46 protein-coding genes and 1 pseudogene are annotated in these 51,341 nt (G+C 52.7%); 25 read left to right on the top strand and 22 right to left on the bottom strand.

Annotation, left to right across the window (positions count from 1 at the left end; all coding sequences use genetic code 11):
* Window positions 1–129 precede the first annotated feature (129 nt).
* Window positions 130–1,158, top strand: a complete 1,029-nt coding sequence (locus tag BLW97_RS09790; RefSeq protein WP_075323028.1) for an Hpt domain-containing response regulator — start codon at window positions 130–132, stop codon at window positions 1,156–1,158.
* Window positions 1,159–1,175: 17 nt separating this feature from the next.
* On the opposite strand, the gene BLW97_RS09785 is transcribed toward BLW97_RS09790, so the two are convergent.
* The 3 genes from BLW97_RS09785 to BLW97_RS09775 all read right to left on the bottom strand — a co-directional run bounded on the left by BLW97_RS09785 (window position 1,176) and on the right by BLW97_RS09775 (window position 5,144).
* A complete protein-coding gene (locus tag BLW97_RS09785; protein WP_075323027.1) occupies window positions 1,176–2,051 on the bottom strand; it encodes a crotonase/enoyl-CoA hydratase family protein in 876 nt (291 codons plus the stop codon).
* A 166-nt stretch (window positions 2,052–2,217) separates the two neighbouring features.
* A complete protein-coding gene (locus BLW97_RS09780) occupies window positions 2,218–3,714 on the bottom strand; it encodes a tetratricopeptide repeat protein (protein WP_024895414.1) in 1,497 nt (498 codons plus the stop codon).
* Window positions 3,711–5,144 carry a glycosyltransferase family 2 protein gene (locus BLW97_RS09775; RefSeq protein WP_226826033.1) on the bottom strand — a complete coding sequence of 478 codons (1,434 nt, stop codon included), beginning with the start codon at window positions 5,142–5,144 and terminating at the stop codon, window positions 3,711–3,713. The genes BLW97_RS09780 and BLW97_RS09775 overlap by 4 nt, the downstream gene beginning before the upstream one ends.
* A gap of 407 nt (window positions 5,145–5,551) precedes the next feature.
* On the opposite strand from BLW97_RS09775, the gene BLW97_RS09770 reads away from it, so the two are divergent.
* A complete protein-coding gene (locus BLW97_RS09770; protein WP_075323026.1) occupies window positions 5,552–6,610 on the top strand; it encodes a transporter in 1,059 nt (352 codons plus the stop codon).
* 73 nt (window positions 6,611–6,683) lie between these two features.
* On the opposite strand, the gene BLW97_RS09765 is transcribed toward BLW97_RS09770, so the two are convergent.
* The 8 genes from BLW97_RS09765 to BLW97_RS09730 form a co-directional block, all read right to left on the bottom strand.
* Window positions 6,684–7,454, bottom strand: a complete 771-nt coding sequence (locus BLW97_RS09765; RefSeq protein WP_075323025.1) for a hypothetical protein — start codon at window positions 7,452–7,454, stop codon at window positions 6,684–6,686.
* Between the two features lie 28 nt (window positions 7,455–7,482).
* Window positions 7,483–8,199, bottom strand: a complete 717-nt coding sequence (locus BLW97_RS09760; protein ID WP_077218347.1) for a C39 family peptidase — start codon at window positions 8,197–8,199, stop codon at window positions 7,483–7,485.
* A gap of 69 nt (window positions 8,200–8,268) precedes the next feature.
* Window positions 8,269–10,005, bottom strand: coding sequence for a hypothetical protein (locus BLW97_RS09755; RefSeq protein WP_075323024.1), 1,737 nt, complete (start codon window positions 10,003–10,005; stop codon window positions 8,269–8,271).
* Window positions 10,006–10,054: 49 nt separating this feature from the next.
* On the bottom strand, window positions 10,055–10,486 hold the full coding sequence (locus BLW97_RS09750) for a hypothetical protein (RefSeq protein ID WP_010637822.1): 432 nt from the start codon (window positions 10,484–10,486) through the stop codon (window positions 10,055–10,057).
* Between the two features lie 31 nt (window positions 10,487–10,517).
* On the bottom strand, window positions 10,518–10,925 hold the full coding sequence (locus BLW97_RS09745) for a hypothetical protein (protein ID WP_139110659.1): 408 nt from the start codon (window positions 10,923–10,925) through the stop codon (window positions 10,518–10,520).
* 407 nt (window positions 10,926–11,332) lie between these two features.
* Window positions 11,333–12,988 (bottom strand): chaperonin GroEL, encoded by a 1,656-nt coding sequence (groL, locus tag BLW97_RS09740; protein WP_024893653.1) that lies wholly within the window; start codon window positions 12,986–12,988, stop codon window positions 11,333–11,335.
* A 48-nt stretch (window positions 12,989–13,036) separates the two neighbouring features.
* Window positions 13,037–13,327 (bottom strand): co-chaperone GroES, encoded by a 291-nt coding sequence (gene groES / locus BLW97_RS09735; protein ID WP_010637826.1) that lies wholly within the window; start codon window positions 13,325–13,327, stop codon window positions 13,037–13,039.
* Between the two features lie 153 nt (window positions 13,328–13,480).
* Window positions 13,481–14,242, bottom strand: a complete 762-nt coding sequence (locus BLW97_RS09730) for an alpha/beta hydrolase (RefSeq protein WP_075323023.1) — start codon at window positions 14,240–14,242, stop codon at window positions 13,481–13,483.
* A 434-nt stretch (window positions 14,243–14,676) separates the two neighbouring features.
* Between BLW97_RS09730 and dsbD the strand changes: the two genes are divergently transcribed.
* Entirely contained in the window at window positions 14,677–16,497 is a 1,821-nt protein-coding gene (dsbD, locus tag BLW97_RS09725) for a protein-disulfide reductase DsbD (RefSeq protein ID WP_075323022.1), read from the top strand.
* A gap of 26 nt (window positions 16,498–16,523) precedes the next feature.
* Here the strand turns inward: dsbD and BLW97_RS09720 are convergent, their stop codons facing one another.
* Genes BLW97_RS09720 through glnE form a run of 3 tightly spaced genes read right to left on the bottom strand, consistent with a single transcriptional unit; the run spans window position 16,524 to window position 20,597 of the window.
* Window positions 16,524–16,736, bottom strand: coding sequence for a zinc-finger domain-containing protein (locus BLW97_RS09720; RefSeq protein WP_075323021.1), 213 nt, complete (start codon window positions 16,734–16,736; stop codon window positions 16,524–16,526).
* A 3-nt stretch (window positions 16,737–16,739) separates the two neighbouring features.
* Window positions 16,740–17,663 (bottom strand): branched-chain amino acid transaminase, encoded by a 924-nt coding sequence (locus tag BLW97_RS09715; protein ID WP_031570205.1) that lies wholly within the window; start codon window positions 17,661–17,663, stop codon window positions 16,740–16,742.
* Window positions 17,664–17,675: 12 nt separating this feature from the next.
* Window positions 17,676–20,597, bottom strand: a complete 2,922-nt coding sequence (gene glnE / locus BLW97_RS09710; protein ID WP_207650585.1) for a bifunctional [glutamate--ammonia ligase]-adenylyl-L-tyrosine phosphorylase/[glutamate--ammonia-ligase] adenylyltransferase — start codon at window positions 20,595–20,597, stop codon at window positions 17,676–17,678.
* Between the two features lie 146 nt (window positions 20,598–20,743).
* On the opposite strand from glnE, the gene BLW97_RS09705 reads away from it, so the two are divergent.
* Both BLW97_RS09705 and BLW97_RS09700 read left to right on the top strand, forming a co-directional pair.
* Window positions 20,744–24,415, top strand: a complete 3,672-nt coding sequence (locus BLW97_RS09705; RefSeq protein ID WP_077218345.1) for a YhdP family phospholipid transporter — start codon at window positions 20,744–20,746, stop codon at window positions 24,413–24,415.
* 3 nt (window positions 24,416–24,418) lie between these two features.
* Window positions 24,419–25,222 (top strand): carbon-nitrogen hydrolase family protein, encoded by an 804-nt coding sequence (locus tag BLW97_RS09700; RefSeq protein ID WP_075323020.1) that lies wholly within the window; start codon window positions 24,419–24,421, stop codon window positions 25,220–25,222.
* Between the two features lie 7 nt (window positions 25,223–25,229).
* On the opposite strand, the gene BLW97_RS09695 is transcribed toward BLW97_RS09700, so the two are convergent.
* Entirely contained in the window at window positions 25,230–25,712 is a 483-nt protein-coding gene (locus BLW97_RS09695; RefSeq protein WP_010637846.1) for a DsrE family protein, read from the bottom strand.
* Between the two features lie 122 nt (window positions 25,713–25,834).
* On the opposite strand from BLW97_RS09695, the gene BLW97_RS09690 reads away from it, so the two are divergent.
* From BLW97_RS09690 to BLW97_RS09675, 4 genes are all read left to right on the top strand, one after another.
* A complete protein-coding gene (locus BLW97_RS09690; RefSeq protein WP_075323019.1) occupies window positions 25,835–27,598 on the top strand; it encodes an ABC transporter ATP-binding protein/permease in 1,764 nt (587 codons plus the stop codon).
* A gap of 64 nt (window positions 27,599–27,662) precedes the next feature.
* On the top strand, window positions 27,663–28,238 hold the full coding sequence (locus BLW97_RS09685) for a thioredoxin family protein (protein WP_024893644.1): 576 nt from the start codon (window positions 27,663–27,665) through the stop codon (window positions 28,236–28,238).
* Window positions 28,235–28,981 carry an SDR family NAD(P)-dependent oxidoreductase gene (locus BLW97_RS09680; RefSeq protein WP_075323018.1) on the top strand — a complete coding sequence of 249 codons (747 nt, stop codon included), beginning with the start codon at window positions 28,235–28,237 and terminating at the stop codon, window positions 28,979–28,981. Before BLW97_RS09685 ends, BLW97_RS09680 begins: the two co-directional genes overlap by 4 nt.
* 23 nt (window positions 28,982–29,004) lie before the next feature.
* On the top strand, window positions 29,005–29,613 hold the full coding sequence (locus tag BLW97_RS09675; RefSeq protein WP_075323017.1) for a cyclic di-GMP-binding domain-containing protein, MshE-related: 609 nt from the start codon (window positions 29,005–29,007) through the stop codon (window positions 29,611–29,613).
* Window positions 29,614–29,616: 3 nt separating this feature from the next.
* Here BLW97_RS09675 and BLW97_RS09670 read toward each other — a convergent pair whose 3' ends face one another.
* The 7 genes from BLW97_RS09670 to BLW97_RS09640 form a co-directional block, all read right to left on the bottom strand.
* Window positions 29,617–29,835 (bottom strand): hypothetical protein, encoded by a 219-nt coding sequence (locus BLW97_RS09670; RefSeq protein ID WP_024893642.1) that lies wholly within the window; start codon window positions 29,833–29,835, stop codon window positions 29,617–29,619.
* A 253-nt stretch (window positions 29,836–30,088) separates the two neighbouring features.
* The gene (lspA, locus tag BLW97_RS09665; RefSeq protein WP_010637856.1) at window positions 30,089–30,547 is read right to left on the bottom strand and encodes a signal peptidase II; all 459 of its coding nucleotides are present in this window, start codon (window positions 30,545–30,547) and stop codon (window positions 30,089–30,091) included.
* Window positions 30,547–33,369: an isoleucine--tRNA ligase gene (ileS, locus tag BLW97_RS09660; RefSeq protein WP_075323016.1), complete on the bottom strand. Its 2,823-nt coding sequence runs from the start codon at window positions 33,367–33,369 to the stop codon at window positions 30,547–30,549. Before ileS ends, lspA begins: the two co-directional genes overlap by 1 nt.
* Before the next feature lie 14 nt (window positions 33,370–33,383).
* Window positions 33,384–34,310: a bifunctional riboflavin kinase/FAD synthetase gene (locus BLW97_RS09655; protein WP_075323015.1), complete on the bottom strand. Its 927-nt coding sequence runs from the start codon at window positions 34,308–34,310 to the stop codon at window positions 33,384–33,386.
* 66 nt (window positions 34,311–34,376) lie between these two features.
* Window positions 34,377–34,826, bottom strand: a complete 450-nt coding sequence (locus tag BLW97_RS09650; RefSeq protein WP_010637861.1) for a DUF2203 family protein — start codon at window positions 34,824–34,826, stop codon at window positions 34,377–34,379.
* Entirely contained in the window at window positions 34,819–36,369 is a 1,551-nt protein-coding gene (gene murJ / locus BLW97_RS09645; protein WP_075323014.1) for a murein biosynthesis integral membrane protein MurJ, read from the bottom strand. The genes BLW97_RS09650 and murJ overlap by 8 nt, the downstream gene beginning before the upstream one ends.
* Before the next feature lie 63 nt (window positions 36,370–36,432).
* Complete coding sequence (locus tag BLW97_RS09640; RefSeq protein WP_024893638.1) at window positions 36,433–37,329, bottom strand: LysR family transcriptional regulator; 897 nt, start codon at window positions 37,327–37,329, stop codon at window positions 36,433–36,435.
* A gap of 125 nt (window positions 37,330–37,454) precedes the next feature.
* Between BLW97_RS09640 and BLW97_RS09635 the strand changes: the two genes are divergently transcribed.
* From BLW97_RS09635 to BLW97_RS09560, 16 genes and pseudogenes are all read left to right on the top strand, one after another.
* Window positions 37,455–38,873, top strand: a complete 1,419-nt coding sequence (locus BLW97_RS09635; protein WP_010637867.1) for a form I ribulose bisphosphate carboxylase large subunit — start codon at window positions 37,455–37,457, stop codon at window positions 38,871–38,873.
* Between the two features lie 40 nt (window positions 38,874–38,913).
* Window positions 38,914–39,246 carry a ribulose bisphosphate carboxylase small subunit gene (locus BLW97_RS09630; protein ID WP_010637868.1) on the top strand — a complete coding sequence of 111 codons (333 nt, stop codon included), beginning with the start codon at window positions 38,914–38,916 and terminating at the stop codon, window positions 39,244–39,246.
* A gap of 61 nt (window positions 39,247–39,307) precedes the next feature.
* Window positions 39,308–41,836, top strand: a complete 2,529-nt coding sequence (locus tag BLW97_RS09625; protein WP_075323013.1) for an alpha-carboxysome scaffolding protein CsoS2 — start codon at window positions 39,308–39,310, stop codon at window positions 41,834–41,836.
* Window positions 41,837–41,892: 56 nt separating this feature from the next.
* On the top strand, window positions 41,893–43,452 hold the full coding sequence (locus BLW97_RS09620; protein ID WP_075323012.1) for a carboxysome shell carbonic anhydrase: 1,560 nt from the start codon (window positions 41,893–41,895) through the stop codon (window positions 43,450–43,452).
* Complete coding sequence (gene csoS4 / locus BLW97_RS09615) at window positions 43,449–43,700, top strand: alpha-carboxysome shell vertex protein CsoS4 (protein ID WP_010637873.1); 252 nt, start codon at window positions 43,449–43,451, stop codon at window positions 43,698–43,700. Before BLW97_RS09620 ends, csoS4 begins: the two co-directional genes overlap by 4 nt.
* Before the next feature lie 11 nt (window positions 43,701–43,711).
* A complete protein-coding gene (locus BLW97_RS09610; RefSeq protein WP_010637875.1) occupies window positions 43,712–43,948 on the top strand; it encodes a carboxysome peptide B in 237 nt (78 codons plus the stop codon).
* A 44-nt stretch (window positions 43,949–43,992) separates the two neighbouring features.
* Entirely contained in the window at window positions 43,993–44,289 is a 297-nt protein-coding gene (gene csoS1 / locus BLW97_RS09605; RefSeq protein WP_010637879.1) for an alpha-carboxysome major shell protein CsoS1, read from the top strand.
* Between the two features lie 54 nt (window positions 44,290–44,343).
* Entirely contained in the window at window positions 44,344–44,640 is a 297-nt protein-coding gene (gene csoS1, locus BLW97_RS09600) for an alpha-carboxysome major shell protein CsoS1 (RefSeq protein WP_010637881.1), read from the top strand.
* A 92-nt stretch (window positions 44,641–44,732) separates the two neighbouring features.
* On the top strand, window positions 44,733–45,071 hold the full coding sequence (gene csoS1 / locus BLW97_RS09595) for an alpha-carboxysome major shell protein CsoS1 (RefSeq protein ID WP_075323011.1): 339 nt from the start codon (window positions 44,733–44,735) through the stop codon (window positions 45,069–45,071).
* 5 nt (window positions 45,072–45,076) lie between these two features.
* Window positions 45,077–45,517: a ferritin-like domain-containing protein gene (locus BLW97_RS09590; protein WP_075323010.1), complete on the top strand. Its 441-nt coding sequence runs from the start codon at window positions 45,077–45,079 to the stop codon at window positions 45,515–45,517.
* A 15-nt stretch (window positions 45,518–45,532) separates the two neighbouring features.
* Complete coding sequence (locus BLW97_RS09585) at window positions 45,533–45,814, top strand: hypothetical protein (protein ID WP_139110794.1); 282 nt, start codon at window positions 45,533–45,535, stop codon at window positions 45,812–45,814.
* A gap of 8 nt (window positions 45,815–45,822) precedes the next feature.
* On the top strand, window positions 45,823–46,449 hold the full coding sequence (locus BLW97_RS09580; RefSeq protein WP_010637886.1) for a ParA family protein: 627 nt from the start codon (window positions 45,823–45,825) through the stop codon (window positions 46,447–46,449).
* The gene (locus BLW97_RS09575; RefSeq protein ID WP_075323009.1) at window positions 46,446–46,682 is read left to right on the top strand and encodes a hypothetical protein; all 237 of its coding nucleotides are present in this window, start codon (window positions 46,446–46,448) and stop codon (window positions 46,680–46,682) included. The genes BLW97_RS09580 and BLW97_RS09575 overlap by 4 nt, the downstream gene beginning before the upstream one ends.
* 88 nt (window positions 46,683–46,770) lie before the next feature.
* Complete coding sequence (locus BLW97_RS09570; protein ID WP_075323008.1) at window positions 46,771–49,125, top strand: nitric oxide reductase activation protein NorD; 2,355 nt, start codon at window positions 46,771–46,773, stop codon at window positions 49,123–49,125.
* 33 nt (window positions 49,126–49,158) lie between these two features.
* Window positions 49,159–50,847: an NADH-quinone oxidoreductase subunit 5 family protein gene (locus BLW97_RS09565; protein ID WP_010637891.1), complete on the top strand. Its 1,689-nt coding sequence runs from the start codon at window positions 49,159–49,161 to the stop codon at window positions 50,845–50,847.
* Between the two features lies 1 nt (window position 50,848).
* Window positions 50,849–51,341: pseudogene (locus BLW97_RS09560) on the top strand (hypothetical protein); the annotation flags it as partial.

Raw genomic sequence — 51,341 nt, 5'->3', positions numbered from 1 at the left:
GCAACGATAGTGGAAAAATTCACCGCGAAAAAAGAAAATCGTCAGGAAACAGAATCAGAAGCAAAACCGGGGCAGCGCCGTGCCGCTGCGTGTGAAAGGTTACCCTCTTAAACTCGGCTGATTATTGTCTTGACAGAGGGGTCCACCATAGAGCAACTGATAGGTCATACGCCTTGGGTGCTGGTCAGCGATGCCTCCTTGCGTTTTGACCGCTATTTCCAGGATATGGGCTTCAGTGCGGTCTTAACGACGCCCATCGACAAAAAAATGCTGTTCAACCTGGTGCATACCGTGCAGAACCCCCGGGAAAACATGGGCAACAATATTGTTTCTCTGCATGATCATTATCAGCAAAGCCAGGGTAAAAAAGGCCTGTCCATACTGGTTGCCGAAGACAATATCATTAACCAGAAAGTGGTACAGGGGATTTTACGGCAGGCGGGACACCATGTGCGCGTTTCCAGCGATAGCGAAGAAACCCTGGATATTCTGGCGGAAAGCAGCTTTCCTCTGGACTTGTTGATTCTCGACCGCAACATGCCCGGCAAGGGCGGACTGGATGTCCTGAAAGCCTATCAGATGATGGAAACTGTGCATCCGGTTCCGGTCATCATGCTCACCGCCGATGCCACGCCCGAATCCATGCAGGCTTGTCTGGAAGCCGGGGCCAGTGCGTACCTCACCAAGCCGGTGGATGCCCGTATGCTTTTGGACCAGATTGCCCGATTGTGCCAACCCCGGGCGGCTTCCGCAAAAGCGCCGGTGGGGTCCACGGCTTCAGCAGCCGCTACGCGTTCCGGGGCCTTGATTGATGAGTCCGCATTGCAGGGGATTGTGGATTTGGGTGGGCCGGAATTTCTGGCGGAGATCCTGCGCGATTTTGCCCAGGATGGTGAACAGTTGCTGCGGGTCATACAGACAGCCCTGCAGCAGGAAGACTACCCCGGCTATCAGGATGCCATTCATGCCCTGAAAGGCAGCAGCGTGCAAATGGGCGCCCACGCCCTGCTGGAAAACTGCTTACAGGCGGAGGCATTGAAACCCCATGCAATGAGCGGTGCTGAAATCCTGAATATTTCCGCAGCACTCCAGCAAAATTTCCATAAAACCTGCCGGGCACTCACCGCCTATCTCGACGGCCAGCGCCAGACACGATGACCCTGCACTCGCCTGATTCAGACTGTTTCGGCATGCCGGGCCGACTGTCTGGCGATCAGCCTGTCCATCATCCGCAAGTCCTTACTGGTCAGTCGCAAGGCCGCCTCCACCCAGATTTCGACCGTCGCATACAATTCTTCGTAGGTAATGGGCGCGCAGAGGTCACGCACCCGTCGCAATGCCGCATAGCCATTGGCTGCATGCAGATGTTTTTTGATATAGGCGTAAACGGTACGCTCTCCTTCCCCGTCTTCCGCCAGAATATCGACTACGCCCATGTCATGCAGTTCTTCTGCCTGGTAAATGCGTCCGCTCAAAATCATTTTTTCTGTGGCAACCATGCCAATTTTACGCTGCAACAAACTATAAGCCCCCATGCCGGGAAACAGGTTGAACAATATTTCCGGCATGCCCATTTTGGCACTGCGTTCGGCAATGAGTACGTTACTGGACAAAGCCTTTTCAAAGCCACCGCCCAAGGCGTCCCCCTGTACCAGGGAAATAGTCGTCAAATCTGCATCGAGATGGGTGATGTTGACGTACAGCGCCTCAATGCAGGAAACCCCATAGTGCAGCAAACCGGCGCGATCTTGTTGCGCGATCAGGTGTCGAAACAAATGCAGGTCGCCGCCCAGATTGAACACACCCGGGACATCGGAACAACCTACCAGAAAACGGATCTCGCGGCCTTCAGGCGTCGTCAGTTCGGCGCGAAGCTGCGTGTAAAGGTGCTGAAGTTCTGTCAACAGGGTTGGGGTAAAACAGGGACGGGGCTGGCCATTCAGGTAATACCACAGGGTCTGATAAACGCTGTCGTAGTGCGTGCGCAGTTGCCGGTATTGCGGATCGGCTTGAGCAATCGGGTTTGGCACAAGCTGGGGCATGCTGTTCATTCTCGGCTCCAATTAAGTAATTTTATGGGGATGGACTGCGCCCCCCAATTTGACGAATTTTGGGAGGCTTAGCAATAGTGCCGTTGTCCTTGCCATAGTCCTGCCAGCATGACGGGTTTAGCGGATGTGGTCCTGCGGATATCTGGTTCACTACTCAGGATTGCGCTTAAAACGGTATGGTCAGGTTGGCCCCCACGTAACTCCGATGATAGCCTGGGCCTCCTCCGTAAGCGCTGGCTACCTGAGAATAACCACCGGTGAGGCTGAACTGTAAATATTTTGAAACTATGCCGGTAATGGTGCCGTAAAAGTCAGTGATGGGCGTGGTGACGCCATTTATGGTCTGGTCTCCATACCCGGCGTACAGGCGCATCACCGAGTATGGAGAGAATTTCTGCACATAAATAATATAACCTAATGCTTCCCTGTAGTGATGGGGGCTGAAATATGCGTTTCTTTGTCTTGGTTTCCCCAAGGAGTCAATATATGGAATTTGCAAAGGCGTTCCGCTGGTATATGCCCTGAAATATCCCTGAACTCCAAGACTGATAGGCAAACTGCTAAAACTATAAAACTCAGGAGTAACACGAACGACTACTCCGTCACGCTGGTTGCCATCGCTAAAAGCCTGATGAAAATAAGCGGCACCCACAGTACCAATATTCCTGAGACGCCCGAAGCCCCCCAAACTGACTGTATTGATGAGAATTTTGTTGTCCACGGCAGTAACCGTACGAATCGGTTGTTGATCAAAGCTGAGATTGAGGCCCCAGGAATCGCTGGGTTGATAATTCAGCTGCCCGTCCAGTCTTCCAAATGTCCAGTTTCTGGCGGTGCTGACTCCGCCAAGTATGCTGTAATTCCAGTTGGTATTGATTGGCGCAGACCAGCCACCTTCCACGGTCGAAATGCCAATCTGACCATTGCTGTCATTGATTTGCGTTTGGCGAAAGCCAGCGTACCACATGGTGGGGCTGAGGCTGTTGTCACCGGGGCCGTCGCCGGGAATGGTAACCCCGGCTTGGTATATTTGATTGATGTTGTGGTCGCTATCGCTGCTGTACTGATAGCCCACGTTAATACGATCATGCAAAGGATAGTATACAAAATCCGAAGTTTGCCTAAAAAGTTGCGCCTGCCATTGGGGTCCAGGGTAAACCCCATGGGGTGCGGCCAGGTTCAGATGTTTCTGGGCAACCGTATCCCAACTCAGTAAAGCGCTGGCAATGGCAGATTGTAATTGCGGGTCGGCACCCATGCTGCGAACCGGTTTTAAAATATCATAAGCTTCTCTGGGGCGCCCCAAATTGATCAGTGCTCTGGCGAGACCTACGCGCATGGTTTTTTGGTCTTCAGGGCTATGGGCGATGGAGATGCCCTTGGAATAAGCGCTTTCTGCTTCGTGAGAATTACCAACCCAGAGTGCGGCATAACCAAGACCAGACAGGGCGGCAAGCTGATCATCATGGTATTTGTCGGGATGGCGATTGATTTCATTTCTGGCTTTACGAAAATAAGACAAAGCCAAATCAGGATGTTCCTGGGTCAAAGCCTGACGCCCGAGTCGGATATCTTGTCCCGGGTCGGCGACCGCAACGGTGGTACCACAAAAAAACATCAGCCCACTAATGACCACCACGATTTGAATAGGGTTTTTTTTCACTTGGTACCCCATTTTTTTCTCAGGCTTAACAATTCTGAACCATATCCGGCAAGAGAGGCTGGAGACATAAGTAATTGCGAAAGAAATACATAAAGAAACATACCACGAAGATTTTTGCGAATGTGTATTCCGCGTTCTTTAAACATGGTGCTTTGTACTGAGAAAATCACGACGTTATTCAGTGCTGCCAAAGGTAAAAGCAAGAGGGTTATTGGCCCTGCAAGCAGGAAAAATCCAAAGCACGCAGCAATAATCCCCGGGATAAAAAACAAAAGGTAACTAATGTCCAGCCATGGAAATAACATATTCATAAAAACGAACTGCAGAGTTATTCTTCTTTTTAAAAAAATGCCAGGATGTGCCCGTATTGCTTCAAACATGCCGCGTGCCCAACGACGACGCTGATTAAAAAGCTGCTTGTAGGTTTCTGGTACATTGGTAAAAACAACGGCATTCTCTGCATAACCAATCCGGTAACCCTGCTTGAGCAATCCCCAGGAAAGGACAATATCTTCCCCGACGCAAGGAGCCCATCCACCCATTTCCTTGACCAAGTCGCGCTGATATAAGGAAAAAGCCCCCTGAGCGACCAGAGTGCCCTGATACAGACTTTGAACTCTTTTGACTACCGCAATGCCGTGAAAGTAATCCCATTCCTGCACCCTGGTAACCCATGATTTTCTTGAGTTACGTACCGCAATGGCGCCAGCAACTGCAGCGGTACCCTCAGGATCTCCAAGATAGCGGCCGACGATGTATTTCAAGGCATTTTTGTACAGGAAAGTATCAGCATCCACGGTAATGATGAGGTCATACGAAGCCACAGCCAAACCTGCATTCAGTGCGCTTGCTTTACCCTGATTCTTTTTCTGCTTAATAAGCTGTATTCTCGGGTCGGTAATTGTTTCGATAATATTGGTTGTTTGATCAGTGGATCCATCGTCAATAACAATGATTTCTATGCTTCCAGAATAATCTTGAGTGAGGATGGATTTGAGAGTGTCCTCAATAGCATTCTCCTCGTTGTAGGCGGCAATTAATATGCTCAATGCGGGTAGCTCTCCCGGTATTTTTACAGGAGGCCTTCGATCCAGTAGAATGCTAAATATAATTATGCCAGAAATATAGCCAGGCACGATAGCCATGCCACCAATCGCGAATATGGTCAGCACCCATCCAAATATATCAGCGAGACTATCTATCCAGGGTAGGGCGATCCAGATGCTGAATAGAACCCACAGAAGGGCACCAAGCTGTGCAATGAGAAATTTGCTGTAAACAGGAATATAAATTTTCTTATCTGTTTGGTTTCTTACGTTTATTTTTTCTTTGGTTGCTGCTTCTGGCTTCACAAAGGTTATACCCTTTTGTGGATGCAATGTGGCAGCCATATTTTGATTTGATTCTTTCTCAGTTCTTGTTTCTAGCATGTTCATTCCAGCCATTTTGTCTTGTTCACAAGGTTAAAGCAAATAGTGTGCCATTATAAATACAATATTTTTCAGTGAGATATGATTTTTTCGTATCATCGACTCATAAAAAAATACCTAAAATAATACAAAAATGATTGAATTGTGGCTATTAGTTCTTGTTTTTCAATTTGTTACAAATTTATTTTGACTGTTCCATCCGCGTTACAACATTTTTTCGTGCTTATTGGTGGCCAATGATGCGTTAGAGATTAGGTAGAGGAAACAGTTGGTCTGAATACCTTTCTCTGGGTATCCAAACAATGCTACTTGGGTTATGCTTTTCCCGATAAAGGCAAAATTTTCACTAAGGTGTGCTACAGCCGATGTGTGGCCCGAGAAATAGAAACATTAGGAGTATCTTAAATATGCGAAATCGATTTGTTCTTGGCCTTGCCCTCACAGCCTTGACTGGATTGACCTCTATAGAAGCTAATGCGGCAGATCAAACTCTCAAAGCCCCGCCAGAGTCCGCCAGCAAAAAAGCGATTCTGCAACAAAATTCAGATTTCTTTTATCCGCAACTAACGCTGCAATCCAGTGTTTCCTATGCCTACTCAGATCAAAACACGCTGAATCTCAACGGGTTTCTTGCCCTGGGTGCTATATTTCTGGGAAATATAAATATTTCGAAAGTCAATTCAAGTATTTATACATTTACTGAATCAGCCTACTATCCTATATCCAATCGTTTGCAGTTGGTGCTCAACGTGCCAATTGTCTATCGCCAGAGTGTTTACCAGATTGGCGGTGCACAATATGCCTCTAAGAGCTACAGTCAAGCGACAGTTTCCTCGGGCGGTCCGCGTCTTGGAGATATTAGTTTTGGCGGTTACTACCAGATTTTCAAGGAAAGTAAAAATCTACCCAGTTTGACAGCGAGTCTTCTACTGACTGCACCCACTGGCATAAACCCATATGGAATAAAGGTCTATCAGCCTGATGCTGGCAACTCAAATCTCATTGTTCCCACTAAGCTGCCTACAGGTAATGGCGTTTGGACCTTGAACCCGGGGCTCTCATTTGTGGCCACCTCGGATCCTGCGATTTTTTTTGGAAGTGTCAGTTATTATTATAATTTCAATAAAAATTTTCCAGATATCAGCACCACAATGGATCAGATTCAGCCTGGAGAAGTGGCATTAGGAAATGCATTTCAATACAGCTTAGGAGTGGCTTTTGCGTTGAACGATCGACTCAGTCTGAGCACTTCATTTGCGGATCGTATCCAGTCCGACACACAAATCAGGACTCCAGGTGGCCCATGGACAACTCTGGTCGGAAGTGGTGCCAATGTTGCCATCGCCAATGTTGGAATGACTTATGCCTTTAATTCGAAAACCTCATTGATTATGAATCTTGGCGCTGGCATCACAAGTAGCGCGCCGAGTTTTCAGCTTACGGCCACTATTCCGTATAATTTCTGATGTAATCTAATAAAAAACACCTTGGGAGATAACTTAAGATTAAGCTATCTCCAATTTTTGATACACAAAAATTTTATGGTGTAGCCGATAATCCACGCATCCCACCTAAAACGCTCTGTAATTGCGCGAGATTCTGAGGATTCACTTTGTTTTGATTAACGCCTAAGGTAAGTTTCATTTGATTTTGTATGATGTTTAGATTTGTACCCACCTGAGCAATTTGGAACAGGCCATTGGTTCCTATACCTTGACGAATAGAGGCCCCTCCATTATTGATTGCCATGGATAACTGTCCATTTTGTACAGTCATGGTAGTCGTATTATTTATATTGTTTACGCCTTCGGTTAGGGCCGTGCCAGAAGTAGGGGTGATCGGTGCTCCTTTAACCACATTCAATGACATTCTGTTCTGAATGGAGTTGCTATCCCCCGCAATTTGAATGGCTTGTGTTACTCCTTTGTTGTTATTTAGTCCGCTACCATCAACTTGATTGTTGGCGCTTTGGGTAGCTTGAGGTAGATTGCCATTTATAGAATAGGTAACAGTAGGTAAGAAAATATTCCCGGAACTGTTCAGTGCGACATTCATGGTGCTGTGCATGGGTGTTTTATTGTTTGCGGATGTCCAGTTGGTTTGCATTTCGACGCCAAAATAAACAATGGAACCTCCAATGACCCCACGCCCCACCATCTTGGCTAGTACCTGATTGGGTACCGGTTTGAAACTGATTGGTAGTTGCTGTTGTAGTGTTATTGCCAAAGCAGCTGGACTGAGAAGCAGCGCCGATGCAGCCATACAACAACCCGCCATGGCAGCGGTTTTATGTAGTAGGTATCCATTCATGATGAGCCTCTCTCAAGTATATTTATAACTAAAAGTAATTTGCCTGATCAAAACCGAAATGCACCGGCGATACTTTTGTATTGGGTAAAATGCCATGCAGCAGTTTAAGGGCACTGGGGGGTTCTGGTGGCGTCAGAAGCACCGAATGAGGTTCAAACCCTTTTCCAAATACAGCAAAAACAATATTGTTCCAGTCCTTGAGAAACTGTTCCTTAGGCATGATGCGATTCCCCAGTGCAGGATCTGCCAGATAAACGTGTTTTGTGCCTGTTTTTTCAAGAACGACAAAATGTTTGTATCCACCTAGATCCAATAACACAATGACTGGAATGTGAATTTTCTCAAGCTCTTCTGGGGTAACCACATACCCTTCGCCCTTTAATCCGATTTTATCTACATACTTTTTAAGATCGAGCATGGAAAACCCGACTTCTTTGACTTCTGCTGGATTGCTCACGGTGAACAGGCCTTTTATGACCTCTTCTTCGTCAACATTCTGACCGAATGCGTATTTGAGGATAGTTGCCAATGATGCCGCACCACAGGAAAAATCCGTGCGTTGCCGCACTACATGGATGAAGTGCATGCCTATCATGTTTACGACGGGCACATGAATCACGCCTGCTCCGGGAATTATGCCGCCAAAGGCTGCTGCCCTGACTTCGCTGCTTTGGGTAAAAGCAAACACCCCTGCCATGATCAGGCTGGACAAGACAAAAGGACGTATTACTTTGGATTTAAACATGACGACAGCCTCCTGATGAATTTTTGTAAAACCGCCACCCCATAGGGGTGGCGTAGTTTCATCTGGTGCTTACTGTACGCTGGCAATCGCCATGGTATTGGACTGCTGGTTGCCGTTTCCGGCGGCGACGTTTAGACCAATATTACCTGAGGCATTTTGCAGGGCATGGCCGCTAACACTGCTAGTGTAGGTCGAGCCCACGGTGCCGCCCAAATTGGCGTCAGCCATCTGGCTGACAGGTGCGCTAGCCGTTGCCATGGCCCGGTTAGAGGCGACGGAAACCAGTGCCAGACCATTCTGCTGTTGGTTCTGGACCCCAGTAGCCAAGTTGATGCCGATATTGCCGACGGCGCCCTTTGCTGCATTGCCATTGATGAAGCTGGAATCGGTGGTGTTGGTGTCTGAGGCAATGTTGCTGACCGAATATTGAGTGGTACCAGCTGTAGCCATAGCGCTGGCCGAACCTTTCTTCCCTTTGCTGACATAGCTCAGAGCTGTAGAGTTGGCCTGTTGATTGTTGGCGCCAGAAGCGAGGTTAACCCCGATGTTGCCGGCAGCATGCTTCAGAGCGTTGCTACCAATTCCGGCGGCATTGTTCTGGTTAGACAAAGACCAAGCCAAGGATCCAAAAATTACCGGAACGCCCTGAGAACTCAAGATACCACCCATAGACTGGCTGGTATCAGCAGTGGCCGTAGCAGTTTTACTCTTGTTGCCGGTGGCAATAGCCAGGGAGTTGCTTTGCTGATTGCTGATACCGGCAGCCTGATTAAGACCGATGTTGCCAGAAGCGTTGCTCAATACATGCCCATACAATCCCGTCTCGTTGCTTCCGCCGACCACAGATCCATAGTTCAGGGTGCTGAGGTTGGCCTCATTGTCCATGCTTTGGCTAGTGTTGGTGGCTGAGTCCACTTTGCCGGCTTTCTTGGCAGCACTAGCGATGGAAGTGCTGTTCTGCTGTTGGTTAAAGCTGCCCGAAGCCATGTTCACTCCGATGTTTCCAGTGGCTCCTTTCAGGGCGTTGGCGGTCAGGTCGACAGCGTTGGCGCCTCCTGCCACCTGTATTGCGAGATTTTGCTCTTGGCTCTGTGCGGTATTTGTGGAAGCACTGGACATTGAGGTTTTCTTGCTCACGGAAGCCAGCGCCAGAGAATTGCTCTGTTGGTTGCTGATACCTGCAGCCTGATTGACGCCAATGTTGCCAGAAGCCTTGCTCAAGGCATTGCCTCCGATTTGGGTGTTGTTGGCATTTCCCTGGCCGCCGTAATTGTCGGCACTAGCACTCATATTCTGACCAACATTTTGGGAGGTGCCGGTGGCTGCGGTTGAACTCTTAGCCTTCTTGGCAGAAGACACTGCTAAGTTGTTCTGCTGCTGATTGAATATGCCAGAGGCCATATTTGCACCAATATTACCTGATGCGTCTGATAGAGCATGATCGCTCATGTTGACATTGTTACTGCCGTTAACCACCTGGATGGCAAGATTGCCGCCCTGATCCTGGCTGGCAGAGGCAGAAGCAGTTGATGTGACTTTGGTTTTGCCGTTGGCGGCCAGGGAGCCGGCATTGGACTGCTGGTTCTGGTTACCGGTAGCGATATTGACGCCAACGTTACCCTTGCTGCCCGCACCAGCCTTTCCCAGCATGTTGGCATAGTTGGTCGAATTCATAACAGAAATCTGGGTGTTGCTCTGGCTCTGCTGACCGTTGTCGACATTGGCACCAGCAGCGAACGCCATGGGAGCGGCCATAAGAGCGGCGATGGCAATGGCAACTGGGCTTAACTTGATAGAGGTTTTCATGCTATTCTCCTTGAGTGGGTTTAAACACAAACAACAAAGTAGATACTGCCTAGTGAATCACCCCGGGGGCTATCCCGAGTGCGAAACTGTTGGCTGAGGTGTTGCCAGATCCTGAAACTTGGTTGATCTGTGCAATGCCTTCAGCGCCTTTGAAAGCGGTGGAACTAATTTTAACGCTATTCAAAATCTTGGGTGTTGATGATGGATCTTTTTTGGATGAATCAATATTTGTGACGCTTTGCGATAAAATGTTATTTGATACGGGTCTGATAGTACCAATAACCATCTGGACGCTGTTGGCTTGAGCATTGCCTACGCCTGCAACTTCGTTAATAGCCATAACGCCCGTACCGTTTACAAACGCATTGCCTTCAATAATGCTGCTTGAATGATTTACGGATACCTTCTGAGAAGCGGCAGCAGCGTTTAAGGAAAATCCTCCAAATATCAAGGCTAATCCTAAAAGAAATTCTGATTTCATTGCGTTCTGCCCCTTTAATCTGAAAAATCAGTTAGCGATTTGTCGACATGCTCATGGTTTGGAGATTGTTTCCTGCGCCCCATTCGATGGAGGTTTTACCGCCGCCCGAGCGGTTCTGCAGTTCATCCCAAAGAACCACGTCATTACTGTTGCGACCAATCGTAGGCAGATTAACTGGAATACCTTTGCCCGAAACTTTCGCCAACTGTTGATCAGATACCTTGCTGTCTATTCCAAATTGATGAGTTGCGTTGCGTGTTCCAGCGAGCATTTTTTGTAAATTTTTTTGTTGATGAAACAGGATTGCTTCCTTCTGAATTTGCTTGCCAGATACCAAGGTATCTGCTTGCGACAATCCAACAAAGGGTACGAAGGATACCAAGCTAAAAGCTAATATTGACCATTTATAATTTACGGCGATCCTATGAAGTGTGTTCATTTTCGTAGCACCATGAAGTTGACTGTACGTTCACCAATAGCAGTTATCGTGCCACTTATTAAATTATATATAGAACAGCATGTTAATTATTTTTGAGCGGAAGGTTCTTGAGCCTGGATCGCTTGTGTGTAACAGGATGATGACCACGCTTACACAAAGAATTCAGCTATAGTAGTAAATTGATAATAAAAACAATCATGAAGAGATCTTTGTATGATTGTAATTTTTTTGATACGGCCGATTCTGTTGTTAGTTTATATGTTGATTTAAAACGGTTTTAAGAATAAATATCTCACTGATATCTTGAAAATAACGTACTGAATGTGGAACGGTTTTTTACGCAAAAAAAAACCGGCCCCCATCAGGAGGACCGGTTTTACGATACTACAGACTGCGGGTGACGAGGCTTAGAAGCCGCCCATACCACCCATGCCGCCCATACCACCCATGTCACCACCCATATCGCCGCCTGCCTTGTCATCCTTCTTGGGCAGTTCGGTAACCATGGCTTCCGTGGTGATCATCAGGCCGGCAATGCTGGAGGCCTTCTGCAACGCGGTGCGGGTAACCTTGGTCGGGTCAATGACGCCCATTTCGAACATGTCACCATATTCGTCGGTGGCGGCGTTGTAACCATAACCATCCTTACCGTCGACCACCTTGTTCAGAATAACGCTGCCTTCACCACCGGCGTTAGCCACAATCTGCCGCAAAGGTTCTTCAATGGCGCGACGAATGATGGCCACACCCATATCCTGATCATGGTTGGCAGCCTTGAATTTCTCCAGAGCGTGACGGGCGCGGACCAGAGCCACACCACCACCGGGGACAATGCCTTCCTCGACAGCTGCACGGGTAGCGTGCAGGGCGTCTTCGACACGGGCCTTCTTTTCCTTCATTTCCATTTCGGAACCGGCACCGACCTTGATGACCGCAACGCCGCCGGCCAGTTTGGCGACCCGTTCCTGGAGTTTTTCACGGTCGTAGTCGGAGCTGGCATCTTCCATCTGACGACGGATCTGCTCGACGCGGGCCTTGATTTCGCTCTGCTGGCCAGCACCATCAATAATGGTGGTATTTTCCTTGTCAATGACGATTTTCTTGGCCTGACCGAGATCGGCAAGGGTGGTGCTTTCCAGTTTCATGCCGATTTCTTCGGAGACCACGCGGCCGCCGGTGAGAATGGCCATGTCTTCGAGCATCGCCTTGCGACGGTCACCAAAGCCGGGCGCCTTGACGGCAGCAACCTTGATGATGCCCCGCATGGTGTTGACGACCAGGGTCGCCAGGGCTTCGCCTTCCACGTCTTCAGCAATGATCAGCAACGGACGGCTGGACTTGGCGACCTGTTCGAGGACCGGCAGCATGTCGCGAATGGAAGAGATTTTCTTGTCGTGCAGGAGGATGTAGGGATTCTCCAGATCGGCAACCATCTTGTCCTGGTTGTTGACGAAGTAGGGGGACAGGTAGCCGCGATCAAACTGCATACCTTCCACGACGTCCAGTTCGTTGTCGAGGCCAGAGCCTTCTTCGACCGTGATGACGCCTTCGTTACCCACTTTTTCCATGGCTTCGGCGATGATTTTGCCGATGGAGTCATCAGAGTTGGCAGAAATGGTGCCAACCTGGGCCACTTCCTTCTGGGTTTTGCAGGGCTTGGACTGCTTCTTCAGCTCTTCGACAATAACGGCGACAGACTTATCGATGCCGCGCTTCAGGTCCATGGGGTTCATGCCGGCGATGACGGCCTTGAGGCCTTCGCGGATGATGGCCTGGGCCAGAACCGTGGCGGTGGTGGTTCCATCACCGGCTTCATCGGAAGCCTGGGAGGCGACTTCTTTCACCATCTGTGCGCCCATGTTTTCGAACTTGTCGGCCAGTTCAATTTCCTTGGCGACGGAGACACCGTCCTTGGTGATGGTGGGGGCACCGAATGACTTGTCGAGCACCACATTACGACCCTTCGGGCCCAGGGTGACCTTGACGGCATCGGCAAGTACGTTGACGCCGCGCAACATTTTTTCGCGGGCGTGTTCAGCAAAGGCAACTTGTTTGGCTGGCATAAATACTCCTCAAAATAAATGAATAAGGGTTGATATATTCAGCAACGCTTACTTTTCGATGACCGCCATGATGTCGTCTTCACGCATCACCAGCAGCTCTTCGCCTTCCACCTTAATTTCGGTGCCGGCATATTTGGCAAACAGGACGTGATCCCCTTTTTTGACATCAAGGGCACGGACTTTGCCGTCTTCCAGAATTTTGCCGTGACCAGCAGCGACGATTTCGCCACGCACGGGTTTTTCCTTGGCCGTATCGGGAATGATGATCCCACCGGCGGTCTTCTGCTCTTCTTCCAGACGACGAATAACGACGCGATCATGTAAAGGACGCAGTTTCATTGAGCATTTCCTCGTTTTTACAAGTGAATGGATGTCTTCATCCTGGGTGTTGTTAGCAGTCACACCCATCGAGTGCTAATCATAGGCGCTGAGATTTCTCTGTCAAGGGGGCACTACATGATTTTAGTGCGCTGTCCGATCATCCGGCGCTTTTTAGGTAAGCGGCGCCCAGAGTCCGGAAAGGCTCTGCAGCAATATCCGATCCGCACCTTGTAAGCGGTGATTGATACCGGGGAGGGCGCGCACGGCGAGCTGTTCACAATGAGCGTGGGCTGCGAATTGATAGGTTTGCTGCAGGGGGACAGCCTCATCGTCAGTACCATGCAGGATTTCCACCGGACAATGCAGATGCACCGGGAAGCGCAGTAAATCATAGCGCCAGCTGTCAGCCACCAGATCGAAGCGCATGCGCAATTCACCCAGGCCGTAATGATCCTGCCAACAGCGCAGGTTACTGGTTTGCCAGCGGTGTTGATCTTCTGGCGAAAGGGTTTGAAAGAGTGTCTGAATGAAGTTGTAGGCTGGCGCAATCAGCAGAAGAGCGCGCAAGCGTTCCGGCCAGCGTGTCGCGGCAAGGGTGGCCAGCCATCCGCCCATGCTGGAGCCGACCAGAATGACAGGCCGCTTTTCCAGCATTTGCAGAATCAGGCGGAGGTCTTCCAGATAACGAGAGAGGGTCAGCTGTTCAAAAAGTCCATCAGAGCGGCCGACCCCCCGGGGATCAAAGCGCACCCACGACCACCCCTGATTTTGTGCATATTCGGCCAGAAGTCGGGATTTGGAGCCATTCATGTTGGAAGCAAAGCCCGGCAGAAAAATGCCTACCGGGTCTTGATGGGTTTCGTGAATGAGTCCGGCAAGGCGCTCACCGTTGGCATGAACAAGCGTAAAGGGGCGTTCGGCAGAAGGCATCATGGCTGTGGCTCCACATAAAAAAGGGCGACACTATAGTCGCCCTAAAACCACAAAGGAGGAAAGAAACATGCGCTCGCAATCCAAACTTACTGATGCAGATCGCCTAATTATATTAGCAAATGGTGACGCTCCTTGCAAATAACATCCCGACCGGTCGGAAAAAAGAAGGGCGAAATCCGAAGACTCGCCCTAAAACCACCAAAGGAGGAAGAAACATGCGCTCGCAACCTATCACAGCCGCTTGCATAAGATTGGAGCATGGACCATTCAAAAAGTTCCTGAGCAGCAAAATTTTCTTCAAGGCCGCTTGTAATGCCTGCTCAGCAGGGCTATGGCCTGCTTGTTGCTAGTAACTGAGAAGGGTAGGCTGCAATACTTTCCTCTTTTAAGCCCCTGCAGGGGCTTTCATCTACAGGTTCGGGAGCAAAATCGGCATGGTTGTTCTGCAGGCACATAGGACCCTTTGGGCCAGGTTCATTATTTTATGTAGTGCAGTTCTGTTATTTGGGCTGAGTGCCAGTTATGCCCATGCTGATCATTTTCTCAGTCCGGATCAGGCGTTCAGCTTTTCCGCGAAGTTGTCCAGTCCCGACCATCTGCAGTTGCGCTGGGATGTGGCGCCCGGTTATCACCTATATAGAGATCGCATTCAGGTCTCGGTGCTGCCCACCAGCATTTTGTTGGGAAAGTACACGCTTCCCAAGGGGGTGATGCTGAATGATCCGGCGTTTGGAAAAATGCGGGTTCTGGAGGGCGAGAACAGCGTCATCATTCCTTTCTCGGTCAAAGGCACCCCGCCGGGCACGCTGACCGTCAAAGCCACTTATCAGGGCTGTGCCAACGCGGGGGTTTGTTATCCCGAACAAAGCAAGACGGTACAGCTGTCCTTGCTGGCCCCGGCTTCCGCACCGATACCGACCGCTTCGCTACCCAGTCCCCATTCCCGGTCTTCACCGGTAAAAAGTAGCAGTAATGCCGGAGTATTGGCGGGCGCTCTGCAGGACAGTTTCTGGCTGACTTTAGGACTGTTTTTTGTTGCCGGTCTGGGGCTGGCTTTTACACCCTGTATATTTCCGATGATTCCTATTTTGTCTGCGCTGATTGTCGGGCAGGAAGCCAAACGGGGCGCACAGAAATCCCGGGCTTTTACTTTGTCGCTGGCTTATGTTTTGGGCATGGCGTTGACTTACACCATTGCGGGCGTGTTGGCAGCAATCACGGGCGCCTACCTGCAGGCTGTTTTTCAGAATCCCTGGATTCTGGGTGCATTCGCATCGATATTTGTGTTATTGGCGCTTTCCATGTTCGGGTTTTATGAGTTGCAAATGCCCAGTAGTTTGCAAACCCGGCTTTCCGGCTTGGGAAAGGGCGGACATCTGTTCAGTAGTTTTGTCATGGGAGCCTTGTCGGCGCTCATTGTCGGTCCTTGTGTGGCGGCACCATTGGCAGGGGCCTTATTGTTCATTTCCCAGACAGGTAATGTATTTTTGGGCGGACTGTCGCTGTTTGTCCTGAGTCTGGGGATGGGCTTGCCCCTCTTGATTATCGGGACTTCGGCGGGGCGGTTGTTGCCGCGTGCCGGTGCCTGGATGGACGCAGTCAAGGCCATATTTGGCGTGCTGATGTTGGGGGTGGCCATCTGGCTGATGGCCCGGGTGCTGCCAGGAGCAGTCAGTCTGGCGCTTTGGGCAGCGCTGGCCGTGATTTCCTCTATCTACCTGGGGGCGCTGGACGCTTTGGGGGCTGAAGCCACAGGCTGGAGACGCTTCCGGAAAGGCGTGGGAATCCTCGTGCTTGCCTATGGTCTGGTGATGGGGATGGGCGCGTTGAGCGGTGCCAGTGATCCGCTACAGCCGTTCTCAAGAGTCCTGGAGGCGGGAAAAGGTGCAGACCGCTCACAGCAGGCTGCTTTGCACTTTAGCATAGTAAAAAGCCCCCAAGCCCTCGATGCTGCATTGAAGCAGGCTCATGGTAGACCCGTCCTGGTGGATTATTGGGCCAGCTGGTGCGTGGAATGCGCGCGCATGGACAAGGTGACCTTCGCGACGCCTGAGGTGGAAAATGCCCTGCGCAATCGGGTGTTGATCCGTGTTGATGTGACCCGGGATGACGCCAATAGTCGGGCTTTGTTGAAGCGCTACAATCTGGTTGGCCCGCCGGCATTTATGGCCATAGGCGCAAATGGTCAGGTGCAGGCCCAGCAGGAGGGCTATTTAGGGCCCCGGGCCTTCATGCGCTGGCTGCCCAAATCCTGACGGGCAGGCGGCCGATTCCTCCAGACCTAGTGTCCTGCCGCCTTTTTCAGCGGCCCACCCTTCAATATATAGAGCGTGCCGCAGTAGGGACACCGGGCTTCGCCCGTTTCTTCAATTTTGAGGAATACCCGGGGGTGACCGTTCCAGCGGCTCATCTCCGGCTGTGGGCAATAGAGCGGTAACTGTTGGGGCTCTACCTCGGTGAACCCCTTGTTGCAGCAGTGAATGGTGTTTTTCATGATTCAGGCGACGTGATGCAACCATTCGGGATGATCATCCCGACGCCCAGCGACCGTATCAAAATAACGGCTTTGCAGCTGGCTGGTGATGGGCCCCCGACTGCCACTACCAATGACTCTTCCGTCAATTTCGCGAATCGGCGTGACTTCGGCGGCGGTGCCCGTAAAGAAAGCTTCATCGGCAATATAAAATTCATCGCGGGTGAGTTGTTTTTCAACAATGGGAATGCCGGCATCCCGGGCAAAACGGAGAATCGTGTCGCGGGTTATGCCTTCCAGGGCACTGGTCAGGGTTGGTGTATAGAGAATTCCGTCGCGCACCATAAAGACGTTTTCTCCGGAACCTTCGGCTACATAGCCTTCACGGTCCAGCAGCAAGGCTTCATCATATCCGCAGGACGAGGCTTCGCGCTGGGCCAGCATGGAGTTCATATAATTGCCGGTAGCCTTGGCTTTGCACAGGTGGATGTTCACCTGATGACGATTGAAGGAACTGACCTTGACGCGGATGCCTTTTTCAAGCGCCTCCTGCCCCAGATAACTGCCCCAGCTCCAGGCAGCAATGAGGGCATGGACTTTCAGGCCCTTGGCAGACAGGCCCATGCCTTCGGCGCCATAGAACAGCAGTGGGCGAATGTAGGCAGACTCCAGCTGGTTTACGCGAATCACTTCCCTGGTGGCCGCATTGATTTCTGCTTCCGTGAATGGTACGTCCATCTGCAGGATTTTGGCGCTGTTGAACAGCCGTTTGGTATGCTCCGGCAAACGAAAAATGGCGGCTCCCTGGGGAGTGGCATAAGCACGCTCGCCCTCGAAACAACCCATGCCATAATGGAGGCTGTGGGTCAGTCCATGCACCGTAGCTTCTCTCCAGGGCACCATTTTGCCATCAAACCAGATAAAACCGTCACGATCCGCCATGGACATTTTTACTTCTCCTTAATCCGTATAACTGCCAATCCATTCCTGCCAGATGACTCGCACCTTTTCTGAGGCGTCCTGCAAAGCCTCCCAATGCGGGGTATCATCGGCATGAACATTGTTTTCCTGCAAGTTCAGCCAGCGTTCGTTTTCTACTTGCCGGTACAGTTTCCAGGCATGCAGCAAATCAGAGCCTTGTTGGGCATTCCAAACACCGGATTGCACCAAGGCCCTGATGGCTGCTGCGGTGCCGGTATTCTGACACAAATCCGGCTGCTCTGGGCAAGCGCCTAGCATAGCAAATTGTACAAGAAACTCGATATCTGTCAGTCCACCCGGGCTTAATTTCAGATGAAAAGCTTGTGGGGCTATGTTTTTATTGTCGAAAATACGTTTTCTCATGCTCCGCACGGCACTTTTCAAGGTCTCGGCGTCTCTTTCGGAACCCAAAATGGCATGACGCAATTGTTCGAATCGTGCTCCTAACTGTGAATCGCCGGCTACCCAGCGGGCGCGGGTCAGGGCCTGATGCTCCCAGGTCCAGGCGGATTGGTGCTGGTAGCGGCTGAACGTCTCCATACTGCTGACCAGAGGACCGGATTGGCCACTGGGGCGCAGGCGCATGTCAATTTCATACAGTATGCCTGCGCGGGTCAGCGTGCTGAGCAGGTGGATGAGCCTTTGTCCCAGGCGGGCATACCAGGTGGAGGCGGGAAGGGGGGCTGGACCGTCACTTTCCGCCTCAGGCGGGGCGTCATATAAATAAATCAGATCCAGGTCCGAGGCGAAGCCCATTTCCTGACCGCCCAGCTTGCCCAAAGCGATGACCGCAAATGACGCTGTCTGTCCATCCTGAGTGCAGATCCGGCCATGGCGGCGTTCCATTTCCAGCCGGGCCCAATCCAGCGCGGTTTGCAGGGTAAGTTGTGCCAGATCGCTGAGTTGCCGCAGTAACGACTCAATGGATAACTGCTGCGTCCAGAAGCTGGCCGCAAGGCGTACCAGTTCGGCATTTTTAAAGCGCCGCAGGGCATCCATGCGTTCTTCCTGGTCTTCCGCATACTGTAGTTGGGCGTGGAGAATTTCCGGCCATTGCCCGGGCTGATGGTTGTTGCTGAGTACATCATCGAGCAGCACGGGAAAGCGGGCGAGTTGCTGCGCTAACCAAGGACTGTGTAGCAGCGTGCTGCAATGCTGCAGATAGCGGGGGTTTTCGGCGAGGAGCGCGAGGTAATTGGCTTTGCTGAGTATGGCTTCCAGCAGGTTCAGAAAATGTTGCAGAAGCGCTTCGCTATCGGCTTCCTGTGCACAAATTTCCAGTATCTGCGGCAGCAAATTATCCAGACGCTGGCGTCCTTCCGTGGATAGCCGCAAAGAGACATCCCGACTATGGGCAAAGCGCCAGAGTCGTGACCAGCTTTCTGTCGGATTTGGAAAATGCAGTTTCTGGAAAATATTCTCAGGGAGCATGTCCAGAGTATGGTTTTGGGCATGTAGCCAGAGTTGCCGTCCCTGTTCCGGCGTATTGCTGGAATGCACAGTTTGCGGAGCCAGGGTTTGTAAAAAAATCTGATGCACTTGCCGACGCAAACCGTCCAGATCCATTCGAAAACTATCCACATCCTCATGGTGCATGGCGCAGGCCAGTCGCTGCCATTCGTTCTCATTGCGGGGAAGTTGCTGGGTTTGCTGGTCCTGGACCATTTGCAGGCAGTGCTCGGTATTACGAAAAAAACCGTAGGCCTTGCCCAATAACAGAAAATCGGATTTTGGCAGTAGATCCAGTTCGTAGAGAATATCCAACGTGCTGAGCGTGTTGGTATTGCGTAGTTGGGGGGTACGCCCCCCATGGATGATCTGGAGTGATTGACAGATAAATTCGATTTCGCGAATCCCGCCTTGTCCTTTTTTAATGTCCTGACTGCTTTCGCCCTGCTCGGCATCCATCAGGGCCTTGACCTCACGGAGTCCCTGCAGGGCGGTAAAGTCCAGATAGCGGCGGTAAACAAAAGGCCTCAGCATTTCCAGCACTTTTGCACCAAAATCCAGGTTACCCGCTACGGGTCGGGCTTTGATGAAAGCGTAACGCTCCCAGCCCCGCCCATGGACCTGATAATAGTGCTCCATGGCGGCAGCACTGATGCAGAGGGGGCCGGCATCCCCGAAAGGACGCAGACGCATGTCTACGCGAAAGCAGAAACCTTCGGCGCCGGGTTGATCCAGCGCCTGAATCAGCCAGCGCCCCAAACGGCTGAAGTATTCACTGTTTTCTAGGGAACGGGGACCATTACTGCTGCCATTTTCGCTAAAGCAGAAAATGAGGTCGATATCCGAGGACAAATTCAGCTCTTTTCCACCGAGTTTGCCCATGCCGATGACCGCGAAAGCAACTGCCTCTCCGGCATCGTTCTCGGGATATCCATAGGCTTGTTGCAATAAGGCCTGGCCGTATATGCAGGCCTGCTGTAGACAGGTTTCGGCCAACGCGCTGACAGCCGCTACGGTTTCCGGCATGTGCTCACCCGCCATGCGATCGCGCCAGATGATTTCAACCATCCGTGCATTGCGATAGCGCCGTAATGCCGTGTTGAAGGCCTCAGGGCTGTGGTCCTTCAAGTCGGGAGGCGGGGTGACTTCGCCCTTGGCCAGGCGGAGCAGGTGCTGGGGGTGATACTGCAGATGTTGGCGCAGAAAGGGGCTGGCACAGGCAACCTGCAAGCAATGCCGGAAAAAACCTGCACCCTTATCCAGCAGATTGTTGCGTTGGGTTTCCGAAAATGTTGCCCAGATGAGCTTGATCATTTCTTCTATGGCTTCCCTGTCTACAGGAATTTGCTGGAGAATTTCGGTGATCAGGGTGGGTAAGCGCGTCCCGGTTTTCGGGGGCATGGATTTTGGGCTTTCACCCATCGGATTTTCAGGCACAGGTCTCCGGGACATGGGGCTATTCCTTGGCAGGTCATGCATGTTCACAGTGTACCTGAAGATGGTTATGATACGATCCCTGTAATCCCCGTATATTTTCTTTTGCTACTCAGGAACTTCGCGTATTTCCTCGGCATTTTTACCGACATCGACCGGGCATCATGGCTGATGCCCATGCTGATGCCCCGCATCAGGCAGGACTGCGACAGTCCCTGCGCAGCCTGGCTGTTGGGTTCGCCCGGGTTTCAGCAGTGCTGGTCGCGGGTGCGATGCTGCTGATACTCGCCGCCTATCTGCTTTTCATATATAGGCCGGAATTGCTCCGGGATTATCTGCGCAACGCCCTGGTAGAGCATTTCTCGGAACCCGTGCAACTGAGTGCCATCCGGACCGAATGGAAGGGCGGACCTACTGTGCAATTTCAGCACTTGCTGATTGGGCCTGTCGCCCATCCGGATTTGTCTCTGAATGATGTGAACTTGCAGTTTTTTGTTTTGCCGCTATTCGCGGGCGACCTGATGGCCAGAAAACTGGATGTGGCCAGTGGTTCTGTAAAACTCCTCAAAAATGCCCAAGGTCAATGGCATCTGGCTGGACTGAAACCGGGTCAATCCAACGGTCATTTCAATCTCAAACTGGATCCAGCACGCTTGCAAATCCAACATTTTTTGATTGAATTGCCGGACAATACGTATTCAACAGCCTTGCATTTGCAGTGGCTCAGTACGGGCGGCTTACGACCGGACATGCAGATTCATCTTGACTGGGCAAAAGGCGGCAGTCTGCAGTACGCGGGTGCAGCAGGAAATGGGCAATGGGCGCTACATGGCCTGCCCGTGGCCTGGTTGCATGAGCTGGATGGCCGTTTCCCTGCGCTGCAGGGAGTGCTGAGTGCAAAGGGTAGTCTGGTCTGGCAGGATGGCCTGTCCAGCGCTTTGGACGGCCATTTTCAATGGCAACATCCGGGTTTTTCAGGGCCGAAAGCGACCGGGGTGCAAGGGCAGCTCCGTTGGCAAGGGTTTACTCATTCGGGGCAGCTTGAGATTTCTCAAATCAGCGGGATCAGTGCGCAGCCCTTGTCCGCCCGCTTGCGTCTCCACTGGAAGAGGCGATTGCAGGGTGATTTCAGTGCCAAGCGCTTGCCTGTTCAGCTGGTTATGGACATCGCCGGTCCTTTGTTGCCAGCGCACTGGCAAAACTGGCGCCAATCATCCTGGCACGGAAACTTGCGGGACATGCAGGTACATTTTGCAAGAATCCGGAACTCCCAAAAGCTGGGCTGGCAACTACAAACCCGGCTGGACGATCTGGATATTCCCGCTCTGGGCCAGGCCCCAGGTCTGGACGGTTTGAGCGGCCATCTTGATTTTCAACCGCAACAATTCAGTCTGCATTTGCAAAGCCGACAACTGAAGGTATTTTGGCCGCGTTATTTTGCGCATTCCTGGTTTTTACAAAAAGTATCGGGGCATATTTCCGGTCGCTGGAATGCTCAGCACTGGTCTTTGCAGGCTGCCCCTTTGCTTGTCCATGGTCCTGGAGATTTGCAGCTAGCTGCCAGCATCGGTCCACAACAATTGCATTTGCAAGCCCGAATGCAGCACCTGCCGGTACGCGACATCAACACTTTTCTGCCGAATCAGGGAATTTCACCGGCATTGCAGCGCTGGCTTTCCAGGGCCTTTCTCAGTGGCACTCTGGACAAGGCAGATTTGCGTTGGCGAGGCCCCTGGCAGCATTTGCCCCAAAACCGCAATCATGACCATCTCAATCTGCAGGCGCATTTTCACAATGTGCATTTGCTTTACGCAGCACGCTGGCCCGATGCGGAGCATCTGGATGCCCGTTTGCAGTGGACTGGAAATGCATTGACCGTTCGCAGTCACGGGGATATTTCCGGTATTCCGGTGCGGGAGGCGCAAGTTTCTATTGGCAATCTGGATACGGCACTTGCATCGCCTCTGTATGCAGAAATCCATACGCCTCTGCCCATGGCAAAACTGCTGCCCTGTTTGCGTCAGACCCCGCTTTTACGCCATGCGCAAACGCCGCCCCTGCAACTTTCCGGGGAAGGACAGTTGCATCTGGCCCTGAAGGTGCCATTTCATCATGAAAAAACCCAGGTACAGGGTGTGCTTGCTTTGCAAAAAGCCGGTGTGAAAATGGGAAACTGGCGAGCTGAATCCATTTCGGGACCCATTCATTTTCAGCGAGATGCCATCAATGCCAAAAACCTGCAGGGTCAGTTTGTGGGCGGCCCCGCAGAAGTGAGCTTACAAGCCAAAGCGCTTGACCAGCAGACTCATCTGCAGATGCAATTGCAGGGGTCGCTGCAGGCCGGGCAGTTACCGCTGCCGCAATCCTGGCAATCCAGACTGCATGGAGTGATTCCTTATCAGGTATCCGGAACTCTGGAAAATGGCAGACTGCGCTTATTGGGATCTGCCCGGTTACAGCGTAGTCGCAGTTCCTTCCCGGCACCCTTTAACTGGAGTTATGCGGATGAGACCCCCGTCAGCATCTCCGGACAGGGGCTTTGGGATCGTGCTTTTGATCTGACTGTTCACGCCGCTCAAGGCCAAGCCCGGCTGAGCTGGAAAAGCGAAGGCAGGCATTGGCAGTGGCGGGCTGCAACGCTGCGTCTGGGTGCGGGCCCTCTTCCCAAAATGCCCGGCTACGGCGTGAGGATAGATGGACAGGGTCAGGTTCTGCCTGTGGATGAATGGTTCGCTCTCTTACCGGCAGGTGGCCCGGGAGGCCGCTTGCCAACCACTCGTTTTGACCTGCATTGGCAGCAAGTGCAACTGCTGGGACAGGTTTGGCAGCATACCCGGATACTGGGAGAAGCCCGAGGCCGTAACTGGCATTTGCGCTGGCGCAGTCCTCAGTCTGCAGGCAAGCTCACTTATCAGGCGGCAAGGATTCCGGCACAAGCGGCCGCCATTCACCTGAATGTGCAGAAACTGCTACTCAGCCCTGCGCAGACCGAACCTCTGCAGTCTGCCTGGCTGACTTCAGGAATGACTTCTGCTCCGGCCTGGGCCTCAGGTGGTCCACTGGACCTGGATGCCCATATGGACCATCTGGATTGGCGGGGGCATCTTGCCCATGATGTGACCTTACAGGCGGAACGCTCGCCAAGCGGCTGGCAACTATCAGCTTTGAAAGGGGAGTGGCTCGGTAGTCACTGGGATCTCAGCGGGGCATGGCAGCCCCATGATGGCGGCATGACTACCGTGCAGGGAACGGTGCAAAGCCATAATATCGGCCCGGCGCTGGAAGCGCTGGGGATGAACAGTCTGGAATACGGGCAAGCCCGCTATACGGGGAAAATTTCCTGGCCGGGCGCACCCTGGAATTGGAATGTGCAGCATCTTCAGGGGACAATCCAGTCCCATATAAAAAACGGCCGCCTCAAAAAAATGGGGACGGATGTGTCCTGGCTGGTTTATGTGAATCCAACAACCCTGCTGAAAGACCTGCTCACTCTGGATTACCGTCCACTATTTGGAGAGGGTTTGTTTTTTCATGCGCTTTCGGCAAAGTTTGTGCTCGGGAAGGGTTTGGCACGCAGTCAGTATATTCGCCTGAACTCCAGTGCGCTGGCCATGCATGGAGCAGGAACTCTGGACATGGTTGATCAGCAAATGAACCTGAATTTGCAGGTTTACCCTTTACAGAGTTTTGATTGGCTTCTAGGAGATTTCCCGCTGCTGGGCCCGGCACTGTTTGGGCATTCGGGTAAGGTGCTAGAATTAAACTATCTCGCCCAAGGCTCTTGGGAGCACCCCATGGTTACCCGCATATCGTCGTCGTCAGCAAAGGATAAATAAGGCATGGACGCTCAGCTTGCCGTAATTCAGATGGTTTCTTCGAATATCCCTTCAGAAAATTTTGAGCAAGCCGCAGGGCTGATTCGGGAGGCCGCTCGTGAGGGAGCGAAGCTGATCCTGCTGCCCGAGAATTTTGCCTTTATGGGACGTCATGAAACAGACAAACTCGCGCTGATGGAACCTGATGGTGAAGGTGTTATTCAGTCCTGGCTGGCGGATCAGGCGCGGCAACAGGACTGCTGGCTGGTGGGCGGCAGCATCCCCATTGCGGCGCCTGACGGACGCTGCTTTGCAGCTTGTCTGGTTTACGATAATGAAGGCCATCGCCGTGCGCGTTACGACAAAATCCATCTTTTTGATGTCAACCTGGCTGGTGGGGAAAGCTATCGGGAATCCCGCAGTATCGCGCCGGGCAAGCTGCCTGTTCAGGTAGAAACCCCTTGGGGTCAACTGGGGCTCTCCATTTGTTATGATTTGCGTTTCCCGGAGTTGTATCGTCATTACGCTGGTGCCGAACTGCTGGTGGTGCCAAGCGCTTTCACCCGACAAACGGGTGCCGCCCACTGGGAAAGTTTGCTGCGCGCCAGAGCCATCGAAAATCAGGCGTACTTGCTGGCTGCCGATCAGGGTGGTCTGCATCAGAATGGTCGTCAGACTTTTGGCGGCAGCATGATTATTGACCCCTGGGGGCAGGTCCTGGCCCGCATGGAACAGGGGCCGGGATGGGTGATGGCTGGAATGGACAGGGATTACCTGCAAAGTTGCCGAAAGCAGTTACCCGCTCTGCAACATCGGCAACTGGACTGAGGGTTTCCTACCAGGCGATATAGGCATAACCTTTTTGCTGCAGGGTAATGAGATCCACCGCGCCGCTAAACACGGGCACCGCCTGTGGAATCAGATCTGCCTTGTCGATGTGGATGGTTTTCATGGTCTGTTCACAGGCGTTGAAAACCACGCCATACATGTGCAGGCTTTCTACCTGTTCCATAATGAATTTTTCGTAATGTTGATGATTTTTCGGGGCCTTGACCAGCAACCAGAGGCCGGGTCCGAAGCAGTCGATGACAATGTCGGCATCGCTGTTGAAATGGCCGAGGACGACGGCAGCACTATGCAGGATGTCCAGAATATAAGCCGGATCGGACTTGTTGAGTTGAAACACTACCTTGTTTTTGGTTGGCCCCATCATGCCCTGGGCGTTGCCCTGATTGCTGATGGCCAGGGCACCGACTCCAGCAACAGCAGCAATACCTCCGATGAACTGACGACGGGAATGGTTTTTGGATTGGGTCATGCTATTCTCCTGAGCTTTATAGATAAGACTTCCCTTGAAGCATAGCAATAATTAAGCCGGGGCCGGCGTGAAGATCGGAGGAGCGTTGAGATGTTGAAGGTTTTTATGGGTGGAGAGAGCGCATGAAGCAGTTTAACGGAGCGTTTTTTCGCGACTTGTGGCGCATCAGTAAGCCCTATTGGTGGCATTCAGAAGAGCGCTGGAGTGCACGGGGTATTTTCGCGCTGATCATTATTCTCAACCTGTTTATGGTATTTATCTCCTACCGCATTACTCAATGGTATGCCTTTTTCTGGAATGCCTTGCAGCGTTTTGCTGTCAATGCCGCCTGGCATCAGATGCTGATTTTTCTATTGCTGGCGACAGCCTACATCATAGCCGCCGTATCCCAGACTTTTTTTACCCAGATGCTGGAAATCCGCTGGCGACGTTGGCTGACCCGCCATTATCTCGACAACTGGTTGTCTAAAAGCACGTTTTACCATATGCAGGTACTGGGCGATGGTACAGATAACCCGGACCAGCGTATCAGCGAAGATCTGGCCAGTTTTACCAGCCAGACCCTGAACATCATCATTGGCCTGCTCAGTTCAGTAACGACTCTGGCGGCCTTTGTGTTCATGCTTTGGGAGTTGTCGGCCATGATTACCATCCCCTGGAAGGGGGCCCTTTACACCATTCCCGGTTATCTGGTTTGGGCTGCCCTGATATATGCCGTATTTGGAACCATTCTGACGGCGCTTATTGGCCGCCCGCTGATCAAACTCAATTTTAATCAGGAACGTTATCAGGCAGATTTCCGTTTCAGCATGATGCGTCTGCGAGAAAACAGTGAGAGCGTGGCTTTATATGGAGGTGAACATGAAGAACGCCATCATTTTCTCCGGCGTTTTGCCGAAGTGTATGCGAATTACTGGCGGATCATCTGGCGATCCATGCGTCTGAACTGGTGGGTATCGGGGTATGGTCAGGCGGCCATTATTTTCCCGCTTATTGTCAGCATGCCTGCCTATTTTGTGAATAAAGCCATTGGTATCGGTGGACTGCAGCAAATAGCTATGGCCTTTTCCCAGGTGCAAGGTGCTCTTTCTTTTATTGTCAGCAGTTACAGCAGTCTGGCCAACTGGCATGCGGTCGTCGATCGTCTGCGCTTTTTTGAACAATCCATGGATGAGGTGCGGGTTATCCGTGAAACCCACTATCAGATTGAGCGAAAAAACGCGCCCAACCTGCAGGTCAAGGATCTCAATGTGCGCTTGCCAGATGGCCGGGAACTGGTGCATGACCTGAATCTCGACGTCCGTCGTCGTGAGCGACTGTTGATCATGGGGCCTTCCGGTGGCGGGAAAAGTACGTTGATCCGCAGTCTGGCGGGTATCTGGCCTTTTGGTGACGGAGAAATCGGCCTGCCCGAAGGAGAGCGCCCCTTGTTTCTTCCCCAAAAACCTTACTTGCCTCTGGGTACCCTTCGGGATGTTCTGGTGTATCCCTTTGGCGCCAATGTGGATGATCAGCGACTGCAGCAGATTTTGCACATGGTTGATATGAGTAGTCTTGCCGACAAGCTGGATGACTCCCGGCTCTGGTCGCATGTGTTATCCTTGGGGGAACAGCAGCGTCTGGCTTTCGCGCGGGTGCTGGTGCAAAAACCGCAGTGGATATTTCTGGATGAGGCGAGTTCGGCTCTGGATGAGCCCGCCGAAAACCGCCTATATCAATTGCTGGTCGAAGCCCTTCCGGAAAGCGCAATCATCAGTGTCGGTCATCGCTCCAGTTTGCTGCAGCACCACCAGCATTGCCTGCACCTGCAGGGTAATGGTGCCTGGGTGCTGGAAGTCGTCCAACAGCAAGGCCCAGCAGATGGTTTGCACCCGGCACCTGCATGACCGGCAAACGATCAACACAAAGTCGAGCTTCGGCTCATCATCAGGAAATTTAGGAGATGCAATTATGGCAATGACCGCAAAAGATTTACCCGTTGGTGGCGCCATGCCCGCTTTTTCTTTGCCCGTCGGAGGAGAAAGTGGTCAATGGTCGAGTACTTCTGCCCGGGGCAAGCCCTTACTGGTGCTGTTCATCTGCAACCATTGTCCTTATGTACTGCATATCAGCAGGCAGCTGGGCGAGTTGGCCCGTCAGTGGCAAAATCAGGGAGTTCAGGTGGTGGCGATCAACAGTAATGATCCGGACACCTATCCTGAGGATGCCCCCGAGAAAATGCCTGCCGAAGCGCAGCGTGCCGGTTATGACTTTCCCTATCTTTTTGATGCAGATCAAGCCGTAGCGAAGGCCTTCAACGCCGTTTGTACCCCGGATATTTTCCTTTTTGATCAGGCAGGCAAGCTTTTTTACCATGGTCAGTTTGATGACAGTCGTCCCAAAAATACGCTGCCGGTTACCGGAAAAGATTTATCGGAAGCGGTAGCTGCCGTGCTGGAAAAGCGTGAGCCTCCGGCAAAAGTCCTGCCCAGTGTGGGTTGCAGCATCAAGTGGCGAGCCGGTAATGAACCGGAGGGTTGGGTATGATCTCCGTTCAGCGCTGTGCCGTGGTTACGGGGGCATCATCGGGTATTGGCGCAGAAACAGCCCGTCAGCTTGCACATCAGGGATGTAAGGTCTACGTCGGTGCCCGCCGTCTGGAAAGACTGCAGGCATTGGCAGAAGAAATTCAGGGGGTAGCCCTGACTCTGGATGTCACTGACACGGAAAGTGTCTGTCAGTTTGTCGATCAGTTGCCCGAGGCTGTTGATATTCTGGTCAATAATGCTGGTGGTGCGCTGGGCCTTGAGCCGATTGCCGAGATGGAGGAATCCCACTGGCAACGCATGTGGGACAGCAATGTGCTGGGCCTGGCGCGGATGAGTAAGGCACTTTATCCACGACTGTTGAAAGCTTCTTCGGGCGTTGGGCATCTGGTCAATATCGGCAGTATTGCCGCCCATGAAACCTATGCCGGTGGCGGCGGTTATACGGCCTGCAAACATGCGGTCAAGGCGATTACCGAGACGCTGCGTGTGGAATGGCTGGGCAAGCCCATCCGCATTACCGAAATAGATCCGGGACTGGTGGAAACCGAATTCAGTCTGGTGCGCTTTGCCGGAGATGCAGAACGTGCAGCGAGTGTATATGCAGGTATGGAGCCTTTGGTGGCAGCAGATATTGCCGACGCCATTAGCTGGGTGGTCAGCCGTCCTGCCCATGTCAATATTGATGAAATCATTATAAAACCACGTGCTCAGGCGCGGGCCGGGCTGGTCTACAGGGATTAAAGCGTCTACCGGCGCAGAAAATAATGATAAACGAACAAGAAAAGCGCCGTATTGGGCAAGTGCTGTTGCAGCGTGGATTTATTTCTCCGGAACAGCTTGAACGCGCTCTCCGCCATCAAAGGCAAGGGAGTGAACGTCTGGGGAAGTTGCTGATTGCTGAAGGACTGGTCAGTGAGCAGGATCTTGCCCTGGGTCTTACCAGGCAGGCTCGTCTTCGTCACGATGATCGTAAACTCAAAAGTGCCCGTATGTTGGCAGGCTCTACAGAAAAGCTGCGTATGGATCTCGAAAAGCAGTCCCTTGATTTATTGAAAGAATGGCAACAACGGGTGCCCCGCATACCGGATCGCGAAGCTGGGGGAGAAAGAAAAAAACGGGATGCGGCATTGCGTCAAGCGATGGACTTTCCTCGTGCCCTGGCTGTCGCCAGAGAGGCCATAGAAACGGCCAAACGCAAGGGAGATCCTGGGCGCTTGCGACGTTTACTCAGTGTTTTGAAACAGGTCGAAAAAGATCTCGAAGCTTTTCGTCAGGCGATTGCTGGAGCCTCTTTCCATCCAGTGCATGAGTGGGTGGCACGCTGGCAGTTTTTGCAGGATTGCGGAAAGGATATTCAGCGCGCCTGCGTCTAAGTTTCAGTGAAAAATATGCTGAAAAATACCGCTGGCAATTTGTTGTTGTTTGGTCACAAAGTTGGGGTGTTGCTGAACCTGTCGTTGCCGGCGCAGGCGGAGCAGGCGTTTCTGTAATTCCCGTTTGATGCGTTGTCTTTCATGTCCTGCCATGAAAGAAGAGTAACTGGGGAAGCTGCGAACCCGACGCAAAGCCGCCAATAAATTTGTGCTGTTATCCATCTGCTGTCTCCTTAGCTTTCTATTGAAAACAATAAAGCAAGGAGTGTGCCAAAATAATAAACACATATAAATCAATGCATAAAAATTATCCGAACGGTCAGTCAGCTAATTTCTGTCACGTTTTGACGACAAGGTGCCCGTTTTTACAGGGTGCCCCCTAAAACCGGCGGTGGGTCGGGAAGCTTTGCCGCGACTTTGGCCGGTGTCGCAAAAACTCCCCACTGCTCAAGGGGACGTTATTGTAACCGGAAGGCTAATGCCGGCGGAAAGCGTCCAGAACCAGAATTACCGCCCCGATGGAAATGGCGCTATCGGCAATATTGAAATAAGGCCAATATAAAGAACCCCAGTGCGCCCCAATGAAGTCCACTACATAGCCGAGGCGAATGCGATCAATCAGATTGCCTACAGCACCGCCAAGAATGAGTGCGAGAGCGATGGCGGTCCAGGTGCTGCCGGGTTTGAGGCGACGCAGGATGGCGACAATGACGACAACGACCAGCAGGGCAATACCAATGAGCAGCCAGCGCTGCCAACCGCCTGCACCTGCCAGAAAACTGAAAGCAGCCCCCGTATTATGAACGAGGCGAAAATTCAGGAGGCCGGGGATGACGACAATACCCTGTCCCACCCGCCAGATGTGACTCAGCCAGAGTTTGACGCCCTGATCTGCAAGGATGACGGCAAAAGACAGCCAAAGGTAACGTAACATCAGCAGAACTCCCGTTGTTCGCCTGGTAATTCAAGATTGCTTACACAACGACCACAAATTTCCGGATGTCCGGCATGCTGGCCGACATCATGACGGCGATGCCAGCACCGTGCACATTTGCTGGCTGTGCTCGTTTGTACCTGCAGGGCAACTCCGGGAACCAGTTCGGCGCTGTTTTCCGGTCGCTCGGAGTAGGCATGGATGCTGCAGGCGGAAGTCATCAAAAAATAGCGCAGTTCTTCTCCCAGAGGGTGCAGAAACGCCTGCCAGTCATCGTTGGCATAAATCTGCAGTTCGGCATCCAGACCCGAGCCGATTTGCTTGTCCTGACGTAGCAGTTCCAGCGCCGCATTGACCGCATCCCGTAATTGACTGAGACGCTCCCAGCGGGCGTTCAGCGCAACGGTATCTGCGGGCAAAGGGAGGTCTGGGTATTCACCAAAAAACACGCTGGGTGCTGGCCGATCGCGCATTTCCTGCCAGATTTCTTCTGCGGTAAAGCTCAGGACGGGTGCCATCCAGCGGACCATGGCTTCCAGCATCAGCCAGAGGACAGTTTGTGCGGAACGGCGGGCGCGAGAAGCAGCCGGTGAGGTATAGAGGCGATCCTTGAGTACGTCCAGATAGAGGCCGCCCAGATCAATGGAACAAAAATGATGGAGCTTTTGCTGGACCTTGAGAAATTGGTATTCAGCATAGGCCGCACGAATTTCTTCCTGCAACAGTGCGGTGCGCGCCAGCATCCAGCGATCCATTTCCAGCAACTCTGCTGCGGGCAGTGCGTCTTTTGCGAAGTCAAAATCGTGGGTGTTGCCCAGAATGTAGCGGGCCGTATTACGAATGCGCCGATAGCTATCCCCCAATTGCTTGACGATGGCATCGGAAATGGGAATTTCGCCCCGGTAATCTGCCGAAGCCACCCAGAGGCGCAGAATATCCGCACCATAACGGTCGATAATGCTCTGCGGGGCGATGACGTTACCCACTGACTTGCTCATCTTGCGGCCTTCACCATCCACCGTGAAGCCATGGGTCAAAACCGCCTTGAACGGTGCACGCCCCCGGCTCGCCACAGACTCCAGCAGCGAAGACTGAAACCAGCCACGATGTTGATCTGAACCTTCCAGATACAGGTCGGCAGGACTCTGCAGTTCCGGACGCTGCTCCAGGACAAAGGCGTGGGTCGAGCCGGAATCAAACCAGACGTCAAGAATATCCGTGCTCTTGTGAAAATGATCATATCCACAGGCTGCACAATGCGCTTCTGCAGGCAGAAAATCTTCGGCAGGCTGGTTGAACCAGGCATCAACACCGTTAGCTTCCACCGCCTGAGCAATCCGTTCGAAAGTTGCCGCGTCGCGCAGCGGTTCACCACACTGGCCGCAGAAAAACAGGGCAATGGGTACGCCCCAGGCTCTTTGCCGGGAAATACACCAGTCCGGACGCTGACGGATCATGCCGGCAATGCGCTCCTGACCCCAGTCGGGAATCCAGCGCGTTGCTTCTATGGCAGAGAGAGCCTTGTCGCGGAGCTGGTTGGCAGACATGCTGATAAACCATTGCGGTGTCGCCCGAAACAGCAGGGGCGTCTTGTGTCGCCAGCAATGGGGATAGCTATGGCGGATTTTTTCCAGATGCAGTAGGGCATCTTCCTCCTGCAGCAGTTCGATGATTTTTTCGTTGGCTTGACGAATATTCAGCCCGCCAAGACCACGGGGCAGGTCATCACGCAAGCGGCCGTTATCCTGCAAGGGGCTTTCCACCGGCAGATGATAATGACGACTGGCCTCATAGTCCTCCACGCCATGCGCAGGCGCGGTGTGCACACATCCGGTACCGGCTTCCAGGGTAACGTGTTGGCCGAGAATGACCGGAACCTGACGATCCAGAAAAGGATGCTGCAGAATCAGTCCTTCGAGCTGCGATCCGGTGCATTCTGCCAGAATGGCAGGACCATTTTCCGGGGTTTCCCCATAACGGGCGAGGGTGCTTTCGGCCAGATCGGCAGCTACCAGAATATGGCGATGCCCGCTGCGCAGGAGCACATAAGCATAATCAGGATGTACGGCGACCGCCTGATTGGCGGGTAAAGTCCATGGAGTGGTAGTCCAGATGACCACGCTGGCGGCGACAGCCTCTTTCAGCCCCAGCCGCTGCTGCAGGTCAGCCGGATTGGCAACGGCAAAAGCCACATCAATGGAGGGATCCGTGCGATCCTGATATTCGACTTCCGCTTCGGCCAGTGCACTACCACAATCCACACACCAGTGGACGGGTTTGGCACCGCGTACTACCTGACTATTGACGGTCAAGCGACCAAGTTCCCGGAGAATATTGGCTTCTGCCGCAAAATGCATGGTCAGATAGGGATGCTGCCAGTCGCCGAGGATGCCGAGTCGTTCAAAATCCTGCCGTTGTCCTACAATCTGGCCTTCTGCGTAGGTCCGGCAGGCGTTGCGAAATTCCTGGGCACTGACTTTTTCTCCGGGGCGTCCCAGTTCCTTTTCCACCTGGATTTCAATGGGTAAGCCATGACAATCCCAGCCCGGCACATAGGGGACCCGGTAACCTTCACTCAATTTGCTTTTATTGATAATGTCCTTGAGGATTTTATTGACCGCATGGCCTATGTGAATTTTGCCATTGGCGTAAGGCGGGCCGTCATGCAGGATAAATACCGGAGCGTTGCTGCGCGCCGTCTGGATGGCGGCATACAAATCATGCTCCTGCCAGCGCGCCAGTGTCGCCGGTTCGCGTTCCGGGAGTTTGCCCTGCATGGGAAAGTCCGTTTGGGGAAGGTTCAGTGTCAGCTTGTAGTCCATGAGTTTTGAAAATCCTAAGGGTGTTCGGCAAAAAAACGGCGGGTATTGATAATATCCCGGGCAATGGCTGCCTTGAGGGCATCGAGATCCGGGTACTTTTCTTCATGACGTAATTGCTGATGCAGTTCTACCTGAACGCGCTGTCCATAAAGATCAGGACTGTCGGCATCCAGGCAGTGTGCCTCCAGCACCATTTGCTTACCGCCGACGGTAGGTCGCAAGCCGATACTGATGGCGGCTATCCAGCTTCCTTGAGGGCTGTGCAGACGCCCGGCAAAAATGCCTTTGACCGGAACGGGGCGGCGATTCAGGGGAATGTTGGCGGTGGGGAAGCCCAGTTCCCGACCCAGATGATCACCGTGAACGATTTTACCACAGAGGGTATAGGGTCTGCCCAACCACTGTTGCGCCTGGTCCAGGTTGCCTGCCAGCAATGCCGCACGAATGCCGGTGCTGCTGACGCGTTGGCCGTCGAGGCTGAAGGCTGGCTGTTCCATGACGGCAAAACCATATTGGCGACCGAAGTGCTGCAGCATCTCCAGATCGCCCCGCCGCGCCGCCCCGAAACGAAAATCATGACCAACCACCAGAAAGCGGCACTGTAATTGCTGCACCAAAATGCGCGTAATGAAATCTTCAGCGGAAAGGCGGGCCAGAGCCTGATCAAAAGGCAGGCAGTAAATTTGATCCACATGGTAGTGACGCAGCGCGTCGATTTTTTCACGGAGACTGCTCAGCCGGGGTGCGGCCTGGGATGCCAGAAAAAATTCCCGGGGCAGGGGTTCAAAGGTCAAAACCGCCGTCGCTAAATCACTTTGGCGTAGGGACTGCAGCAAGGCCTGATGTCCTCTATGAACACCGTCAAAATTGCCGATACTGACCGCCAGTGCTGAGCTGGCAGGACAATGGCTGCGTCTATGGAAAAAGCCTGGGAAATTCATGCGGGATTATTTGCGATCCGTTTCACGGTAAAATGGCGACATACTAGCCTAAATTCATGGAGAACCCTAGATCATGGGTGTGCAGTCTGCCCACTCGGGTTGCTGTTCCCGGATGACCTCCTGCAAAGGGCGGCGCTGACCAAAGCCCTGCTCATGACCATGGTAGTAATCCAGCACGGGTTCCGGATGGCGCCAGCACAAATAACCATCGCCCGTATCAAAATCCACCAGCCATAATCCCGAAACAACCACGCCCAGACGCTCCATTTTATTGATCCAGCGCTGCACAATTTCTTCGTAGTGGATTTCCTGTTGCTGCAAAAGAAGATGGTTTTCCATATTGGCCCTCATCGACTCCAAAACCGGAGAGAGTTCATCAACAGCCTGGGCGGTAATGTTGCGGACCAAAGGAAAAATTTGCCGGGCTTCCAGCAGTGTGAACACGCGAATCTGACCCGGTCGCTGAATGGCAAATACCGAATCTCCATGTCCATGTAATCCGTCCGTTTCAGGCACGGTCAGTTCTCCTTCGGATAATATCGCGCAACTCGTGGATGCCCAAAGCCCAGGTGCCACCCAGATACAGAACGGCCGCTAAAAGCACCAGACCGAGGATCCGCAGGAGTCTTTCCCACAAGGGTAGGGCCAGCCACAGTGCAGTATCGCCGCGCAAGCTCAATAACACCAAGCCCATGATAATCGCCATGGCAGCGGATTTCAGCAAGAAGGGCGGCCAGCCCGCCTGCATTTGATAAACACCATCTCGATGCAGGCGGCGCCAGAGCAGAATGGCATTCACCAGTGCTGCTGTGCTGGTGGCAATGGCCAAACCCAATTGTTGCAGGGGCCAGGCGAGAATCAGGCTGATGACCATGTTGACTGCCACGCTGATCATGCCGAAACGGACGGGCGTTCGAGTATTTTGATGCGCATAAAAAGCCGGGGCAAGGACGCGTGCAGCAATGATGGGTAATATGCCAATACCATAACCCATCAGACTCAGACTGCTCTGCCAGGCATCTTCAGCGCTATAGGCACCGTAGCGAAACAGGCTGATCAGAAGTGGCTGCGCCAGAACCAGCAGACCGACCGTCGCCGGAAGGCCGATCAGCCAGGTCAGACGCAGCGCCCAGTCCAGGGTTTCTGGAAATTGCGCAGAACCCTCAGCCGCCTGCCGGGATAGCAGAGGTAATACCACGGTTCCCAAGGCGACCCCGAAAACGCCCAGAGGAAATTCCACCAACCGGTCAGAGTAATAAAGATAGGAAACCACATTCGCCCCGACCAGAGAGGCCAGGATGGTATTCAGGAATAAATTGATCTGAGCGACCGATGCGCCGAAAGCTGCTGGTCCCATCAGGCGCAAGACCTTGGCGACGCCCGGATCACGGCGGCGCAGGCGCGGCCAGCGCAAATATCCCAGTTTTTTCAGGGCTGGAAACTGAAACAGAAGCTGTACCACGCCACCAATCAACACACCCCAGGCTACGGCGACAACCGGTTGGGCAAGATGCGGTGCCCAGAATAATGCGGTGGCAATAATGCTGAGATTCAGGAAAACCGGCGTAAAAGCAGGCACCGTAAAATGGCCATGGGTATTGAGCACACCACCAGCCAGCGCCACCATTGAGATCAGAAAGAGATAGGGAAAAGTAATCCGCAGTAATTCCACGGTCAGCTGGAATTTGCCGGGGTTAGCAGCAAACCCCGGAGCTATGGCGTAAACTACGGCGCTGGCAGCGAGAATGCCGATCAGTGTGACCACGGCCAGGGTCAGGGCCAGCCAGCCACTGATATCGGCGACAAACGCCTGAGCTTCCTCCGTCGTGCGCTGGGCCCGGTATTCTCCCAGAACTGGAACGAATGATTGCGAGAAGGCGCCTTCTCCAAACAGCCGACGAAACAGGTTGGGAATCCGGAAGGCCACAAAAAAAGCATCAGCCATTTCCCCGGCCCCGAACAAATGCGCAAGAATAATGTCACGGGCGAAACCAAGCAGTCGGGAAAGCATGGTATTGCTTCCGACTTTCAATACACTGCGCAGTGGGTGTTTACTCATAAACGCACAAAAGAGGATGGAAGCATCCCGGAATAATGGCACGGCCGTTTGAAACAGCCAAGATCAATAATTACCTTCCAGCAAAAAGTCCATGAACTTTTGCGCTACGGCGGTTAAGCGTTTGTTCTTGCGATACACGGCGTGCCATTGTCTGAGAATGGGGAAACCCACGACATCCAGAATGGCAATATTTCCGGCATTGGCTTCGGCAGCAATGGTGTTGCGGGACAGGACACTCAGCCCCAGTCCCCCGGCGACCAGCTGTTTGACCGCTTCATTACTGCTCATGGTCATTCTGACTTTGAGCTGGACTCCCTGTTCCTGGAAAAAATTCTGGGCTGTCAGCCGGGTTCCGGAACCTTCTTCCCGAAGAATAAAGGCTTCATCTTTTAATCGCTCTGGAGCAATGCGGGATTGTTCAGCTAACGGGTGATCGCCGGGGGCGAGTACAACCAGCGGATTATCCATAAAGGGGCGGGCAACACCGTCAATATCATCAGGAACCTGGCCCATGATGTAAATGTCGTCGAGATTTTGCTTGAGTCGTTCAAGGATGCTATCGCGATTGGCAATTTCAAGATGGACTTCAATACCTGCGTGTTCCTTGCAGAAGGTACCAATGAGGCGCGGCGCGAAGTACTCTGCCGTCGAAATGATGGACAGGTTAAGCGTCCCTGATTCGAGGTTGCGCTGGGCGTTGAGCTCCTGATTCAGTGCATCCAGACGACGCAGAATGTCGTTTCCGGCCCTGGCAACTGCTTCTCCGGCAGCCGTGAGGTAAAGTTTTTTGCCCATTTGTTCATACAGGGGCTCGCCAGCGGTCTCGGAAAGTTGCTTGATCTGTATGGACAGTGCTGAAGGCGTCTGGTGTAATTCCGTTGCAGCGCGGGTCATGTTAAGGTGTCGCGCAAGCACCGTAAAAATACGTAATTGGTGCAGGGTCGGATGGCGGATTATCAAGGTTTTATTTTTCCAAAAGGTAATATTAATTTCTTTTTACTTTACCTTATGGAAGGCACTTTGTACATTCGTCAAGGGTTACAGCTTTGCAGGTCGAGTTAGACTGATACTTTAGGAGGAATCTTATGGCTGGTAAATATGAAGCCGGCGTCAAGGAGTACCGCCACACATATTGGGCTCCGGACTACGTGCCGCTCGAGTCGGATCTTTTGGCGTGTTTCAAGATTATCCCGCAGCCTGGTGTGGATCGGGAAGAAGCAGCGGCGGCGGTAGCCGCAGAATCATCTACCGGCACCTGGACTACGGTCTGGACTGACCTGCTTACCGACATGGACTACTACAAGGGTCGTGCGTACCGCATTGAAGACGTCCCCGGTGACGACGCAGCTTTCTATGCGTTCATCGCGTATCCGATCGACCTGTTCGAAGAAGGTTCGGTGGTTAACGTATTCACCTCGCTGGTGGGTAACGTATTCGGATTTAAAGCGGTTCGTGCCCTGCGTCTGGAAGACGTGCGCTTCCCGCTGCATTACGTCATGACCTGTAACGGTCCGTCTCATGGTATTCAGGTAGAGCGTGACTTGCTTGACAAGTATGGCCGGCCGATGCTGGGTTGTACCATCAAGCCCAAGCTGGGTCTTTCTGCCAAGAACTACGGTCGTGCCGTATATGAAGCCCTGCGTGGTGGTCTGGATTTCACCAAGGATGACGAAAACGTCAATTCCCAGCCTTTCATGCGCTGGCGTGACCGCTTCCTCTTCGTGGCTGATGCCATCCACAATGCCGAAGCCCAGACGGGTGAGCGCAAGGGTCACTATCTGAACGTGACCGCGCCTTCTCCGGAAGAAATGTACGAGCGCGCCGAGTTTGCCAAAGAACTGGGTATGCCCATCATTATGCATGACTTCCTCACGGGCGGTTTCTGTGCCAATACTGGTCTGGCCCGCTGGTGCCGCAAAAATGGCGTTCTGCTCCATATTCACCGTGCCATGCATGCGGTGATCGACCGAAATCCCAACCATGGTATTCACTTCCGGGTGTTGACCAAGGCCCTGCGTCTGTCCGGTGGTGATCATCTCCATACCGGTACCGTGGTCGGCAAGCTGGAAGGCGATCGCGCTTCTACCCTGGGTTGGATTGACCTGCTTCGCGAATCCTACATTCCTGAAGATCGCAGTCGCGGTATTTTCTTTGATCAGGATTGGGGTTCCATGCCCGGCGCCTTTGCCGTGGCTTCCGGTGGTATTCACGTGTGGCACATGCCGGCACTGGTGAGCATTTTCGGTGATGACTCCGTGCTGCAGTTTGGTGGCGGTACTCTGGGTCACCCCTGGGGTAATGCGGCAGGTGCGGCGGCTAACCGCGTGGCTCTGGAAGCATGCGTCGAAGCCCGTAACCGTGGCGTCGAGATCGAGAAGGAAGGCAAGGAAGTGTTGATGAATGCAGCTCGCCATTCGCCAGAACTCAAGATCGCTCTGGAAACCTGGAAAGAAATCAAGTTTGAGTTCGATACGGTCGACAAGCTCGACGTACAGAACCGCTAATTTCTGGTAATTCATCAGCTTATTCAGGAAGGAGGTCATCATGGCCGATGTGCAAGATTATAAGCAAGTCCGCCGGTATGAGACGTTTTCATACCTGCCACCCATGTCTGCTGAACAGATTCGGGCTCAGATTCAGTACATTGTCGCTCAGGGTTGGAACCCTGCAGTAGAGCATGTCGAGCCCAGTCGCTCGTTCACGCATTACTGGTACATGTGGAAGCTTCCGATGTTTGGCGAAAGAAGTGTTGACGCCATTCTGGCCGAGTTGGAAGCCTGCCACCGCGAATACCCGGGTCATCTGGTGAAGTTGATCGGTTACGACAACTACACCCAGAGTCAAGGTCTGGCGTTTGTGGTTTACCGGGGCTCCTGAACAGGGGCAGCAGTGACGAAGCCGCCGTGTTTTTTACGGCGGCTACATCAAGGGAGGCAATATGTCTGAATTATCCGCTTCCGGTCACTTGCGTGGTCGGGCTTTGGCGCAGAAGATGCGGCGCCAGCAGGCCGTGCGCAAGCAAACCGAAAGAACACGGTCAGTGCCAGCAGCTGCTGAGCCAAAGTCTGTACCGAATTCGATGAAGACAGAACCCACAGCAGCAGTGGTTATGTCGCCATCCGTACACATTGATAACATGTCCCAAAAAAACTCCGGAAGAGAAGCCGCATTAGCGCATCGCGCCCAAAGATGTACGGGTGCGCAGTGCTGGTCTGATCCGGAGCAGCGGCGTTTGCGCAGCCGTCGTCGGGTTGTCCCGGCAGAAAGCAGCCAGGCAGTAATGGTTGCTGAAAAGGTTGAGCAGCCGCTGATTCCCGGTGTGGAAGAATCATTTCTGGATTCCGTATGTGAAATGGTTGAATCAAGCCCTTCCGATTTTGCCTGGCGCGAAAATTCAGTGCGCCAGCTCTGCAAGGCACGGCGGCAGACGCTCTCCCAAAAGGGCAAGGTGGCGCTTACGGTGATGCGTGGTCTGAGTTCTGCCGCCGCGCGCTTGCGTTATCTGCAAAATGGTAATGGCCGCGAATTCGCCCGTTTGCATCGTCAGGAACAGGCCGAACATGGTCGGGGTCGCACGCAACCTGCCCGGGCTGCCGGTCAGTTACGTTCCAGAAAGTATCGGGCCCCACAGAAAGTTGAAGTGGATACCACTTTGGCAGGTTCGGAAGTGACCGGAACGCAAGTGACTCGTCAGGCTGCGGTTACCGGTAATGAGGCCGGATCCTGTCGGGGAATTACCGGTACAGAATATGTTGGCACTGATCAGTTCACCAGTTTTTGCAACAGTCGTCCGGCGCCAAATCCTGCCAAGGTAGGGCAGTCCAGTACCACTGCGCGGCAGTCTGTATCAGGTACGCAACTGGGCCGGTCTGCTGATGTGACAGGCGATGAAGCCGGTACGTGTACGGCAGTCACCGGTACCGAATACCTGAGCATGGAAAACTTTGGTGCATTTTGCCAGTCAGATCTGCCAGCCCGACCTCAGAAAGTGGCGATGGGTATTTCGGCGAAACAACGCCTGCCGATCAGTGGCTCAGATGAGGCAAGAGCCGTCGCTGTGACGGGTTCCGAGACGGGCGTTCAGCAGCGGATTACGGGTTCCCAGTATTCTGATGCTGGAGTGGCCCGGATGACCATTAACGGCGCACCACCCAAGGTTTCGCAAACGCACACCCTGGCAGGTGAACAGATTTCCGGAACAGCGGTAGACAGTTCCAGCAAAATTACGGGACTGGACTCCGGCGAATGTCGGCCAGTTACCGGAACGGAGTATCTGAGTCAGGAAACCTTTCAGTCTTTATGCCGTACGGCGGCACCGGAGCCGGTACCTGCCAAGGTCGGAATCAGTAATACCGATAAAGGGCTGCGGATTACCGGCAATCTGGTAGATCGTTCTGAAAAGGTCACCGGTAATGAGCCTGGTAGTTGTCAACGGGTAACCGGTACAGGCTACGCTGTGGCGAACTTGTGTGGCGGTGGTGTCGATAAGGTGGGGATGATGTCCAGTCTGTCGGGTACCGCCCTGACAGGGACAGGAGTGAGTTCACACCCAAAAATGTCTGGTGACGAGCGTGGAGAGTGCTTGCCCGTCACCGGTACGGAATATTATGGGGCAGAGCATTATGCTGCATGCGCGAGCACTCCGCATGCTGAAGCTCCCAAAGTGGGTGTAACTCGGACCGCTACTGGACAGTTGGTCAGTGGACCGTTGCTAACACCTTCAGAAAATGTAACAGGTAATGAGGCTGGGGCGTTTTCAGCCGTTTCTGGAACGCCTTACGCGGGCGATGCCCTCAGCAACCTGCCTGAATCAGCTCCTCAGGAGGCCGTGATGCAGTCAGCCATAGCTTCAAGTGCGCCTCAAGAGGAACCGGCATGCTGCAGTAACTGTGCGCTCAAAAAACAGGCAATGGCACAAATGGTACCGGCCAGCACCCGTTTTGTGGACGCGCCGGTTGCACCGCAATCTCCACAGGCCGTAGTGAGTGCGCCGCAGGACTTCAGTATTGTTCCTCCGTCCCGGCAGATGCCCGGTCGCATTACCGGCAATAGTGCGGATCAGAATGATCGTGTCACTGGCCCGGTCAATCTGGCAAGAGGGCTGGTGACCGGTACGCCAGAGTTCCGGACTCGGGAAATGCCGCAAGGTACTCCGCTTTCCGTGCAGCCAGGCATGCCTGCCAGCCCGGAAGTAGCCTCTTCGGAAACGGCTGTGCCCGAACGTGGTGCCTGGCAGATTACTGGTGACGACTGGAGTCGGAGTAAGCGCGTCACCGGCACAGAAGGACACTGGGCCCAAAAGCGTAATCCTACGCAACGCGGTGATGCGAAAATTTGTGTCATGTCTGCGGGCGTAAACAAAGGGCAGGCTTTGTCGGCAGCGTTGAGTGAATCCAAGTTGACCGGCAGCAGCGGGAGTTCTTCCCGGGGGTCATTGGTTACTTATTCCGGAGGCGCGCGAGGATGATGGGTTTTCGGCATCTGTTCCGGGATGATTCAGCTTTTCAGGTTGAGGGCTGAAGCTTGGATACACGTAAAATCAGACGCATGCGTGGTATAGGTACGCCAGATCCCATGCCCATGCCCATGGCCAGGCAGTTCTCTCAGGCTGTGCACGTTCAGGTTCCCCAGCAGGCTGACGGTAAGCCAGCTGTGCATCCAGCCTGCGCCAGCCTACCCGCCCACCAATGCCACCATGCTTTGGTGAATAAAACGGAAAATGATCGTCTTGCCCGTTTCGAATCAAGTATCAAGCGGCGTTTTGATGAAATTGTGCCGGTTCTGAAAGAAGTGGCTGCTTTGGGCGCATCGCGTGACTTTACCGAGCAGGCTAACCGTCTGGCAGAACAGCATTTAGGTCATCCCTTTCCTGAAGGTGTTTTGGAGAGGTCGTGGATTCATGGTGTGGATGTACCGACCTTGTATAGTTCCAGCATCTTTTCAGCATTGGCGGCAGGCGTTGAGCAATTCTCGCAGCGCATCCATCAGGAAGTAGCCGATGCTCAAAGTCTGGATGCCTTGCTAGTCGACTGCGGGTTTCACGCAATTAATGTTTCAGCCTGTGCTGATGGTCGTTTGAAAGGCCTGTTTACCTATATTTTAAGACTGCCTGCTTCGGATTTATTACGATACTCTACTTTTGCTGGAACTTTGTTTGATGTAGAAGACGATATTCTTGACTGGCAGGCTGCGGAATTGCGTCGCTTCCGTGAGGGGTATCCCAGTACTTCTGATAGTGGTACCCGATATCTAAAGGTGGCCGTATATCACCGCAGTTCACTGGATCCTATGCATCAGGGTTGTGCAGCGCATCAGAGCAATGAAAAATTAGCTATGGAAGCTGCTCTGGAACGCTTGCAACAGTTTCGCCATGGTATTGAAAATGCTTTTTGTTGTGGTGCCAGTACCGATATTTTGCTGATTGGCCTCGATACGGATACTGATGCGATTCGCATTCATGTGCCGGACAGTCATGGAGATTTGAGTCTATTCCGCTCTGTGGACAATGCCGAACTCTATAAAAAGACTCTGGGTATGAATGCCGATCAGGCACGCCTTGCAATTTATGAAGCCATCGCCAATGTCAGTGATGTCGGCGGATGGGGGCAGGGTGACGGCAAACCCCATGACGGGATGCGGCGCCTGATTGCCAACCTGCTTATCAATAATCTGAGCCAGATAGAATATGTCATTGAAAACTTCGGGGGCTGGTATCCCGACAGAGGCCATGGCGAACGCTTTATGAGTATTGGTGACGGTTTTCAGGAGTTGCAGGTGCGTAATCTGTCTTATTACGCGCACCTGGATACTGTGGAAGAGGGAGCTGCGGATCTGGATGTGGGGGTCAAGATTTTTCGACATCTGAATGTCGAACAGGGTTTACCCATACCCATGGCGATTAATTACAGATATGACGCCAATGTCCCTGGCCACAGAGAACGCATCATTATCAAATTACAGCGCGTGGCAGCAGCTATTCAAGCACGGTACAGTGATTTACTGTCCGAAGGTATGCTTTATTTACATGGCAGCGTCCAGAATCAGAAACTGGGCAGTCCATTGGAGGAGGTGCCACTCACATGAAGATCATGCGTGTGGAAAAAACTCTGGTATCGACCAACCGTATTGCAGAAATGGGTCATCGTCCTCTACTGGTGGTTCAGGAAAAGGAAGGTGGACCGCGCTCACTGGCGGTGGATGCTGTGGGTTGTATTCCCGGTGATTGGGTGATTTGTGTGGGATCTTCGGCAGCGCGCGAAGCTGCTGGCAGTAAGGATTATCCATCAGATCTGACGATTATTGGCATCATTGATAATTGGGACCCTCTGTAGTCGTGGAGATTATGCAGGTGGTTTCGGAGCTGGTGGTCACCCGTCGGGTTCCTGGACTGAAGCAAAGTTCGCTACGGGTGTTGTCTGATGCAACAGGGAAACTGAATGTAGCGATGGATCCCGTAGGGGTTCCGCCGGGTAAATGGGTGTTTACGGTAGCAGGTTCGGCGGCGCGTTATGCGGCGGGCGATTTTGAGATTCATACTGATTTGACCATTGGTGGAATCATTGACTTTTGGGAACCTTGAAACGTTCTCGATATTGGGTTTTGTTCTCGTAAGGAGGGGTGCAAATGGCAGATGTATCAGGTGTTGCGTTGGGTATGATTGAAACCCGTGGTTTGGTGCCGGCTATTGAAGCGGCTGATGCAATGACCAAGGCCGCTGAAGTGCGTTTGATTGGTCGCCAGTTTGTCGGTGGTGGTTATGTCACCGTGTTGGTGCGTGGCGAAACAGGTGCAGTGAATGCTGCAGTTCGTGCTGGTGCTGATGCCTGCGAACGGGTGGGTGACGGCCTGGTGGCTGCACACATCATTGCGCGTGTGCACTCTGAGGTCGAGCACATCCTGCCGAAGGCTGCCACTGCTTAATCAGCGGCAGCCAGCGGTTCTGATTTTTAGATTGTCTATTGAGGAGTTGATGAAATGGCAGAAGTGACAGGTATTGCGTTGGGTATGATTGAAACCCGTGGTTTGGTGCCAGCTATTGAAGCAGCTGATGCGATGACCAAGGCTGCTGAAGTGCGTTTGATTGGTCGCCAGTTTGTCGGTGGTGGTTATGTCACCGTATTGGTGCGTGGCGAAACAGGTGCGGTGAATGCTGCAGTTCGTGCGGGTGCTGATGCTTGCGAACGGGTCGGTGATGGTCTGGTAGCCGCCCACATTATTGCCCGTGTCCATTCTGAGGTAGAACACATTCTGCCGAAAGCACCATCAGCCTGAACCGGTTTGATTGTTGCTTGAATGAACGTGAGTGAGCGGGCGTAGTTCCTACGCCCTTCCTGGCAGAGGTAATCAATATAAAGGAGACACAGATGGCAGCACTTACGGGTATTGCTCTGGGTATGATTGAAACACGCGGTCTGGTGCCAGCTATTGAAGCAGCGGATGCGATGACCAAAGCGGCAGAAGTCCGTTTGGTTGGCCGTCAGTTTGTGGGTGGCGGTTATGTCACTGTGTTGGTGCGTGGCGAAACGGGTGCGGTAAATGCGGCTGTCCGTGCGGGTGCTGATGCCTGCGAACGGGTCGGTGATGGTCTGGTAGCCGCCCACATTATTGCCCGGGTACACACCGAGGTGGAACATATTTTACCTCAGTCTCCCAGCACTGATGGTAGTGGCCGGGATGGTGATGTTACCGGCAATCTGAGCTGAAACCCATGAATGGGGTGCGTATTCATCATCCCCGCATCATTGGTTTTTTAACGCGTGCGCTGACTCATGAGTACACGGCGGTGCAGCAGTACCGTACCCAGTCAAGTCTTTGTACGCTCTGGGGCATGGCAGATTGGGCTGAATATTTTCGTAATGAATCGCGGGAAGAACTGGATCATGCCGGTATTCTCAGTCAGCAGCTTTTGCTGATGGGAATAGCCCCGACGGGTGCGCAATTACGGCCACCGCGCCCGGGTAGGGATTTGCGCGAAATGTTGACGCACGATCAGGACCTGGAGTTTTCGGCAGTGCAATTGTATAGCGAAGCCCAGAATTTTTCCGAGCGTATGCGGGATATTCCTTCTGCTGAGGTGTTTGCCCATCTGCGCGCCGATGAAGAAGGCCATATGCGGTCGCTTGCCGAAATGTTGGAGCGTTTTCACTAAGTTTGGAGGGTGTTTGTGAACCAGGATCTCCAGGATATGCAGGCTCCCGAGGGATGGGAAATTCAGCGTCGTCCTTTGGGGTGGAGCAAACGATTTGAGTTTTCCGACTATGCACGAACTCGTCATTTTCTGGATTTGCTGACGGGACTTTCTGAGAAACTCGGCTATTATCCAAACCTGAATTTTGCGAAAACCTACGTGGTCGTCGCAATTCAATTTGAAGAAGATGCCGTGGAGCCTGAGCGGGCAGAATTTGCTGCAGCGGCTGAGCACTGCGCAGTGCAGGCACGGGAGTAACATTGATCATGACCACCGCCAAGCGGATTGCCCTTTTTAATGCCAAAGGTGGTTGTGGTAAAACCACTCTGGCCTGGAACCTGGCGATGGGCTTGTCCAAACGCGGTGCCACCTTACTGCTGGATGCCGACCCTCAGGGAAGCCTGGGCTATTGGGCGGATTGGGCTGCTGAAGCTGATGGTCATGCTTTGTCTGTACAAAGCTGGTCAGAACAAAGCGCGGGGCAATCCGCTGATTTTGCCTACTGGGTGATTGATTGTCCGCCTTCTCTGGAGAGTGCTGAAACCCGGGAGGTACTGGCGATGGCGGACTGGATATTATTACCAGTGCTGCCCTCGCCACTGGATTTATGGGCGAGCCAACGCAGTGTAGAAGTGATTTCGGCCCTGCATGCGGGAAAAGCGGCTCGAAATGCAGCATTTGTGCTGAATCAGGTGGAAAGCCACAGTGCTTTGTCTCGTGCTGCAGAATCTGCAGTTCAGGCAATGGGCCTGAAAGTGTTACCAGTGCAGGTCGCCCGCCGGGCCATATACCGGAATGCAGCCATTGAAGGGAAAAGTGTGTATCAGATGGGTAAGCGAGCCACGGCTGCCGTACAGGAATTCGAAGGAATTATTGAGGAGATCTTGAAATGAGCAATTTGGAGAACAAACTCAACGCGAGTATCCAGAGTCCCAGACGGCGTACTCCGGCTGCAGCTACAGCCAGCACACCTGCGGCAGGCACTGAAAAAACAACTACGGGCAATAAACTGGCGACGAGCAGTAAACCTGTTCAGAAAAGCACGCCCAAAGCAACGCCCGCCGTGTGCGATCTGAATGCAGGTGGTGGGCGCGAAATCAATCCCCAGCGTATTTGGCCAGACTAGCACCGTATTCTTCCTGATGAATTTTGACCGGCCTGTGTGTAGTACATGGGTAGAGGGTGCTTTGCGATAAAAATGGGGTGAGCTAGGTATGTCCATTCAGTTGGCGGATTATCCGGAAATATTGGAAGATCTGGGGCCACACGCCGCCGAAGTCCTGGAGGCCAATTGGTATGAAGCCGCCCGGGTTTTTGGTCGACGTGGTCTCGAATCCTATCTGCAGGGTGCCAGCAGCCTTAAGGCGCTGGGACGTGGGACTGATCTGGTTCTTGCTTTTATAGAAGGTGCCCCACAGGTTGCCCGTGAAATTGGCGAGCAGGCTGTTTTCGAAATGCTTTCCATGGCCATTCGCATGTTTTCCAAAACCAGCGCCGAAGTGCTGGCCTTATTTTTCACCAGTGCTCCGATTGTTGCCCGTCGTTTGGGTGAACTGGAATTGTTTCGCGGCTATCTGCTGCTACTTGATCAGTTACTCGCCCAGGCACCGCGTGGTGTTCGTCCGATGTTGGGCAAAATTGAAGTGCTCCTCGAAAAAATGACCCTGGGTGGTTTGCGGCGTTGGGCTAGTTGGGGTATTTCCGCCTATCGCAGTGATTTTGCCGCACAGGTAGAATTTTTCGGTCTGAATACGCCACAATCCCTGGCCGTGCTTCAGCAGGAACGTCGCGGTGTTCTTTTCATTGACGTACAACGCCGTTTGATCATGTATCTGCGCGCTTTGTGGGGTCGTGATTTTTTTCTGCGTCCCACTTCCGGAGATTATGAAACCAGAGAAGGTTACCAGCCCTACATAGAAAATTACTTCATTCATGTTCCCGACGCCTACGACGATGTGGAAAACGCCCAAGGGGAAAAAACAGCCGCCCTGGAGCTGTATCGTGCTGCAGCGGCACACGCCGCAGCGCATGTGGTTTTTTCCAGATACGATCCCCGTTTTGAGCTGGCAAAGCCCTTGCAACGTTTGTGGATTGGTATTCTGGAAGATGCCCGGGTTGAGCATCTTGCCATCCAGAAATTCCCGGGTCTTTTCCCTCTATGGCAACATTTAGGCCGTTTGCCGGCCTGTGTGGAACAGGCAGCAGAGCCTGAAACCGTAGCCATCATGGATCGTATCAGCCTCGCACTGCTCGATGCTGACTATGCTGATCCACATCCCTTTGTGGCCAACGCCCGAGAAGCGTTTATCCGGGTGTTGGCAGCCGAAGAAGACGTTTATGATGTGCTGATGGCGGCTGCTGAAAAACTGGCGGAAGAATGTGAAAAATCTTCCTGGAATTACTCTGTGCAGAAAGATCAGTCTGAAAGCCCCTATCGCGATGATAATCGCTATCTCTGGACGGCGCCTGCCACAGACTGGAGTGGCGATCCTCTCTCCGGCGGTCAGGCTCAGGTACGCAAATATGTCAGCATCATGGAAATGATCAACGCCGTCGATGTGGAAACAGCGGGAGATGATGCCCAGGAAGTCTGGGTGCTCGCCACAGAGTTCTATGACGACGATGGCCTGACGTTTAACGAAAAAGAGGGCAAGACGCCGGTGTCGCAACCGGTAAATTATTCCGAGTGGGATTATCAGACCCAGCTGGAACGTCCCTTGTGGGTGACCGTGTATGAAAAACATCCCAAAATGGGAGATCCCTCAGAAATTAATACCATGCTCGAACAACAAAAGCCTTTGGTGCAAAGGCTGCGAAAGCTGATTGAAGCGGTGCAGCCCCAGGGCGTGGTGCGGACGCGCAAAGTCGAAGATGGGGATGAAATTGATATTAATGCGGCCATTCTGGCGATGACGGATATCCGCATGGGGCAACAGCCGGATCCGCGTATAGGTATTCGCACCCGTCTGAATATTCGGGATCTTTCCGTCATGTTGCTGGTTGATCTTTCCGAATCGACCAATGACCTGCTGCGTACGCGTTCGGAAGGAGATGTCAGTGTGCTGCATTTGGCCAGGGAAGCCACGGCTTTGCTGGCTGAGGCCCTGGAGCGCATTGGCGACCCCTATATGCTCTGTGGTTTTGATTCCAATGGGCGCCACGACGTAGAGTTTTACAAGTTCAAGGACTTTGATGCGCCGTATGATGACAAAGTGAAAGGTCGTCTGGCAGGAATGACCGGACAGCTTTCGACCCGCATGGGTGCGGCACTGCGCCATGCCGGACATCTGCTGGATCAGCGTGCCAGCCAGAAAAAATTGATTCTGCTCCTCACCGATGGTGAACCCGCAGATAATGATGTGCGCGATCCACAATATTTGCGTTTTGATACCAAAAAAGCCGTAGAAGAACTGAACCGCAAGGGTATCCGGACATTTTGCCTGTCTCTGGACCCTTATGCCGATGAATATGTTTCCAGAATTTTCGGGCAACGTAATTATCTGGTGCTGGATCATGTGGACAAGCTTCCAGAAAAATTACCGCAGCTTTATATATCCATGACCAAATGATTTTAAATTGGAACATAATACAGGGAGTGTCGAATGGGTAATTGGGCAATTGCAATTCCATTCCTGCCAATTTTATCGGCAGTCATTATTTTTGTCTTTGCGCATTCTGCCCGCAAGGTGGCGGCGCGAATCAGCGTAATCATTACCTTGCTGACTTTTATATTGGCGCTCATTGAGCTGACCAGTTATGCCCTGGGCGGCTTTTCGCGCGTGGAGGTTATCGGCACCCTCTGGGGGAGTGTATGGCTTGATCCTCTAACCCTCATCATGTGGAGTTTTGTGAGTGGAATCAGCCTGCTGGTCCATATGTATTCTGTGCGCTACATGGTCGAAGAGGCTAATTACACCCGCTTTTTTGCGCTTCTTGACTTGATGACAGCGACTATTTTATTCATGGTTTCTGCGGCTGATCTGATTACCTTGCTGGTCGCCTGGTTTCTGGTGGGGGTGGTACTTTATTTTTTGTTGGGCCACGATACCAACCGTCCTGCAGCAGGACGTTATGCGTTCTGGACGCAAATTACTTACCGGGCCGGAGATGTGCCACTCTGGTTGGCTGCTTTTGTGCTGATCAGAAGTTACCACTCTATTTCCCTTCCGGTGATTTTTTCCCGGCTGCAAATGTATCCGCATCTGGACGCTTTCTGGGGTTTATCGGTTCCGGAGCTGGTGGGTTTTCTCCTGGCTTTCGCCGCTTTTGCGCGCTCTGCCCAGTTTTTGCTTCATGGCTGGTTACCCTACACCATGGATGGTCCGACCCCGGTGTCTGCACTTATGCATGCAGGCATAGTCAACGCGGGCGGATTTTTGTTTAACCGGTTTTTTCCGGTATTCGAACACGCCAGTATTGTTTTGCATTTTGTTTTTATCGTAGGCCTGATTACCGCTGTAGTGGGATCAGCCATGATGTTGATTCAAAATGATGTGAAACGCTCACTGGGCTATTCGACCATGGGGCAGATGGGTTTTATGGTCATGGAATGCGGGGTCGGGGCTTTTGCTCTGGCCATTTTCCATCTGATCGCCCACGGATTTTTCAAGGCATCCCTGTTTTTGGGAGCAGGAAATATCATTGGCGAGGCCCGGGAACATGATGGCGTTCCTGCGGACCCGGTGTACACCTCGATTGTCGAGCGGCGTCCGGCCAAGCCTTCACGGCTGCCCTGGCTGGCGGCGGCAGCCTTGACCATTATCGTACCAGTAGTCGTGCTCAGTGTGTCCCACTTATTTGTTTCATCCCGACTTCTGCACGAACAAGGGGTCATTATCCTGCTCTTTTTCGGCTGGGTGACCGGAGCCCAGGCCTTGTTTGCCACCCATAAAATGACCCATACCAACCCCTGGCGTTTGATGGGTGGTATTCTCGGATCATTTGTTCTGGTGGTCATTGGTTATACCCTGATCAGCCATTACTTCGGACACTTTTTATATCCGCACGACGAGGAATATCAGATATATGGTGCCGCCAGTATCAACAGCGTCTACTTTGACGTATTGGTGATCATCCTTGCGCTGCTCTTTGTCGGTGCCTGGGCTTTGACCTTTTTTGCGGATTCCAGCGGTTGGTGGGATCGCGCAGACCAGGGCCGCTGGCGTGGTGTTTATCTGGCCCTGTATGCCTTGTTGTCCAGAGAGCTGTATGTCAATGACCTGTATGCCCGCATGACTCAGATTTTGTTGAGTGGGGCGCGGCGTCTCAACGTTATGTTACGGTGGTGCTGAGATGGATATCATCATCTGGATTATCGCAGGTGCGTTGCTTCCCTGGTTCCCGTTCAGCTGGATTTTTAACCGTTTACTGGTCAGTGCACCGGGTGCCTGGGCGCGCGCTCTGACGGTTATTGTCCTGCCACAACTGGGTCTACTGTTGCTTCTGAAATCAGGGGCCTGGTATGTGCTCGGCCAGGAAATGCCCACAGCCTTGCGGGCGTTGGCATTATTTACGGCGATTTTTTACGCCTATCGCGCTGCAGGAACCCGTGATGTGCAGATTTGGGCGCGTTTTATGGCCACTTCCGGCTTGTCCCTGACCTGGCTCCTGGTCGGATTGCTGCCGCAACACTGGGATATGCAACTTTTTGTGCTCGCCTGGTCTATCCCTGCTGCCCTGATGCTGATATGGGCGGGCGTTTTGACGAAAAAAACCGGAGCTTCCTATCTGGGCCTGAGCGGCGGTTTTGCCCGGGTTTTGCCCCGTCTTTCCGTGCTGATCTCTC

This window comes from Acidithiobacillus albertensis, assembly GCF_001931655.1.
Taxonomy (GTDB): Bacteria; Pseudomonadota; Gammaproteobacteria; order Acidithiobacillales; family Acidithiobacillaceae; genus Acidithiobacillus; species Acidithiobacillus thiooxidans.
The sequence above is the reverse complement of the archived record's forward strand: the minus strand, read 5'-3'. Positions and strand labels throughout refer to the sequence as shown.

What these genes read in the sequence shown, in the direction of transcription:
- BLW97_RS09785 (WP_075323027.1), bottom strand. Translation starts at nt 2,051, where the DNA reads ATGAACAGCATGCCCCAGCTTGTGCCAAACCCGATTGCTCAAGCCGAT.
- BLW97_RS09775 (WP_226826033.1), bottom strand. Translation starts at nt 5,144, where the DNA reads ATGCTAGAAACAAGAACTGAGAAAGAATCAAATCAAAATATGGCTGCC.
- BLW97_RS09770 (WP_075323026.1), top strand. Translation starts at nt 5,552, where the DNA reads ATGCGAAATCGATTTGTTCTTGGCCTTGCCCTCACAGCCTTGACTGGA.
- BLW97_RS09765 (WP_075323025.1), bottom strand. Translation starts at nt 7,454, where the DNA reads ATGAATGGATACCTACTACATAAAACCGCTGCCATGGCGGGTTGTTGT.
- BLW97_RS09760 (WP_077218347.1), bottom strand. Translation starts at nt 8,199, where the DNA reads ATGTTTAAATCCAAAGTAATACGTCCTTTTGTCTTGTCCAGCCTGATC.
- BLW97_RS09755 (WP_075323024.1), bottom strand. Translation starts at nt 10,005, where the DNA reads ATGAAAACCTCTATCAAGTTAAGCCCAGTTGCCATTGCCATCGCCGCT.
- BLW97_RS09750 (WP_010637822.1), bottom strand. Translation starts at nt 10,486, where the DNA reads ATGAAATCAGAATTTCTTTTAGGATTAGCCTTGATATTTGGAGGATTT.
- BLW97_RS09745 (WP_139110659.1), bottom strand. Translation starts at nt 10,925, where the DNA reads ATGAACACACTTCATAGGATCGCCGTAAATTATAAATGGTCAATATTA.
- groL (WP_024893653.1), bottom strand. Translation starts at nt 12,988, where the DNA reads ATGCCAGCCAAACAAGTTGCCTTTGCTGAACACGCCCGCGAAAAAATG.
- groES (WP_010637826.1), bottom strand. Translation starts at nt 13,327, where the DNA reads ATGAAACTGCGTCCTTTACATGATCGCGTCGTTATTCGTCGTCTGGAA.
- BLW97_RS09730 (WP_075323023.1), bottom strand. Translation starts at nt 14,242, where the DNA reads ATGATGCCTTCTGCCGAACGCCCCTTTACGCTTGTTCATGCCAACGGT.
- dsbD (WP_075323022.1), top strand. Translation starts at nt 14,677, where the DNA reads ATGGTTGTTCTGCAGGCACATAGGACCCTTTGGGCCAGGTTCATTATT.
- BLW97_RS09720 (WP_075323021.1), bottom strand. Translation starts at nt 16,736, where the DNA reads ATGAAAAACACCATTCACTGCTGCAACAAGGGGTTCACCGAGGTAGAG.
- BLW97_RS09715 (WP_031570205.1), bottom strand. Translation starts at nt 17,663, where the DNA reads ATGTCCATGGCGGATCGTGACGGTTTTATCTGGTTTGATGGCAAAATG.
- glnE (WP_207650585.1), bottom strand. Translation starts at nt 20,597, where the DNA reads ATGTCCCGGAGACCTGTGCCTGAAAATCCGATGGGTGAAAGCCCAAAA.
- BLW97_RS09705 (WP_077218345.1), top strand. Translation starts at nt 20,744, where the DNA reads ATGGCTGATGCCCATGCTGATGCCCCGCATCAGGCAGGACTGCGACAG.
- BLW97_RS09700 (WP_075323020.1), top strand. Translation starts at nt 24,419, where the DNA reads ATGGACGCTCAGCTTGCCGTAATTCAGATGGTTTCTTCGAATATCCCT.
- BLW97_RS09695 (WP_010637846.1), bottom strand. Translation starts at nt 25,712, where the DNA reads ATGACCCAATCCAAAAACCATTCCCGTCGTCAGTTCATCGGAGGTATT.
- BLW97_RS09690 (WP_075323019.1), top strand. Translation starts at nt 25,835, where the DNA reads ATGAAGCAGTTTAACGGAGCGTTTTTTCGCGACTTGTGGCGCATCAGT.
- BLW97_RS09685 (WP_024893644.1), top strand. Translation starts at nt 27,663, where the DNA reads ATGGCAATGACCGCAAAAGATTTACCCGTTGGTGGCGCCATGCCCGCT.
- BLW97_RS09680 (WP_075323018.1), top strand. Translation starts at nt 28,235, where the DNA reads ATGATCTCCGTTCAGCGCTGTGCCGTGGTTACGGGGGCATCATCGGGT.
- BLW97_RS09675 (WP_075323017.1), top strand. Translation starts at nt 29,005, where the DNA reads ATGATAAACGAACAAGAAAAGCGCCGTATTGGGCAAGTGCTGTTGCAG.
- BLW97_RS09670 (WP_024893642.1), bottom strand. Translation starts at nt 29,835, where the DNA reads ATGGATAACAGCACAAATTTATTGGCGGCTTTGCGTCGGGTTCGCAGC.
- lspA (WP_010637856.1), bottom strand. Translation starts at nt 30,547, where the DNA reads ATGTTACGTTACCTTTGGCTGTCTTTTGCCGTCATCCTTGCAGATCAG.
- ileS (WP_075323016.1), bottom strand. Translation starts at nt 33,369, where the DNA reads ATGGACTACAAGCTGACACTGAACCTTCCCCAAACGGACTTTCCCATG.
- BLW97_RS09655 (WP_075323015.1), bottom strand. Translation starts at nt 34,310, where the DNA reads ATGAATTTCCCAGGCTTTTTCCATAGACGCAGCCATTGTCCTGCCAGC.
- murJ (WP_075323014.1), bottom strand. Translation starts at nt 36,369, where the DNA reads ATGAGTAAACACCCACTGCGCAGTGTATTGAAAGTCGGAAGCAATACC.
- BLW97_RS09635 (WP_010637867.1), top strand. Translation starts at nt 37,455, where the DNA reads ATGGCTGGTAAATATGAAGCCGGCGTCAAGGAGTACCGCCACACATAT.
- BLW97_RS09630 (WP_010637868.1), top strand. Translation starts at nt 38,914, where the DNA reads ATGGCCGATGTGCAAGATTATAAGCAAGTCCGCCGGTATGAGACGTTT.
- BLW97_RS09625 (WP_075323013.1), top strand. Translation starts at nt 39,308, where the DNA reads ATGTCTGAATTATCCGCTTCCGGTCACTTGCGTGGTCGGGCTTTGGCG.
- csoS4 (WP_010637873.1), top strand. Translation starts at nt 43,449, where the DNA reads ATGAAGATCATGCGTGTGGAAAAAACTCTGGTATCGACCAACCGTATT.
- BLW97_RS09610 (WP_010637875.1), top strand. Translation starts at nt 43,712, where the DNA reads ATGCAGGTGGTTTCGGAGCTGGTGGTCACCCGTCGGGTTCCTGGACTG.
- csoS1 (WP_010637879.1), top strand. Translation starts at nt 43,993, where the DNA reads ATGGCAGATGTATCAGGTGTTGCGTTGGGTATGATTGAAACCCGTGGT.
- csoS1 (WP_010637881.1), top strand. Translation starts at nt 44,344, where the DNA reads ATGGCAGAAGTGACAGGTATTGCGTTGGGTATGATTGAAACCCGTGGT.
- csoS1 (WP_075323011.1), top strand. Translation starts at nt 44,733, where the DNA reads ATGGCAGCACTTACGGGTATTGCTCTGGGTATGATTGAAACACGCGGT.
- BLW97_RS09590 (WP_075323010.1), top strand. Translation starts at nt 45,077, where the DNA reads ATGAATGGGGTGCGTATTCATCATCCCCGCATCATTGGTTTTTTAACG.
- BLW97_RS09580 (WP_010637886.1), top strand. Translation starts at nt 45,823, where the DNA reads ATGACCACCGCCAAGCGGATTGCCCTTTTTAATGCCAAAGGTGGTTGT.
- BLW97_RS09575 (WP_075323009.1), top strand. Translation starts at nt 46,446, where the DNA reads ATGAGCAATTTGGAGAACAAACTCAACGCGAGTATCCAGAGTCCCAGA.
- BLW97_RS09570 (WP_075323008.1), top strand. Translation starts at nt 46,771, where the DNA reads ATGTCCATTCAGTTGGCGGATTATCCGGAAATATTGGAAGATCTGGGG.
- BLW97_RS09565 (WP_010637891.1), top strand. Translation starts at nt 49,159, where the DNA reads ATGGGTAATTGGGCAATTGCAATTCCATTCCTGCCAATTTTATCGGCA.